The sequence below is a fragment of the Kitasatospora sp. NPDC051705 genome (genome assembly GCF_044453265.1).
GTDB lineage: Bacteria > Actinomycetota > Actinomycetes > Streptomycetales > Streptomycetaceae > Kitasatospora.
Map to the genome: position 1 here is coordinate 115,343 of NZ_JBITCO010000017.1, position 51,126 is coordinate 166,468.

Annotated in this window: 48 protein-coding genes (1 of these 48 running past the window's edge); 29 read left to right on the forward strand and 19 right to left on the reverse strand. The window is 73.9% G+C overall.

The window, feature by feature from the left end:
• The 4 genes from ACIA8Q_RS21935 to ACIA8Q_RS21950 form a co-directional block, all read left to right on the forward strand.
• Positions 1 to 564, forward strand: partial view of an aminotransferase class IV gene (locus ACIA8Q_RS21935; protein WP_360204892.1) — the 3' portion only. It extends 228 nt beyond the left edge of the window; the window shows 564 of its 792 coding nt (coding positions 229-792); its start codon lies off the left edge, out of view; the stop codon is at positions 562 to 564.
• A 208-nt stretch (positions 565 to 772) separates the two neighbouring features.
• Positions 773 to 1,243, forward strand: a complete 471-nt coding sequence (locus ACIA8Q_RS21940; protein ID WP_360204894.1) for a hypothetical protein — start codon at positions 773 to 775, stop codon at positions 1,241 to 1,243.
• Positions 1,240 to 2,817 (forward strand): multicopper oxidase family protein, encoded by a 1,578-nt coding sequence (locus ACIA8Q_RS21945; RefSeq protein WP_387896729.1) that lies wholly within the window; start codon positions 1,240 to 1,242, stop codon positions 2,815 to 2,817. Before ACIA8Q_RS21940 ends, ACIA8Q_RS21945 begins: the two co-directional genes overlap by 4 nt.
• Before the next feature lie 119 nt (positions 2,818 to 2,936).
• Positions 2,937 to 4,295, forward strand: coding sequence for a DUF2252 domain-containing protein (locus ACIA8Q_RS21950; RefSeq protein WP_360204899.1), 1,359 nt, complete (start codon positions 2,937 to 2,939; stop codon positions 4,293 to 4,295).
• Between the two features lie 108 nt (positions 4,296 to 4,403).
• Here the strand turns inward: ACIA8Q_RS21950 and ACIA8Q_RS21955 are convergent, their stop codons facing one another.
• Positions 4,404 to 5,345, reverse strand: a complete 942-nt coding sequence (locus ACIA8Q_RS21955) for an LLM class flavin-dependent oxidoreductase (protein WP_396317578.1) — start codon at positions 5,343 to 5,345, stop codon at positions 4,404 to 4,406.
• An 85-nt stretch (positions 5,346 to 5,430) separates the two neighbouring features.
• On the opposite strand from ACIA8Q_RS21955, the gene ACIA8Q_RS21960 reads away from it, so the two are divergent.
• A complete protein-coding gene (locus ACIA8Q_RS21960) occupies positions 5,431 to 6,183 on the forward strand; it encodes a helix-turn-helix transcriptional regulator (protein WP_360204904.1) in 753 nt (250 codons plus the stop codon).
• On the opposite strand, the gene ACIA8Q_RS21965 is transcribed toward ACIA8Q_RS21960, so the two are convergent.
• Positions 6,152 to 6,571, reverse strand: coding sequence for a hypothetical protein (locus ACIA8Q_RS21965; protein ID WP_360204907.1), 420 nt, complete (start codon positions 6,569 to 6,571; stop codon positions 6,152 to 6,154). The genes ACIA8Q_RS21960 and ACIA8Q_RS21965 overlap by 32 nt on opposite strands.
• A gap of 156 nt (positions 6,572 to 6,727) precedes the next feature.
• On the opposite strand from ACIA8Q_RS21965, the gene ACIA8Q_RS21970 reads away from it, so the two are divergent.
• Positions 6,728 to 7,282: a GNAT family N-acetyltransferase gene (locus tag ACIA8Q_RS21970; RefSeq protein ID WP_360204910.1), complete on the forward strand. Its 555-nt coding sequence runs from the start codon at positions 6,728 to 6,730 to the stop codon at positions 7,280 to 7,282.
• 112 nt (positions 7,283 to 7,394) lie between these two features.
• The gene (locus ACIA8Q_RS21975; RefSeq protein ID WP_360204913.1) at positions 7,395 to 8,315 is read left to right on the forward strand and encodes a DUF6891 domain-containing protein; all 921 of its coding nucleotides are present in this window, start codon (positions 7,395 to 7,397) and stop codon (positions 8,313 to 8,315) included.
• Positions 8,316 to 8,400: 85 nt separating this feature from the next.
• Here the strand turns inward: ACIA8Q_RS21975 and ACIA8Q_RS21980 are convergent, their stop codons facing one another.
• Together ACIA8Q_RS21980 and ACIA8Q_RS21985 are read right to left on the reverse strand one after the other, a co-directional pair.
• Positions 8,401 to 9,309, reverse strand: coding sequence for a diacylglycerol kinase (locus tag ACIA8Q_RS21980; protein ID WP_360204916.1), 909 nt, complete (start codon positions 9,307 to 9,309; stop codon positions 8,401 to 8,403).
• A complete protein-coding gene (locus ACIA8Q_RS21985; RefSeq protein ID WP_360204919.1) occupies positions 9,306 to 10,874 on the reverse strand; it encodes an FAD-binding oxidoreductase in 1,569 nt (522 codons plus the stop codon). Before ACIA8Q_RS21985 ends, ACIA8Q_RS21980 begins: the two co-directional genes overlap by 4 nt.
• Positions 10,875 to 10,948: 74 nt before the next feature.
• On the opposite strand from ACIA8Q_RS21985, the gene ACIA8Q_RS21990 reads away from it, so the two are divergent.
• Both ACIA8Q_RS21990 and ACIA8Q_RS21995 read left to right on the forward strand, forming a co-directional pair.
• Positions 10,949 to 11,635 (forward strand): TetR/AcrR family transcriptional regulator, encoded by a 687-nt coding sequence (locus ACIA8Q_RS21990; protein ID WP_360204921.1) that lies wholly within the window; start codon positions 10,949 to 10,951, stop codon positions 11,633 to 11,635.
• Positions 11,632 to 13,188 (forward strand): glycerol-3-phosphate dehydrogenase/oxidase, encoded by a 1,557-nt coding sequence (locus tag ACIA8Q_RS21995; RefSeq protein WP_360204923.1) that lies wholly within the window; start codon positions 11,632 to 11,634, stop codon positions 13,186 to 13,188. Before ACIA8Q_RS21990 ends, ACIA8Q_RS21995 begins: the two co-directional genes overlap by 4 nt.
• Positions 13,189 to 13,236: 48 nt before the next feature.
• Here ACIA8Q_RS21995 and ACIA8Q_RS22000 read toward each other — a convergent pair whose 3' ends face one another.
• Positions 13,237 to 13,530 (reverse strand): hypothetical protein, encoded by a 294-nt coding sequence (locus ACIA8Q_RS22000; protein WP_360204925.1) that lies wholly within the window; start codon positions 13,528 to 13,530, stop codon positions 13,237 to 13,239.
• Positions 13,531 to 13,767: 237 nt separating this feature from the next.
• Between ACIA8Q_RS22000 and ACIA8Q_RS22005 the strand changes: the two genes are divergently transcribed.
• Positions 13,768 to 14,343, forward strand: coding sequence for a TerD family protein (locus ACIA8Q_RS22005; protein WP_360204928.1), 576 nt, complete (start codon positions 13,768 to 13,770; stop codon positions 14,341 to 14,343).
• Between the two features lie 98 nt (positions 14,344 to 14,441).
• Here ACIA8Q_RS22005 and ACIA8Q_RS22010 read toward each other — a convergent pair whose 3' ends face one another.
• Positions 14,442 to 15,719, reverse strand: a complete 1,278-nt coding sequence (locus tag ACIA8Q_RS22010; RefSeq protein WP_396317579.1) for a monooxygenase — start codon at positions 15,717 to 15,719, stop codon at positions 14,442 to 14,444.
• A gap of 200 nt (positions 15,720 to 15,919) precedes the next feature.
• Here ACIA8Q_RS22010 and ACIA8Q_RS22015 point away from each other — a divergent pair, with 200 nt between their 5' ends.
• From ACIA8Q_RS22015 to ACIA8Q_RS22025, 3 genes are all read left to right on the forward strand, one after another.
• Positions 15,920 to 17,986 (forward strand): NADPH-dependent 2,4-dienoyl-CoA reductase, encoded by a 2,067-nt coding sequence (locus ACIA8Q_RS22015; protein WP_360204934.1) that lies wholly within the window; start codon positions 15,920 to 15,922, stop codon positions 17,984 to 17,986.
• A 198-nt stretch (positions 17,987 to 18,184) separates the two neighbouring features.
• The gene (locus tag ACIA8Q_RS22020; protein WP_360204936.1) at positions 18,185 to 18,793 is read left to right on the forward strand and encodes a PadR family transcriptional regulator; all 609 of its coding nucleotides are present in this window, start codon (positions 18,185 to 18,187) and stop codon (positions 18,791 to 18,793) included.
• 90 nt (positions 18,794 to 18,883) lie between these two features.
• On the forward strand, positions 18,884 to 19,663 hold the full coding sequence (locus tag ACIA8Q_RS22025; RefSeq protein WP_396317580.1) for a hypothetical protein: 780 nt from the start codon (positions 18,884 to 18,886) through the stop codon (positions 19,661 to 19,663).
• Positions 19,664 to 19,743: 80 nt separating this feature from the next.
• Here ACIA8Q_RS22025 and ACIA8Q_RS22030 read toward each other — a convergent pair whose 3' ends face one another.
• Together ACIA8Q_RS22030 and ACIA8Q_RS22035 are read right to left on the reverse strand one after the other, a co-directional pair.
• Entirely contained in the window at positions 19,744 to 19,884 is a 141-nt protein-coding gene (locus ACIA8Q_RS22030) for a hypothetical protein (RefSeq protein ID WP_387897478.1), read from the reverse strand.
• Positions 19,885 to 19,938: 54 nt separating this feature from the next.
• Complete coding sequence (locus tag ACIA8Q_RS22035) at positions 19,939 to 20,331, reverse strand: DUF4440 domain-containing protein (RefSeq protein WP_360204941.1); 393 nt, start codon at positions 20,329 to 20,331, stop codon at positions 19,939 to 19,941.
• A gap of 24 nt (positions 20,332 to 20,355) precedes the next feature.
• Here ACIA8Q_RS22035 and ACIA8Q_RS22040 point away from each other — a divergent pair, with 24 nt between their 5' ends.
• From ACIA8Q_RS22040 to ACIA8Q_RS22055, 4 genes are all read left to right on the forward strand, one after another.
• Positions 20,356 to 20,760 (forward strand): helix-turn-helix domain-containing protein, encoded by a 405-nt coding sequence (locus ACIA8Q_RS22040; RefSeq protein WP_360204943.1) that lies wholly within the window; start codon positions 20,356 to 20,358, stop codon positions 20,758 to 20,760.
• A gap of 34 nt (positions 20,761 to 20,794) precedes the next feature.
• A complete protein-coding gene (locus ACIA8Q_RS22045; RefSeq protein ID WP_360204946.1) occupies positions 20,795 to 21,193 on the forward strand; it encodes an SgcJ/EcaC family oxidoreductase in 399 nt (132 codons plus the stop codon).
• Between the two features lie 176 nt (positions 21,194 to 21,369).
• Positions 21,370 to 21,507, forward strand: coding sequence for a hypothetical protein (locus ACIA8Q_RS22050; protein WP_396317581.1), 138 nt, complete (start codon positions 21,370 to 21,372; stop codon positions 21,505 to 21,507).
• Between the two features lie 60 nt (positions 21,508 to 21,567).
• Positions 21,568 to 21,954 (forward strand): hypothetical protein, encoded by a 387-nt coding sequence (locus tag ACIA8Q_RS22055; RefSeq protein ID WP_360204951.1) that lies wholly within the window; start codon positions 21,568 to 21,570, stop codon positions 21,952 to 21,954.
• Positions 21,955 to 22,005: 51 nt separating this feature from the next.
• Here ACIA8Q_RS22055 and ACIA8Q_RS22060 read toward each other — a convergent pair whose 3' ends face one another.
• Positions 22,006 to 22,167, reverse strand: coding sequence for a hypothetical protein (locus tag ACIA8Q_RS22060; RefSeq protein WP_360204954.1), 162 nt, complete (start codon positions 22,165 to 22,167; stop codon positions 22,006 to 22,008).
• A complete protein-coding gene (locus tag ACIA8Q_RS22065; protein WP_360204956.1) occupies positions 22,157 to 22,669 on the reverse strand; it encodes an ATP-binding protein in 513 nt (170 codons plus the stop codon). Before ACIA8Q_RS22065 ends, ACIA8Q_RS22060 begins: the two co-directional genes overlap by 11 nt.
• Before the next feature lie 120 nt (positions 22,670 to 22,789).
• On the opposite strand from ACIA8Q_RS22065, the gene ACIA8Q_RS22070 reads away from it, so the two are divergent.
• The 7 genes from ACIA8Q_RS22070 to ACIA8Q_RS22100 all read left to right on the forward strand — a co-directional run bounded on the left by ACIA8Q_RS22070 (position 22,790) and on the right by ACIA8Q_RS22100 (position 26,775).
• A complete protein-coding gene (locus ACIA8Q_RS22070; protein ID WP_396317587.1) occupies positions 22,790 to 23,671 on the forward strand; it encodes a Scr1 family TA system antitoxin-like transcriptional regulator in 882 nt (293 codons plus the stop codon).
• Positions 23,668 to 23,856 carry a DUF397 domain-containing protein gene (locus ACIA8Q_RS22075; protein ID WP_360204962.1) on the forward strand — a complete coding sequence of 63 codons (189 nt, stop codon included), beginning with the start codon at positions 23,668 to 23,670 and terminating at the stop codon, positions 23,854 to 23,856. The genes ACIA8Q_RS22070 and ACIA8Q_RS22075 overlap by 4 nt, the downstream gene beginning before the upstream one ends.
• Positions 23,857 to 23,948: 92 nt before the next feature.
• Positions 23,949 to 24,185 carry a DUF397 domain-containing protein gene (locus tag ACIA8Q_RS22080; protein WP_360204965.1) on the forward strand — a complete coding sequence of 79 codons (237 nt, stop codon included), beginning with the start codon at positions 23,949 to 23,951 and terminating at the stop codon, positions 24,183 to 24,185.
• 92 nt (positions 24,186 to 24,277) lie between these two features.
• A complete protein-coding gene (locus ACIA8Q_RS22085) occupies positions 24,278 to 25,249 on the forward strand; it encodes a DUF4331 family protein (RefSeq protein WP_360204968.1) in 972 nt (323 codons plus the stop codon).
• A gap of 130 nt (positions 25,250 to 25,379) precedes the next feature.
• On the forward strand, positions 25,380 to 25,814 hold the full coding sequence (locus ACIA8Q_RS22090) for a VOC family protein (protein WP_360204971.1): 435 nt from the start codon (positions 25,380 to 25,382) through the stop codon (positions 25,812 to 25,814).
• A 116-nt stretch (positions 25,815 to 25,930) separates the two neighbouring features.
• A complete protein-coding gene (locus ACIA8Q_RS22095) occupies positions 25,931 to 26,311 on the forward strand; it encodes a VOC family protein (RefSeq protein WP_360204974.1) in 381 nt (126 codons plus the stop codon).
• A gap of 218 nt (positions 26,312 to 26,529) precedes the next feature.
• Positions 26,530 to 26,775: a helix-turn-helix transcriptional regulator gene (locus ACIA8Q_RS22100; RefSeq protein WP_360204977.1), complete on the forward strand. Its 246-nt coding sequence runs from the start codon at positions 26,530 to 26,532 to the stop codon at positions 26,773 to 26,775.
• A 78-nt stretch (positions 26,776 to 26,853) separates the two neighbouring features.
• Here ACIA8Q_RS22100 and ACIA8Q_RS22105 read toward each other — a convergent pair whose 3' ends face one another.
• The 3 genes from ACIA8Q_RS22105 to ACIA8Q_RS22115 form a co-directional block, all read right to left on the reverse strand.
• Positions 26,854 to 27,291, reverse strand: coding sequence for a hypothetical protein (locus ACIA8Q_RS22105; protein WP_360204979.1), 438 nt, complete (start codon positions 27,289 to 27,291; stop codon positions 26,854 to 26,856).
• 213 nt (positions 27,292 to 27,504) lie between these two features.
• Positions 27,505 to 27,879, reverse strand: a complete 375-nt coding sequence (locus tag ACIA8Q_RS22110) for a hypothetical protein (RefSeq protein ID WP_360204982.1) — start codon at positions 27,877 to 27,879, stop codon at positions 27,505 to 27,507.
• Positions 27,880 to 27,970: 91 nt separating this feature from the next.
• The gene (locus ACIA8Q_RS22115) at positions 27,971 to 28,822 is read right to left on the reverse strand and encodes a LysR substrate-binding domain-containing protein (protein WP_360204985.1); all 852 of its coding nucleotides are present in this window, start codon (positions 28,820 to 28,822) and stop codon (positions 27,971 to 27,973) included.
• A gap of 81 nt (positions 28,823 to 28,903) precedes the next feature.
• On the opposite strand from ACIA8Q_RS22115, the gene ACIA8Q_RS22120 reads away from it, so the two are divergent.
• A complete protein-coding gene (locus ACIA8Q_RS22120; protein WP_387896760.1) occupies positions 28,904 to 29,410 on the forward strand; it encodes a cupin domain-containing protein in 507 nt (168 codons plus the stop codon).
• A 44-nt stretch (positions 29,411 to 29,454) separates the two neighbouring features.
• Positions 29,455 to 29,814: a DoxX family protein gene (locus ACIA8Q_RS22125; RefSeq protein ID WP_396317582.1), complete on the forward strand. Its 360-nt coding sequence runs from the start codon at positions 29,455 to 29,457 to the stop codon at positions 29,812 to 29,814.
• A 105-nt stretch (positions 29,815 to 29,919) separates the two neighbouring features.
• Here the strand turns inward: ACIA8Q_RS22125 and ACIA8Q_RS22130 are convergent, their stop codons facing one another.
• The 5 genes from ACIA8Q_RS22130 to ACIA8Q_RS22150 all read right to left on the reverse strand — a co-directional run bounded on the left by ACIA8Q_RS22130 (position 29,920) and on the right by ACIA8Q_RS22150 (position 43,430).
• On the reverse strand, positions 29,920 to 30,291 hold the full coding sequence (locus ACIA8Q_RS22130) for a hypothetical protein (RefSeq protein ID WP_387896762.1): 372 nt from the start codon (positions 30,289 to 30,291) through the stop codon (positions 29,920 to 29,922).
• Positions 30,292 to 30,370: 79 nt separating this feature from the next.
• Positions 30,371 to 30,763 carry a hypothetical protein gene (locus ACIA8Q_RS22135; protein WP_360204997.1) on the reverse strand — a complete coding sequence of 131 codons (393 nt, stop codon included), beginning with the start codon at positions 30,761 to 30,763 and terminating at the stop codon, positions 30,371 to 30,373.
• A 232-nt stretch (positions 30,764 to 30,995) separates the two neighbouring features.
• Complete coding sequence (locus tag ACIA8Q_RS22140) at positions 30,996 to 31,325, reverse strand: hypothetical protein (protein ID WP_360204999.1); 330 nt, start codon at positions 31,323 to 31,325, stop codon at positions 30,996 to 30,998.
• 32 nt (positions 31,326 to 31,357) lie between these two features.
• Positions 31,358 to 39,952: a ricin-type beta-trefoil lectin domain protein gene (locus ACIA8Q_RS22145; protein WP_360205002.1), complete on the reverse strand. Its 8,595-nt coding sequence runs from the start codon at positions 39,950 to 39,952 to the stop codon at positions 31,358 to 31,360.
• A gap of 283 nt (positions 39,953 to 40,235) precedes the next feature.
• The gene (locus ACIA8Q_RS22150) at positions 40,236 to 43,430 is read right to left on the reverse strand and encodes a putative bifunctional diguanylate cyclase/phosphodiesterase (protein ID WP_396317583.1); all 3,195 of its coding nucleotides are present in this window, start codon (positions 43,428 to 43,430) and stop codon (positions 40,236 to 40,238) included.
• A 264-nt stretch (positions 43,431 to 43,694) separates the two neighbouring features.
• On the opposite strand from ACIA8Q_RS22150, the gene ACIA8Q_RS22155 reads away from it, so the two are divergent.
• The 3 genes from ACIA8Q_RS22155 to ACIA8Q_RS22165 all read left to right on the forward strand — a co-directional run bounded on the left by ACIA8Q_RS22155 (position 43,695) and on the right by ACIA8Q_RS22165 (position 49,609).
• Positions 43,695 to 47,150: a thioester reductase domain-containing protein gene (locus ACIA8Q_RS22155; RefSeq protein WP_396317584.1), complete on the forward strand. Its 3,456-nt coding sequence runs from the start codon at positions 43,695 to 43,697 to the stop codon at positions 47,148 to 47,150.
• Positions 47,147 to 47,926 (forward strand): leucyl/phenylalanyl-tRNA--protein transferase, encoded by a 780-nt coding sequence (locus ACIA8Q_RS22160; protein ID WP_360205010.1) that lies wholly within the window; start codon positions 47,147 to 47,149, stop codon positions 47,924 to 47,926. The genes ACIA8Q_RS22155 and ACIA8Q_RS22160 overlap by 4 nt, the downstream gene beginning before the upstream one ends.
• 141 nt (positions 47,927 to 48,067) lie before the next feature.
• The gene (locus ACIA8Q_RS22165; RefSeq protein ID WP_396317585.1) at positions 48,068 to 49,609 is read left to right on the forward strand and encodes a hypothetical protein; all 1,542 of its coding nucleotides are present in this window, start codon (positions 48,068 to 48,070) and stop codon (positions 49,607 to 49,609) included.
• A gap of 141 nt (positions 49,610 to 49,750) precedes the next feature.
• Here the strand turns inward: ACIA8Q_RS22165 and ACIA8Q_RS22170 are convergent, their stop codons facing one another.
• Positions 49,751 to 50,731 carry a LuxR C-terminal-related transcriptional regulator gene (locus ACIA8Q_RS22170; RefSeq protein WP_396317586.1) on the reverse strand — a complete coding sequence of 327 codons (981 nt, stop codon included), beginning with the start codon at positions 50,729 to 50,731 and terminating at the stop codon, positions 49,751 to 49,753.
• Positions 50,732 to 51,126: the final 395 nt, after the last annotated feature.

Sequence of the window (51,126 nt, forward strand, 5' to 3'; positions counted from 1 at the left end):
GCACCGGTGACGGTCCGGGTGACGGTGTACGACCCGGAGCTCGGCCTGGAGCGCCCGGCCGGCCCGGCCGTGCCCCGGCTGCTGGTCACCACCCGCCCGGCCGCGGCCGCCGTGCCCGCCCCGCTGCGGGTCCGGACGGTGGCCTACCGCCGGGAGCTGCCGCAGGTGAAGCACGTCGGCCTGTTCGGTCTGGTCCACCAGCGGCGCAGCGCCCAACTCGACGGCTTCGACGACGCGTTGCTGGTCGATCCGGACAGCGGCCTGGTGACGGAGGGCGCCACCTGGAACCTCGGTCTGCTGGACGGCCGCCGGCTGGTCTGGCCGCAGGGCCCCAGCCTGCCCGGCGTGACGGCGGCGCTGCTGGCGGGTGCGTACGACGGGCCGCAGTCCCACGAGCCGGTGGACGCCGCCGGGTTGGCCGGGTTCCGGGCCGCGTTCGCGGTGAACGCGGGCGTCGGCGTCCGGCCGGTCGCGGCGATCGACGGCACCGCGTTCGACCCCGGTGACGCCGTCCTGGCCGAGCTGCGCGCCGCCTACGAGGCCGTCCCCGCCGACGAGGTGTGAACGCCGGTGCCCCGGGGCGGGCGGCGGGCTCCCGGGCGGATCGACCGGTGCACGAAGGGCTCGCTCGTACGGGTGACAAACGGCGTCCCGGCAGGCGCAATGGGGTGGCGGTCGAGCCCAAGACCCTTTATCGGCAGTGATCGTGATGTCGGATCAGCTACGCTCTCGCCCGCCCCGACCGACCCGCCGAAGCAGAGAGTAGCCCGACATGAGCAGTCCTCCCGCGGCCCCGGCACCCCGCTGGCCGCTGATCCTGCTGCGCATCACCGCGACCACCCTGGCACTCCTGGCGCTGCTCCAGGCCATGCTGGCCGGCAGTTTCCTCAACGGCACCTACGAGTCGCTCAAGGACCACGAGGGCAACGCGATGACGCTCGCCACCGTGGCCGTCCTCCAACTGGCGGCGGCCGCGCTGGTGCGCCGGCCCGGCCGCGGACCGCTCTGGCCGCTGTGGACCACCGCCGTGCTCGTCGTCGCCGTCACCGGCCAGATCACCGCGGGCTACGCGCGGGCGATCGGCGTGCACGTCACGCTGGGCGTCCTGCTGGTCAGCGCCGTCCTGTTCGGCCTGGTCGGCGCCTGGCGGCTGCCGCTGCCCGCCCCGGCCGGCGCGCTGCCCGGGCCGGACGGCAGCGGGCGGCTGCCGCGTCCCGGCGGGCCGGTGGAGGTGTCCAAGTGAACCGCCGCCGGTTCCTCGGCATCGGCGCCTCCGTGCTCGGTGCGGGCGCGCTGGCCGCCGTGGCCGTCCCGTCCGCCGCCCGGCTGTTCGCCGAGGGCCGCCCGGGCCGGCTGCTCACCAGCGAACTCGACCTGCCGGAGGCCTTCCGCGTCCCGCTGCCGGTGCCCGCGGTGCTCCAGCCGGTGCGCAGCGACGCGACCTCCGACTACTACGAGGTCACCCAGCAGGTCGCCCGGCTGGAGATCCTGCCCGGGGTGCGGACCGAGGCCTGGACGTACAACGGCAGCTTCCCCGGGCCGACGGTGGTCACCCGCTCCGGCCGGGCCGCGGTGGTCCGGCACCGCAACGAGCTGCCGGTGCCGTCCGTGCTCCACCTGCACGGCGGGCACACCCCGGCCGACAGCGACGGCTACCCCACCGACCTGCTGCTGCCGGTCGGCTCCACCGGAGCCGCCGCCCAGGGCGCGGCGGGGATGCCGGGAATGGCGGGGATGGAGCACGGCGGCGGACGCAGCGTCACCGGCGAGCGCACCCACACCTATCCGGGCCTCCAGCGCGCCGCCACCCTCTGGTACCACGACCACCGGATGGGCTTCACCGGGCCCGGCGTCTGGCGCGGACTGGCCGGCTTCCACCTCGTCCACGACGACGAGGAGGCCGCCCTGCCGCTGCCACGCGGCGACCGCGACCTCCCGCTGATGCTCGCCGACCGCTCCTTCGCCGCCGACGGCTCCTTCCGGTACCCCTCGACCGACGCCGCGCTGGCGGTGCCCGGCGTCACCGACGACTACATGAACGGCGTCCTGGGGGACGTCATCCTGGTCAACGGCGCCCCCTGGCCCCGGCTCGACGTCGACCGCGCCCGCTACCGGCTGCGGGTGCTCAACGCCTCCAACACGCGCCAGTACCGGCTCGAACTGGACCCGCAGCCCTCCGGGGGCGACGCCCTGGTCCAGATCGGCTCCGACGGCGGCCTGCTGGCCGCCCCGGTCGCCCACGACGCTCTGGAGATCGCCCCCGCCGAGCGCTTCGACCTCGTCGTCGACTTCTCCCGCTACGCCCCCGGCACCCGGGTGCGGCTGCTCAACCGCTTCGGCAGCGGCCGCACCGCGGAGGTGATGTGCTTCGACGTCTCCTCCCGGCAGGTCGCCGACGACTCGACGGTGCCCGACCGGCTCTCCACCGTCGAGGAGCTGGACGCCTCCGCCGCCGTCACCACCCGGGACTTCGCCTTCCGCCGCAGCCGAGGCCTCGGCTGGACCATCAACGGCGACGCGTACCAGCCGGGCCGCGACCTCGCCCGGCCCGCGCTCGGCAGCGTCGAACGGTGGCGCTTCACCAGCGACCTGCACCACCCCGTCCACGTCCACCTGAACCACTTCCAGGTGATCGGCCGCAACGGCGGGGCGCCGGGCGCGTACGACGCGGGCTGGAAGGACACCGTCGACCTGCGTCCGGCCGAGGGGGTCGAGGTACTGGTGCGCTTCACCGACTACGCGGGGACGTACATGCTGCACTGCCACAACCTGGAGCACGAGGACATGGCGATGATGGCGGACTTCACAGTGGGGTGAGCCCGGCTTTCATCCGGACGGCGCAGTGCCGGGGGTGCGTGCGGTGCGGCCCCCGGCACTCCTGCCCTAGCGTCGCGAGAAGGCGCACCTTCGCCTTCCGGCCGACCGAGGAGCCGCGCATGACCACCCCCGCCGAACGCCGCCGCGCCGGCCGGACCGCCCGCCAGCGCGTCTCCCGCTCCGCCCACGGGCGGTGGATCCCCGCGGCGGACCGCCCCGATCCGGTCACCGTGCTCCAGGAGCAGGCGGCCGACCGGGTCGCCCGGCTGCTGCCCATCCGCTACGGGCGGATGGTCGAGACCCCGTTCACCTACCTGCGCGGTGCCGCCGCCGTCATGGCGGCCGACCTCGCCGCCGTCCCGAACACCGAGCTCACCGTGCAACTCTGCGGCGACGCCCACCTGTTGAACTTCGGCGTGTACGCCTCCCCGGAGCGTGCGCTGCTCTTCGACGTCAACGACTTCGACGAGACCTACCCCGGCCCCTTCGAGTGGGACGTCAAACGCCTCGCCGCCAGCGTTGCCGTCGCCGCCCGGGACAACGGGCAGGACGACGAACGGGCCCGCCGCGCCGCCCGCGCCGCCGCCCTCGGTTACGCCACCGCGATGCGCCGGCTCGCCGGGCTCGGCGAACTCGACGTCTGGTACGCCCGGATCGACACCGAGGACCTGCTGCCGCTGCTGCGCACGCCCAAGCAGCGCAAGCGCTTCGAGGCCGGGATCGCCCACGCCCGCCGGCGCACCAGCCTGCAGGCCTTCGAGAAGCTCACCGAGGTGCGGGACGGCCGCCGGCGCATCATCAGCGCGCCGCCCCTGATCGAACCCCTGAAGAAGGACGAACTGCGCGGCGTCGGGCGGGTGTTCAGCGACTACCGGGCCACCCTCGCCGAGGACCGCAGGGTCCTCCTGGACCGCTACCGCTTCGTCGACGCGGCGATGAAGGTCGTCGGCGTCGGCAGCGTCGGCACCCGGTGCTTCATCGTCCTGCTGGAGGGCCGGGACACCCGGGACCCGCTGTTCCTGCAGATCAAGGAGGCCGGCCGGTCGGTGCTGGAGTCCCAGCTGCCGACCACCCGGGTCGACGCCGAGGTCGCCGCCCACCACGGCGGCCGCCGCGTCGTCACCGGCCAGCACCTCATGCAGGCCGCCAGCGACATCTTCCTCGGCTGGACCACCGGCCCGGCCGGCCGCCACTTCTACGGCCGCCAGCTGCGCGACATGAAGGGCTCCGTCGAGGTCGCCGAGATGACCGTGCACGGTCTGCGCGACTACGCGGACCTCTGCGGCCGCACCCTCGCCCGCGCCCACGCCCGCACCGGGGACCGCCTCGCCATCGCCGGGTACCTCGGCGGCGCCGACACCTTCGCCGAGGCGATCGCCGACTTCTCCCTGCAGTACGCCGACCAGACGGCGCTGGACCACGCCCAACTGGTCGCCGCGATCGACGCCGGCCGGGTCAAGGCCACCCGGGGCGTGTGAGGGCGCCCGGGCGGGTGGTCCGCCACCCGCCCGGGCGGTTCCGTGCGGCCCCGGCGGCCCCGGCGGACCGGTACGGGCTCCCGGCGGGTCACCGCGGCCCCGGGCCGGTCACCGCGAACCCGGCAGGGTGAGCGCGGCCAGGCGCTCCAGCTGCTCGGCCTGCCCGGCGAGGTCCATGGCGCCCAGCCGGGCGACCACGTGCCGGGCGCCCGCGGCGGCGTACCGGCCGAGGACGGCGGCCACCTCCTCGGGCGTCCCCAGCGCGACGGCCTGGATCCGCTCCACCTCCGCCAGCGGCAGGCCGTAGTTGGCCAGCGCGTAGGCGTCCATCACCTCGCGCGCCGCCGCCGCGTCGCGGTCGATCCGGACGTTGACGAACAGCGCCGGCGTCACCGCCCCCGGGTCCCGCCCCGCCTCCCGGGCGGCCTCCCGCACCGCGCCCAGCCCGGTGGCGTAGGCCCGGGGGTCGGGCGGGTACGGCAGCCAGCCGTCGTAGTCGCGGCCGGTGCGGGCCAGTGCGGCCGGCGTCGCGCCGCCGAGCCACAGCGGCGGCCCGCCCGGGCGGAACGGGGCCGTCGCGGGCGGGAGTTCGGCGAAGTCGTGGAACTCGCCGCGGAACTCCGTCGCCCCGCTCCACAGCGCCCGCCAGAGCGCCACCGTCTCGTCCAGCCGGGCGAACCGCCGCTCCCACGGCACCTGCGACAGCTCGTGCAACGGCCGCCCGAACCGGCCCGGGAAGCCCGCCCCGACCGCGACCGTCAGCCGGCCGCCGGAGAGCAGGTCGACCGAGGCCAGGGTCTGGGCGGCCTGGACGGGGCGGCGCAGCACCGGCAGCAGCGCCCCGGTGCCCAGCCCGATCCGCTCCGTCACCGGGGCGAGGGCCGCCAGCATGGTGAGCGGCTCGATCCGAGGGGTGAGCAGCGAGTCGTTGACGAAGAGCGAGGCGAAGCCGAGCTCCTCGGCCCGGCGGGCGAATCCGATCAGCTCACGAGGGTCTCCGGCGGGCGCCCACTGGGCCTGGCCGGTCGGAAGAAACACACCGATGTCCATGGCCCCGATCCTGCCGACCGCGGAGAATCGGCTCAATTCCCGCCGGGGAATGGCGGTTTCGGCCGTTCCGGGGTTGGCTGGCAGCATGGACTTCCCCCAGGCCCTGCGCGAGCGCCGCACCGACCGCCGCCTCAGCCAGCTGGACCTCGCCACCCGCGCCGGCACCACCCAGCGCCACCTCAGCTTCATCGAGTCCGGCCGTTCCGTCCCCGGGCGGGGCATGGTCGTCCGGCTCGCCGAGTCGCTGGAGCTGCCGCTGCGCGACCGCAACGAGCTGCTGCTGGCCGCCGGCTTCGCCCCCGTCTACCCGGAGACGCCCCTGGACGGGCCGGAGCTGGCCCCGGTCCGGGCGGCGATCGACCACATCCTGACCGGCCACCTCCCGTACCCGGCCCTGGTGGTGGACCGGCGCGGCGACGTCGTCGCCGCCAACGCCGCGCTCGACCTGCTCACCGAGGACGCCGACCCCCGGCTCGTCGGCCCGGGCACCAACGCCTACCGGCTCGCCCTCCACCCCGACGGCCTCGCCCCGCGGATCCGCAACTTCCCCACCTGGGCCCGGCACATCCTGGAGCGCACCCGGCACCTGGGCGAGCTGCACGCCGAACTGTCCGGCTACGTCCCGGACCCGGACCCGGGGGAGCAGCACCTGGGCTTCGCCGTCCCCCTGGAGCTGGACACCTCCGCCGGCGAGCTCCACCTGATGACCACCGTCACCACCTTCGCCACCGCCGTGGACGTCACGCTCGCCGAACTCAAGCTGGAGGCCTTCCTGCCCACCGACCCGGCCACCACCGAGGCCCTGCTCAGCGCCCGGGGAACTGGTAGTCCGCGGTGATCCGGCCGTCCGCCCCCACCACCACGAACTCCAGGCCGCCGCCGACCGCCTCCCCGCCCGCGCTCGGCGCCATCTCCCAGCCGAAGGTGACCACGTCCCGCAGCCGCAACGCGTCCTTCCGCGCCCGGAAGGTGAACTCCCCGGGTGCCACGAACTCCTGGTACGCCCGTGTCACCCGCACCTCCAGCTCCGCGTGGCCGCGGGCCTCCAGCACCGGGTCGTCGAATCCCACCCGGGCCGCCGCCTCCCGCACCTCGACCGGCGGGTGCAGCAGGTGCACGGCCTCCGGTGCCCACAGGGCGGCGATCGCCTCGCGGCGCCGCTGCGGGTCCGCCTCCGTCCACACCGCGGCGTAACGGTCGGCGATGTCCTGCGCGTCGATGCTCATGTCCCTGCCTCCTGGCGTCCGTTCGGTACGACCCCCATGCTCCGGGCCGCCCTGCCGCGGAACAATTCCCGCCGCGGAATGCCCCGGGCCGGCGCGTCGGTGCGCCCGCGGAAATTGCGCTTGCCCTGGTCGGGCGGGTGGCGTTGGCTGGGGCGCATGACCGAACCGCACACCGAACTGCACACCGAACGCCTGCTGATCCGCCGCTGGCGCGAGAGCGACCTCGCGCCGTGGGCGGCGATGAACGCCGACCCCGAGGTCCGCGAGCACCTGGGCGACGTCCTCACCCGCGAGCAGGCCGACGCCTCGGTGGCCCGGTTCGAGGCCGCGACCGAGCGGCGCGGGTACGGCTGGCTCGCCGTCGAGGTGCGGGAGAGCGGCGAGTTCGTGGGCTTCGCCGGCCTGGACGACGTCGACGAGGGCCTGCCGTTCACCGGCGTCGAGATCGGCTGGCGGCTGGCCCGCACCGCGTGGGGCCGCGGCTACGCGACGGAGGCGGCCCGCGCCGTCCTGGCGCACGGCTTCGACACCCTGGGGCTGCCGGAGGTCCTCGCCGTCACCACCGCCACCAACCTCCGCTCCCAGGCCGTCATGCGCCGCCTCGGCATGGTGCACGACCCGGCCGTCGACTTCGACGACCCGGACGCCCCCGAGGGCCCGCTGCGCCCCAACGTGGTCTTCCGCCTCGACCGCGCCGGGTACCGGGCCTGAGCCGGACACCGGTGCCGGGCGGGAGCGTGACCGGTGCCGGGCCCGAGAACGTGACCGTCACCATGCCTGAGCAGGGCTCCGATCGTCGGCGGCGTGTGCCAGCATGACCTGCATGTTGGCGATCGGGGTGCAGGAGAACGACGGGACGCGGCACCGGAGGGTGGGCGCGGAGGTCCTGGCGCGGCTGGTGCGGCGGATCGGCGCGGACGGGGACCGCTTCCTCGTCGTGCAGCGGATACCGGACCTGCCCGACGTGTACATCCAGGTGTGGCACGCCGAGGGCGGGGACTACGAGCTCGAGCACCGCGACGGCTCCGCCGAGCGGCACTTCGGGGTCCGGCTGGACGAGCCGGAGGCGGTCGTCGCCGCGATGACGGGCTGGTCCCGCGGCGAGCCCGGCTGGGGCGCGGGCCTGGACTGGCGGCCGCTGGCCACCGGGCCGGCGCCCGAGCCCGTCCCGCCGCTGGACCTGCCGCCGGGGGAGCTGGGGCTGCTGCTGGACCGGCTGCGGCTCACCCTGGCCGGCGGCTACGCCACCCGGGCCGACCTCGCCGAACTCGCCGAGGACTACCTGGTCTCCGGTGACCGCCGGCCGGTCTCCCGGGCCCAGGCCGAGCAGCTGGCCGACCGGCTCTGGCTGGAGCGCGTCGGCGAGCAGACGGGGTGGATCGGCGAGACCGACCCGGAGCGCCTCACCCGGGCCTTCGCGGCCCTGGAGGAGGCCGGCATCACGGCCCGCGAGGACTTCACCTGCTGCCGCACCTGCGCCGACGAGGAGATCGCCGCGGACGGCGCGCCGGACGCCCGCGGCTACGTCTACTTCGACGCCCAGGGCACCGACGCCGCGGCCGCCGGCGAGGGGCTGTCCCTGCACTACGGCGGCTTCGACGCCTCCCCGCTCACCACGACGGCCATCGGTCACGAGGTGGTCGCCGCCCTCACCGACGCCGGCCTGCAGACGGTCTGGAACGGCGACGCGTCGCGCGTGGTGGAGCTGCGCCCCCTGTTGTGGCGCCGCCGTCTGGTCGGCTGAGCGTCCACCCGGGCCGGCCCGGGGCCGACGCGGGGCCGCTCCGGGGGCACGCCGCCGTCCGGGGCCGCCGGCGTGCCCGGGGGCGTCAGGGCACCAGGATCCGCAGGGCGCCCGGGGCGACGCTCACGTCGACGGGCAGCGGGGCGATGAACTCGCCGTCGGCGTAGGCGGTGATGCCGGGGGAGTCGATCCGCAGGCCGGTGGTGCGGTGGGTGGTGACCTCGGGGCGGGTGGTGTGGGTGCCCTTGAACAGGGTGGGGAAGAAGCGGGCGATCCGCAGCCGGGGCATGGCGTCGACCAGGGTGACGTCGAGGAGCCCGTCGTCGGGCACGGCGGCGGGGCACATGAGCATGCCGCCGCCGTAGCTGCCGGTGTTGCCGACGGCGGCGAGGGTGAGGTCGCGTTCGATGACGGTGCCGTCGGCGAGGGTGAGGCGGAAGGGCAGCGGCCGGAGGTTGGCGAACTCGGCGAGGATGGCCAGGTTGTAGCGCATCCGCCCGCGCGGCCACCGGAGCCGGTTGGCGCGGTCGCTGACCAGCGAGTCGAAGCCGGTGGCGAGGACGGAGCCGAACCAGCGGGCGGTGCCGTCGCCGGTGGTGATCCGGCCGAGGTCGACGGTCCTGGTCCGGCCCGCGGCGACGACGGCCGCGGCGGCCTCGGGGTCGTCGCGGGGGATGCCGTAGGCGCGGGCGTGGTCGTTGCCGGTGCCGGCGGGTATCACGCCGAGCGGCACCGGGGTGCCGGCGACGGCCTGCAGGGCGAGGTTGATCATCCCGTCGCCGCCGACGGCGACCAGTGCGTCGACGCCGTCGGCGACGGCCTCGCGGGCCAGGCGGCGGGCGTCGTCGGGGTCGCGGCCCTCGTGCCGGTCGACCCGGAGGCCGAGGGCGCTCAGGTGGGCGACGGCCCGCCGGGCGGCGGGTGCGGCGTGGCCGGCGCCCGCCGCCGGGTTGGTGAGAACGGCGACGCGGTGCACGGTTCTCGGGCCGGTCACGGGATCAGCTTGCCGGGGTTGAGGATGCCCGCCGGGTCGAGTTCGGCCTTGACGGCGCGCAGGATGCGCACGCCGAGGTCGCCGATCTCGTCGGTCATCCAGGGCCGGTGGTCGGCGCCGACGGCGTGGTGGTGGGTGATGGTGCCCCCGGCGGCGACGATGGCGTCGCCGGCGGCCCGCTTGGCGGCGGCCCACTGCGTGAGCGGGTCCTCGCCGAGGGCGGCGACGACGGTGAAGTAGAGCGAGGCGCCGGTCGGGTAGACGTGCGAGATGTGGCAGAGCACGAGGGCGCCCGGCAGGGCGCCGGTGAGCGCCTCGGTGACGGCGGCCCGCAGCTGCGGCAGCCGGCTCCAGTCGGTGGCGGTCTCCAGGGTCTCGCACAGGGCGCCGGCGCCGAGCAGGGAGTCCCGCAGGTAGGGGGCGTTGAACCGGCCGTGCTCCCAGGCGCGGGCGGGCTGCTCACCGAGGGAGGTGGCGCCGGCGGCGAGCAGGGCGTCGCGGGTGAGCCGGTGGCGGGTGGCGACCTGGTCCTCGGTGCCCTCGAAGACGGTGACGGCGAGGCAGCCGGTGACGGCGGGGGCGCCGCCGATCTGCTCGGTCATGGCGAGGTTGACCATGGTCTCGGCCTCGTCGGAGAGCCGGATGACGGTCGGGCCGGTGCCCTGCTGCTCGACGGCGCGCAGCGCGGCGGTGCCGGTGGCGAAGTCGGGCAGGCTCCAGGCCTCGTAGGCCTTGGCGGCGGGCAGCGGGTGGACGCGCAGGCGGACGGCGGTGATGACGCCGAGGGTGCCCTCGGAGCCGAGGAAGAGCTCGCGCAGGTCGGGGCCGGCGGCGGAGGCGGGGGCGCGGCCGAGGTCGAGGACGCCGACGGGGGTGACGACGCGCAGGCCGCGGACCATCTCGTCGAAGCGCCCGTACCCGGCGGAGTCCTGGCCGGAGGAGCGGGTGGCGGCGAAGCCGCCGATGGTGGCGTAGCGGAAGCTCTGCGGGTAGTGGCCGAGCTCGTAGCCGCGTTCGGCGAGCAGGGCCTCGGCGGCGGGGCCGGTGAGGCCGGCGCCGAGGACGGCCTCGCCGGAGGTCTCGTCGAGGTCGAGGAGCCGGTCGAGGCGGCGCAGGTCGAGGGAGACGACGGCGCCGTGGCCGCCGCGCTCGGGGTCGAGGCCGCCGACGACGCTGGTGCCGCCGCCGAAGGGGACGACGGCGAGGCGGCGTTCGGCGCAGAGCGCGAGGACGGCGGCGATCTCGTCCTCGCCGCCGGGCAGCACGACGGCGTCGGGCGCGTCCTGCGGCTCGCGGCTGCGGCGGCGCAGCAGGTCGGGGGTGGACTTGCCGCCGGCGCGCGGGAGCCGGTCGGCGTCGGCGGCGCTGACGTGGTCCTCACCGACGGCGTCGGCGAGGGCCTTGAGGTCGTCCGGGGTGATCCGGGAGGGGCGCAGGAGGACCTCGTCGGCGGCCGGTCCGGGGGTGGCGTCGCCGGTGACGCCGAGGGCGGCGGCGAGCAGCCCCTTGATGTCCGCGGACAGCTCCTTGGCGAGGGCCGGGTCGCCCCAGGCGTCCCACTTCATCGGGGGGAGCGGAAGTGCGGCGCCGGCCGGTCCCGCTTGCGTCTCAGGTGCCATGCGTTACAGTTTCACACATCATGTCAAGTAGTAACGCCGACTCCCCGAGCACCGGGCGGCCCCCCGGGGCGGCCCGGGCACCCCGCGCCGCCGCCGAGCCCGTCGCCGCTCCGCCCGCCGCCGCGGCACCCCGCAGCACCGACGACGTGATCCTGGACGCCGCCGCCGACCTGGTCGTCCATTTCGGCGTGCGCCGCACGCAGCTCGCGGAGATCGCGCGCCGCGCCGGGGTCAGCCGGCCGACGGTCTACCGCCGCTGGCCCGACGTCCGGGCGGTGATCGGCGCCCTGCTCACCCGGGAGATCGCGGCCACCCGGGAGGGCGTCGCCCTGGCGGCCGGGGGCGACGGCGCCCCGATCGACCGGGAGGCCTTCGTCGACGGGGTGGTCGAGGTCGCCGTCCGGCTGCGGGACCACCCGCTGCTCGGTGCGCTGCTGCACTCGGCCGACTCCGACCTGCTCCTCGAGTACGTCGTCGAACGGCTCGGCACCAGCCAGCGCGGCCTGCTGGAGGCGCTGCGCTCCGGCATCGAGCAGGGCCAGCGGCACGGTTCGGTCCGGGCCGGGGAGCCGGTCGAACTGGCCGCGATGGTCCTGCTGATCGCCCAGTCCACCGTCCAGTCGCACCGCATGGTCGCCTCCCTGCTGCCCGAGGCGGCCTGGCGGCGCGAACTGGCCAGAGCGCTGAACGGATACCTCGCGCCATGACCTCGACGTCCGCCGGGCCCTTCGCCGGTTCCGGTCAACTCAACGCGGCCCGCCGGCGGGTGGAGCTGGAGGCCCTCGCCGAGGGCCCGTCCGTCGACCTGCTGGTCATCGGCGGCGGCGTGACCGGCGCCGGCGTCGCCCTGGACGCGGCCTCGCGCGGGCTGCGCACGGTGCTGGTGGAGTCCCGCGACCTGGCCTTCGGGACGAGTCGCTGGAGCTCCAAGCTGGTGCACGGCGGCCTGCGCTACCTGGCCTCCGGCCGGATCGGGGTGGCCCGGGAGAGCGCGGTGGAGCGGGGCGTGCTGATGACCCGCACCGCCCCGCACCTGATCCGCGCGCTGCCCCAGCTGGTGCCGCTGCTGCCGGGGCTGCTGCGCCCCGGGCAGGCCTCGCTGATCCGGCTGGGCTTCCACGCCGGGGACGCGCTGCGGCTGAGCGCGGGCACCCCGGGCGCGCTGCTGCCGAGGGTGCGGCGGATCGACGCGGCCCGGACGCGGCGGCTGGTGCCGGGCGTGCGTTCCGCGGGCCTGGCCGGCGCACTGGTCGCGCACGACGGCCAGCTGGTCGACGACGCGCGGCTGGTGGTGGCACTGGCGCGCACCGCCGCGCAGTACGGCGCGAGCGTGCTGACCAGGGTGCGGGCCGAGTCGGTGACGGGCACCTCGGCCCGGCTCGTCGACACGCTGAGCGGGCAGTCGCTGACGGTGCGGGCGGGCGCGGTGGTCAACGCCACCGGCGTCTGGGCGGGCGAGGTGGACACCTCGATCCGGCTGCGGCCCAGCCGGGGCACCCACGTCCTGGTGGACGCCGCGGCGCTCGGGCACCCGACCGCCGCGCTGACCGTGCCGGTGCCCGGCTCCACCAGCCGGTTCGTCTTCGCCCTGCCGCAGCAGCTCGGCCGGGTGGCGATCGGGCTGACGGACGAGGACGCGCCGGGCCCGATCCCGGACGAGCCGGTGCCCACCGAGGGGGAGATCGCCTTCCTGCTCGACACCGTCAACACGGCCCTCAGCACCGCGCTGACCGCCACGGACGTCCGCGGCGCCTACGCGGGGCTGCGGCCGCTGATCGACACCGGCGGCGGCAGCACGGCCGACATCTCCCGCGAGCACGCGGTGCTGGAGTCGCCGTCCGGGGTGGTCACCGTGGTCGGCGGCAAGCTCACCACCTACCGGCGGATGGCCGAGGACGCGGTGGACGCCGCCGTGCGCCTGCGCGGCCTGCCGGCCCGGGCGTGCTGGACGGCCCGCCTGCCGCTGGTCGGCGCCCCGGCGCACCGGGACAGCCGGCCGGCCCCGCAGGGCGCGCCCGCCTCCCTGCTGGCCCGGCACGGCGGCGCGGCCGGGGAGGTGCTGGCCGCCGGGGAGGTCCGGCCGATCGCCGAGGGCGTGGACGTGACCCGCGCCGAGGTCGCGTACGCGGTCACCCACGAGGGTGCGCTGGACGCCGCGGACGTACTGGACCGCCGCACCCGGATCGGCCTGGTCGCGGCGGACGCCGAACGGGCCCGCCCGGCCGTCGAGGAGATCCTCGGGGACCGCCGGCCGTCCTGAGCCCGGGCGTCCCGAGGCGCGGCCCCCCGGGGGGCCGGGGGCGGGGTGTCAGCGCGCCGTGCGGTCCGCCATCGGGTGTTCGGCCCCGGCCAGCTCCAGCACGCAGGCCAGCGGGTGTTCGGTGGTGCCCGTGCGGTCCAGGCGGACGGCGAGCTGCAGCGGCGGCTCCTCGGCGGTGCGGACGGCCAGCGTCAGCGGGTAGACGCCGTGCCCGTGCACCCGGTGGAAGGCGTACTCCCGGCCGTCCACCAGCAGTTCGGTCTCGGTGATCCAGCCGGAGCGGACGTTGACGGTGACGGAGTGTCCGGCCCGGTCGAGGTGGAAGCTGTACCGCTGGCGCATGGGAACCTCCCGCGAGGGGGTTGCGGTGGGGGCCGCCGGGGGAGCAGCCTTGGTCCCGGTGTGCCGCCACGGTCAGTGTAGGTCGGCGGTCGGTGCCGGGCGCCCCGGCGCCGGGCGGCCGGCGGACGGCCCGGCGACCCTGAGGAATGCCGGGGGCGGAGCCCGACCGCAGGTGGATCCCCGTGATCTCTACAGTGTTGTAGATTCGTCCGCAGGGAGAGATCCGAGGAGGGCATTGTGGGAGTTTCGCTGGCCAAGGGCGGCAACGTCTCGCTGAGCAAGGAGGCGCCCGGTCTGAGCGCCGTGATCGTGGGGCTCGGCTGGGACGTGCGCACCACCACCGGGGCCGACTACGACCTGGACGCCAGCGCGCTGCTCTGCGGCGCCCTCGGCAAGGTCATCTCGGACCAGCACTTCGTCTTCTTCAACAACCTGCGCAGCCCGGACGGTTCGGTCGAGCACAGCGGCGACAACCTGACCGGTGGCGGCGACGGCGACGACGAGCAGATCAAGGTCGACCTGGACAAGGTGCCGGCCGACGTGGCCAAGGTGGTCTTCCCGGTGTCCATCTACGACGCCGACACCCGGCTGCAGAGCTTCGGGCAGGTCCGCAACGCGTTCATCCGGGTCGTCAACCAGGCCAACGGCCAGGAGATCGCCCGCTACGACCTGAGCGAGGACGCCTCCACCGAGACCGCGATGGTCTTCGGCGAGCTGTACCGCAACGGCGCCGAGTGGAAGTTCCGCGCCATCGGCCAGGGCTACGCCTCGGGCCTGCGCGGGATCGCGACCGACTACGGCGTCAACGTCTGACCGGTGCCGTCGCTCTGACGGCGTCACGACGGCCGCGTCCCTCCGGGGCGCGGCCGTCGTGCTGTGTGCGGGCGCGGGCTCGGCGCGGGGCCCCGCCGTCACCCCCGCGGCGCCGCCCGGCCGAGGGCCTGGCCGCCGAACCCGGAGCCGCCGGTGAGCTGCCCCCGCCACCAGGCGTCCATCGCCGGCCCGTCCATGGCCGCCCAGTCCGGCGCCGCGCCGACCTGGGCCCGCCCGAGTCGCCGCCCGAGGTCGACCAGCTCCCGGCCGGCCGGGGCCCGTTCGCGGTCGTACGCCGCCAGCAGGCCGGACCAGGAGCCCGCCGGCCGGTCGCCGGCCGGGTGTCCGACGGCCCGCCCGGCCTGCTCGAAGGCGTGCGCGTCCTGCAGGGCCTTCACGGCGCCGCTGGTGTTGTGCGGGCGCACCACGGTGGCGGCGTCGCCGCCGAGGAGCAGCCGGTCGGCGGCCAGGCGCGGGGCCGCCATGTCGTAGACGGGCTGCAGGAAGGTCCGGTCGCGCGGGGTGAGGGTGACCACGTCGGACCAGTAGGGCGGCAGCCGTTCCTCGGCGAGTGCCCGGAGCCCGTCGAGCTGTCCGTCGGTGAGGCTGCCGGCCGGGATGCTGGTGGGGCCGTCGAGCCGCAGCCAGGCCGGGGTGGGCGCGTAGAAGACCCAGTTGACCTGGGTGGTGCCGGGGGTGAGTCCGGGGATGCGGTAGAGCACGACCTGGCCGCCGGGGTAGCAGACGGTGGCGCACTCGTCCTCCGGCCAGGCCCCGGCGCCGCCGGGCAGTTCGGCGAGGCGTGCGGCGTCGTAGCTGCCGCGCCAGCAGACGTACCCGGCGTACTCGGGAAGGGCCTCGGGGCAGAGCGCGGCGCGCACGGCGGAGCGGTAGCCGTCGGCGCCGATCACCAGGTCGTAGTGCTCGCGGGTGCCGTCGGGGTGGCTGGTCCAGGCGCCGTCCGGGCCGCCGCCGACGGCGGTGACGGTGGTGCCGAGCCGGTACTCGACGGTCGCGGGGGTGCGCTCGCGCAGCGCCTGCCAGAGCACCGCCCAGTGGTGGGAGTGGAAGGGCATGGGCTGGGCCCAGAGCGCGCGTCCGCGGCCGTCCGGGCCGCCGCCGCCCGGGGAGGGGGCGCGGGTGACCCAGCGGCGGACGGTGAGGCGGTGGCGCCGGACGTCCTGGCCGAGGTGTCCGGCGCGGACGAGTTCGTCGAGGCGGTCGTCGTGGATGCAGATGCCCACGCCGCGGTCCTCGAGCCGGCCGGGGCTGCGCTCCAGGACCACGATCCGTTCGGCGCCGAGCCGGGCGGCGGCCCCGGCGAAGGCGCTTCCGGCGATGCTGCCGCCGACCACGGCTATCGAGCCACCTCGCATGGCCGCCCCTCCCGCGTGCCGCACTGCCTGCAAGCCGATAAGACCATACGCCCGCCCGGGGAGGGTGTCGGGGCGAACCGGCGGATTGCGGCCGGGGACGCGCGCCCCCGCCGGGACCCTTATGCAACTAGTTGCATAAGGGTCCCGGCGTCCCCTACCCTGCGGTAACAACCGAGCCCCGCCGCCCCCAGGAGACGTCGATGAGCGCGTCCACGAGCACGCCGACGAGCAGCACCCCCGGCAGCAGCCGCTACCCGCACCTGCTCAGCCCGCTCGACCTCGGCTTCACCACCCTGCCCAACCGCGTGATCATGGGCTCCATGCACGTCGGCCTGGAGGAGGCCCCCGGCGGCTACGAGCGGATGGCCGCGTTCTACGCCGAGCGCGCCCGCGGCGGCGTCGGCCTGATCGTCACCGGCGGCATCGCCCCCAACGAGGCCGGGCGCCCCTGGGGCGGCGGCGCGATGCTCACCACCGAGGAGGAGGCCGACCGCCACCGCGTCGTCACCGACGCCGTGCACGCCGCCGGTGGCCGGATCGCCCTGCAGATCCTGCACTTCGGCCGCTACGCCTACCACCCCGACCTGGTCGCCCCCAGCGCGCTCCAGGCCCCGATCAGCCCCTTCGTCCCCAACGAGCTCACCACCGAGCAGGTCGAGCAGACCGTCGAGGACTTCGTCCGCTGCGCCGAACTCGCCCGCCGCGCCGGGTACGACGGCGTCGAGATCATGGGCTCCGAGGGCTACCTGGTCAACGAGTTCGTCGTCGCCGCCACCAACCGGCGCGAGGACGAGTGGGGCGGCCCCTACGAGCGCCGGATGCGCTTCCCGGTCGAGATCGTCCGCCGGGTCCGCGAGCGGGTCGGCGAGGACTTCATCATCGTCTACCGCCTCTCCATGCTCGACCTGGTGCCCGGCGGCTCCACCTTCGACGAGGTCGTCCAGCTCGCCCAGGCCGTCGAGGCCGCCGGGGCGACGATCATCAACACCGGCATCGGCTGGCACGAGGCCCGCATCCCCACCATCGCCACCTCGGTGCCGCGCGGCGCGTTCGCCTGGGTGACGAAGAAGGTGATGGGCAAGGTCGGCATCCCGCTGGTCACCACCAACCGCATCAACACCCCGGAGATCGCCGAGCGTCTGCTCGCCGAGGGCAGCGCCGACCTGGTCTCGCTCGCCCGCCCGCTGCTCGCCGACGCCGACTTCGTCGCCAAGGCGCAGGACGACCGCGCCGAGGCCATCAACACCTGCATCGGCTGCAACCAGGCCTGCCTGGACCACACCTTCAGCGGCCTGATCACCTCCTGTCTGGTCAACCCGCGGGCCTGCCACGAGACCGAGCTCGTGCTCGGCCCGACGAAGGTGCGCAAGCGGATCGGCGTGGTCGGGGCCGGCCCGGCCGGGCTCTCCTGCGCCGTCGCCGCCGCCGAACGCGGCCACGACGTCACGCTGTTCGACGCCGCCGGGGCCGTCGGCGGGCAGCTGGACGTCGCCCGGCGGATCCCCGGCAAGGAGGAGTTCGACGAGACGCTGCGCTACTACCGCACCCGGCTCGCCGAGCTGGCCGTCACGCTGCGCCTGGGCGCGACCGTCACCGCCGAACAGCTCGCCGCCGAGGGCTTCGACGAGCTCGTCCTCGCCACCGGCGTCACGCCGCGCACGCCCGCCGACATCCCCGGCATCGACCACCCCAGTGTGGTCGGCTACCTCGACGTGCTGCGCGACGGCGCGCCCGTCGGCGAGCGGGTCGCGATCCTCGGCGCGGGCGGCATCGGCTTCGACGTGGCCGAGTTCCTCACCGACCAGGGGGACCAGGCCAGCCTCAACCCGCCGGTGTTCCAGGCGAAGTGGGGCATCGACCCGGAGTACCGGGAGCGCGGCGGACTGCGCCGCCCCGAGCGGCCGGTGCCGCCGCGCAGCGTCCACCTGCTGCAGCGCAAGACCGGCAAGGTCGGTGCCGGGCTCGGCAAGACCACCGGCTGGATCCACCGCACCGAGCTCAAGCACCGCGGCGTCACCATGGTCGCCGGCGCGACGTACGACCTGATCGACGACGCCGGTCTGCACGTCACCGTGGACGGCGAGCGGCAGCTGCTGCCCGTGGACACCGTGGTGCTCTGCACCGGCCAGGAGCCGCGCCGCGACCTCTACGACGCGCTGCGGGAGCGGGGCCTGGAGGTGCACCTGATCGGTGGCGCCGACGTCGCCGCCGAACTGGACGCCAAGCGGGCCATCAAGCAGGGCACCGAGCTGGCCGCCGCGCTCTGAGCCGGGCGGGCGGCGGGGCGGGCGGCGGGTCGGCCGGTCGGGCCGGTCGGGCCGGGTCGGGCCGACCAGCCGCACCCGCCGTGCCGTCCACCGGGCCCGATCCACCCGCTCCGCCTGCGCCGCCCGTGCCGTCCGCGCAGGTGGCCGGGGCCCCGGGGGCGGGCGGACGGCCCCCGGGATCCGCCTAGGATCGGCGGCATGTCGCTGCCGCACGCCATCCTCACCGCCCTGCTGGAGAAGCCGTCCTCGGGGCTGGAGCTGACCAGGCGCTTCGACAAGTCGATCGGCTTCTTCTGGCCCGCCACCCACCAGCAGATCTACCGGGAGCTGGCCCGGCTGGAGGCCTCCGGGTGGATCCGGGTGCTGCGGCCGGAGGGCCCGGCGCGCGGCCAGCGCAAGGAGTACGAGGTGCTGCCCGGCGGCCGGGCCGAACTGGCCCGCTGGACGGCCGAGGGCGCCGGGCCACGGGCCGTCCGGGAGCCGCTGCTGCTGCGGCTGCGCGCGGCCGCGGTGGTCGGCACGGACGGCCTGGCGGCCGAGCTGGAGCGCCATCTGGCGTTGCACCGCACGCAGTTGGACGACTACCTGGCGATCGAGCGGCGCGACTTCCCGGCCGGGGCGGGCGGCCGGGACGCGGTGGTGGCGGGCGCCGGCGACGCCGAGGGGGCGACGGACGGGATCGGGGACGTCGGTCACCGGCTCCAGCACGCCGTGCTGCGGGCCGGGATCGGGCTGGAGACCTTCTGGGTGGAGTGGCTCACGGAGACCCTGCGGACCCTTCAGGCCCCGCCCGCCGACCTGGTCTGACCTGCGCGGACGTCCTCCCGCCGCGCCCGCCCCCGCCCCCGGTGGGACACTGGACGCCTGTCCCTGCCCGACCCTCGATCGGGGGCCAGCATGTCGCATCCGAGGACTCTCCACGCCCTGACCGCCGCCGTCGTCGTCGCGGCGGTCACGCTCGGCCCGGCGCACCTCGCCGCGGCCGCCGCACCGGCCGCGTCCGCCGCCGCACCGGCGGTGCCCGCTGTCGCGCGGGCCGTGCCCGCGCAGGACCTGCCCTCCGTCGACCAGCTCAGGTCGGCCCTGCTCACGGCCGCCGACCTCGGCCCCGACTACACCGAGGCGCCCTCCTCCGAGAGCCCCGGGCCGGAGGAGAACCCGACCCCGGTCAGCGGCTGCGACGCGCTCAGTGCGCTGATCAACATGCGCACCGGCCAGAACGGCCCCGCGACCCCGCACGCCGAGGTCGAGCTGGACGGGCCGGACGGCAACCCGATGGTGACGCAGTCCCTCACCGCGGAGGACCCGGCCAAGCTCACCAGCGACTTCAACACCGTCTCCGACGCCCTGAAGTCCTGTCACAGCATCACCTTCAACGCGGGCACCGAGGACACGGTGACCTTCACCGTCAGCCCCGTCGCCCTCGGCGACCGCCAGGACGCCCCGGCCGTCCGCCTCGACGGCACGCTGGCCGGCGTCCAGCTGAACGCCTTCGTCGGCATCGAGCGCTTCGGGGACGTCGGGATGGCCTTCGGGTTCTTCCAGCGCCAGGGCGCCGACTCCCAGCTCGCCTCCCTGCAGTACCGCACGGCGGTCGCCAAGGTCGAGCGCACCCTCGGGGTCGCCGCCGGCAGCACCGCCCCGGCCACCGCCTCCCCGACGGGCAGCGTGGTCTGATCCCGGACGGGTGGTCCGACCCCGACGGACGGCCCCCGCCGAGCCCGGGCTCGGCGGGGGCCGCCCGTCGGCCGGGTCGGTCAGCCGAGCGGGAGCTCCAGCAACGCGGCCTCGTCCCCGTTCGGGGAGGAGACGGTGGTGGTGGTGTCCGGCGTGCCGGTGAAGGCGTACAGCTTGTCGCGGCTGTCGACGACCAGGGCGAGGCGGTGGCCGTCCGGCAGGTCGTAGGCGGCGGGCTGGAGCCGCCAGTGGACGGCCCGCTGGTGGGCCCGGGGTCACGCGGTGCCGAAGGGGTTGTCGATCAGGTAGCGCCAGAGGCCGTCGGGGCCGCGGCGGGCGACGTCGGTGGCGGTGCCGGCGAGGTGGACGGCGGTGCCGTCGGCGGCGGTGCCCTCGATGGTCCAGTCGACCACGAGCAGGGCGGTGTCACCGGCGACGTAGGTGTGCCGGGTCCGGACGCTGATCGGCAGCCCCAGGGCGAGGAACCCGGCACTGGCGCGGTGGAGTTCGGGGCCGGTGACGGCGGCACCGGGGGCGGGGGCGAAGACCGCCCCGGGCGCGTAGACCCGGGCGAGGACGGCCGGGTCCCCGGTGTTGAAGGCGGCGGCGAAGACGGCCGGGTGTTGTGCCGGGTCGGTGGTGAGGGTGAGGCTGGTGGGGTGAGTCATGCGAGCAGTGAAGTCGGCCCCGCCGTGGGTCACCAAACGGGAAGCGACGGGCGGCCGCGGCGCTGGGACGCCGAACTCGTGCCGGACGAGCGCGGCCGGACGGCGCGGCCCCAGGAGGACTGCCCGGTGGAGGTGGCGCTGGCGGCACTGTCGGGCCGCTGGACGACCCTGGTGCTGCGGGAGCTGATGCACGGGCCGGCGTCCTACGGGGAGTTGCGCGGCCGGCTGCCGGAGATCAGCCCGAAGGTGCTCGCCGAGCGCCTGCGGTCGCTGGGGGAGCGGGAGTTGGTGACCAGGGAGCGGATCGCCGGCTTCCCCGTGCGGACCTCGTACCGGTTGACGGCGGCCGGAGAGGCGCTGCGGCCGCTGCTGGTGGAGCTGTACCGGGCGGGGGCGGTGCTGGCGGGTGGTGCCGGCGGCCGGACTTGACTTCAAGTGCGCTTGAGAGGGGAGAGTGATCGACATGACGAACACATCAACCGACACCGACCTCAAGGCACTTGCCGAGGTCGTCGCCACCGTCGAGCGCACCCAGCGGGCCAAGGACGCCGAGGGTTTCCTCGCGCTCTTCCACCCGGACGCCCTGTGGACCACCGCCCACGGGAAGGTGCTGATCGGTTTCGAGGAGATCGCCGCCTTCACCCGCGAGGTCCTGCCCCGGGCGAGTTGGGACGGCGACGTCTCGTACGAGGTGGCGCACGTGCAGTTCCTGCGGCCGGACGTGGCGGCGGTGAAGGTCCGGCAGGTCTACCGCTCGCCCGAGGGGGACTCGGAGGGCGCCCCGCTGTACGTGATGACGCGGGCCGAGGACGGCCGGTGGCTGCTGCACGCCTGCCAGAACACCGGCGTGCACGCCGGTTAGGCGTCGACCCGCGGCCGGTCCCGCACAGGGGTCGGGACCGCTGCGGGTACGGCGGTCGGAGCGTGTGCCGGGGTCAACGTGGGGGTCGGGGCGGGAGCCGGGTTGCGGCCGGCGACGGTGTGCCCCGTGTCGTGGTCGCCGTGTGTGCTCATGTCTCCTCCGTTGGTGTGAGACGGGTGGGTGGTGACGAGCGGATCGGCGCCCTGTTCGCCGACTACACCCTGGACGAGATCGCCGTCATCGCCGACTGGTTCACCCGGGCCGAGTCCGTCCTGGGGGAGTCGCTGGACGAGATCCGCGCCGCGACGCCGTAGCGGCGGTGGGCGGTAGCGGGCGGTGGGGTGGCGGCGGAGTCCGGGTGGGAGACTGCCCGAATGCTGCTGCCCACCACCGCGGACCTGATCGAGCGCCTCGAGGTCGTACGGATCGACGACCCCTTCGGCTGGTACGCGTGGAAGGACACCGTCCCCGGCGAGACCATCGGCTGGTGGGAGGACGCCCGGGAGGTGCTCGCGGACGTCGCCGCCCTTCCGATGGGCACCCGGATGCGCTGCTTCACCCCCGGTTTCGCGCTGCGGGCGCACACGGGCCGGCACCCGGTCTTCCCCGAGCAGGTGCTGTTCGAGATCGCGTTCTGCTTCGAGTGCCAGGGCGTCCGGCTCTACGGGCCTGCGGTCACGGGGGACCTGGCCTACCAGACCTTCGACCCCGGCAGCGCCCGGGCGCGTGAACTCCTCCGCCGCTTCGGTGAGGCTGGGTGAACCACAAGGGAGTGGGAAGTCGGTGAGGCCGACTTCCCACTCCCTTCTGGTTCAGCGGGTGGTGGGGGTGGCTGTCGCCGTCGGGGTGGGGGCGGGCCGGTGCGGCGCGGTGAGGGGGTGGATCCAGGCGAGCAGCGCGAGGAGGAGCGCGAACGGCAGGATCGTGCAGAGCGTGGCGCCGCCGGGCGGCGTATCGCGGGGCTCAGGCGGCATCGGTGGCATCGGTGACGGTGAGGTCGGATTCGGTGAAGTCGGCCTCGGGAAGGTCGAGTTCGGCGAGGTCGAGTTCGGCCCAGACGGTCTTGGCGTTGGGGTGGCGGGGGATGGTGCCCCAGCGGTCGGCCAGGGCGTCGACGAGGACGAGACCGCGCCCGGACTGGGAGTTCGGGGCGTGGGAGGTCGGCAGGGCCGGGAGCCGGTCGCCCCGCGGGTCGCTGATCTCGATGCGGAGGGTGGTGCCCCGGCGCGCGGTGGTGGTGAGGCAGAGGTGCAGCTCGAAACCGCGCCCCGGAACGCGGCCATGGGTAGTCGCGTTAGCGGCGAGTTCCGCGACGATCAGCAGCGCGGAGTAGTAGGGCTCGGTGTGCGTCGAATTCAGCTCCCAGAAGGTGAGTTGGCGCCGCGCGACGCGTCGGCAGACGGCCGCGCCCTTGGGGGTGGCGGCGAGCGTGGTGGTGTGGCGACGGGGGCTGTCGAGGGGGATTTCGGTCGTCATGGGAGAAAAGCGTGACGGCACGGACGTACGCTGACCATGGTTCTGGCGAGCACAGAGAGTGCTTGTGCAGGTGCGGACAGCTTTTTGTCATGTGACAAAGACGCAGGTGGGGCGGTCGCCATGGGTGCAGCGCGAAACAACGAGTCGGCCGACGAGGTGCGGACGGAACTGCCGGAGGACCTGGGGGAGGTCTCGGACTTCTTCCGAGCGATCGGCAAGCAGATCAAGCTCCTGCGGGAGCGTGCCGGGATGACGCAGAAGGAACTCGCCGAGCAGGTTGGCTACGGGGAGCACCTGATCGGCGCGGTCGAGCGCGGAACGCGCACGCCGCAGCCTGAGCTCCTGGTCGCGACCGACAAACTGCTCGACGCCGGGGGCCTGTTGGCCGTCACGAAGGACGACGTGATGAGGGCTCGGGCCAAGGCGCGGATTCGACACCCTGCCTGGTTCCGGGGCTATGCGGCGCTAGAGATTGATTCGATCGAGATGCACGACTTCGCCACGCTCGATATTCCTGGGCTTCTTCAGACAGAGGAGCACGCGCGTGCGGTCTATGCGATGAGGCAGCCACCTCTTGCTGAGGAAGTGATCGAGATGCGGGTGGCGGCGCGAATGGCGCGTCAAGAGGTGCTGGCCCGATGGCCTCGGGGGATGTTCAGCTGGGTGATCGATGAGAGCGTGCTGCGGAGGCCCTTGGGTGGGTGGGAGGTGCATGCGGCGCAGCTTCGCCGACTGTTGGAGGTCGGGCGGACTCGAGGGATGGTCGTCCAAGTGCTGCCGTTGAACAGGTCCGAACACGCGGGAATGGGTGGTCCGTTCATTCTCATCACGCCCAAAGGGCGACCGCAGCATGCCTACATCGAGGTGCAGACGAGCAGTAGGCTGATCGTCGACCCGGAGGAAGTCCGGATCATGAACGCACGGTATGGCACCCTCAGGGCGCAGGCCCACGGCCCAGAGGAGTCCCTGGCCTTGATCGAGAAGATCTTGGGAGAACGATGAGCACCGAGCTGGCATGGTTCAAGAGCAGCTATAGCGGCAACGAGGGTGGAGCTTGCATCGAGGTCGCCGAGATGCCCGGCGTTGTCCACGTGCGTGACTCCAAGGACAAGAGCGGCCCGCAGCTGGCGTTCGAGCCGGCCGCGTGGCAGGCGTTCGTGCAGTTCGCGGCGACCGTCGAGGTCTGAAACGACCCTTTCAACGACCCACCGCTTCCGGGCGGCGGGTCGTTGGCGTACCGTCAGGTTGACCGTGCCGTCCCACCATCCTTGGGGGAGCCATGCGTAGCGACGTCACCTGGTTCAAGAGCAGCTACAGCACCAACGAGGATGCGAACTGCGTCGAGATCGCCTGGTTCAAGAGCAGCCACAGCGGTAACGAAGGCGGCGAGTGCGTCGAGATCGCCGAGACGACCGAGGCCGTCCTCGTCCGCGACTCCAAGGACGCCTCCGGCCCCCACCTCGCCTTCAGCCCCGACGCCTGGGCGTCGTTCCTCGCCTTCACCGTCGCGCTCTGACCCCGTCCCGCCCCTGATCCAATCGGCGGACAAGCTCCTTCTGTACGGGTGTCGTCGGTCCCGTGTCGGGTGCGTCCTGCTACGACATCCCCATGTCCCACCACCTCAGCGGCCCCCACCTGCGCTCCCCCCGGGGCGACGCGCGGCTCGACCTGACCGACGTGTTCGCGTTCCCGGGCAGCGACGCGTCGGGTCGGACCGTCCTCATCATGAACGTGAACCCGTACGCCCCGACCCGGGCGGCCGAGTTCCACCCCGACGCCGTCTACCGCATCAACATCGACAACGACGGCGACAACCTCGCCGACGTCGCCTACTCCTTCACCTTCTCCGACCCGGCCTCCGGCGCGGGCGGCCAGACCGTGACCGTCCACCGCTCCACGGGCTCCGCCGCGCAGCAGCACGAGCCCGCCGGGGACGTCCTGTTCAACTCCGTCCCGGTGGCCTTCGGGGACGCGCCCGACGTCATCGAGGCGAACGGTTGCAAGCTCTCCGTCGGCCTGCGCAGCGACCCCTTCTTCGCCGACCTCGAAGGGATCGTCAACGAGTTCACCTGGACCGGCAAGGACGCGATGGCCGAGGCCAACGTCTTCGGCATCGCCATCGAGGTCCCCGACGAGGAGCTCGGCCCGGACCCGACCATCGGCGTGTGGGCACGGGTGAGCCTGCGTCAGGACGGTCAGCTGGTCTCGGTCGACCGGGGCGCCCACCCCTCCCTCACGGCCTACTTCAACAAGGAGGAGGTCAAGGACGCCTACAACGCCGGCGAGCCCGCCGACGACTGGGAGCTCTACCGGGAGCCGTGGACGGCGGTCCTCCAGCAGATGGGGGACTACACCACCGAGGCCGCCACCGAGACGCTCAAGCTCGTCCTCCCCGACGTCCTGCGCTACGACCGTTCCCGCCCGGCCGGCTACCCCAACGGGCGGACCCTCGTCGACGACGTGACCTCGGCCCGCCTCACCATGGTGTCGGGCGGCAAGGTCACCAGCGACCACATCCCCCCGCACACCGACCTCCTCCCCACCTTCCCCCACCTCGGCCACCCGCACCCGGTCGGGTAGCCGACCCGGCCACGGAGAGGCGGCGGCCGGGGGACGCCCGCGGCCGCCGTTCCTCCGGACGGTCCGGCGGCCCCGCGAGTACCGGAAAAACCGGTTCCCGTTGACCGGCGCACGCCACTACGGTGGAGCGATGTCGTCGATCAAGAAGTTCCAAGTCACCTTCGACTGCGCGAATCCCGAGCGCGTCGCCCGCTTCTGGTGTGAGGTGCTGGGGTACGTCGTACCGCCGCCGCCGGCCGGGTTCGACAGCTGGGACGACTTCGACCGCTCGCTGCCGCCCGAGCGCCAGGGGGCGGCGTTCGCCTGCACGGACCCCACGGGCGAGGGGCCGCGGCTGTACTTCCAGCGCGTGCCCGAGGGCAAGGTCGTCAAGAACCGGGTCCACCTCGACGTGCGGGCCGGCACCGGGCTCGTGGGGGAGGAGCGCCTCTCCGTCCTCGAGGCCGAGCGGGACAGGCTCGTCGCCCTCGGTGCGGTCTGCGTGCAGGTGCTGGTCGCCGACGGCGTGAACGAGTCCTGCATCGTGATGCAGGACGTCGAGGGCAACGAGTTCTGCCTCGACTGACCGGCCGCGCACGCCTCCCCGTCCGGGCCCGACGTTCGGCGGCCGTCGGGGCCGGACGGGGAGGAACGTGCGCGAAGCGGTGGCGGCCGGAGCGGAAATCGGGAAGGCTCGGGCGCATGGTCTCGGTACTGCAGAACCTGGTGATCGACTGTGCGGACGCCTACGGGCTGGCCCGGTTCTGGAGCGCGGTGACCGGCCGCCCGCTCCACCCGGACGACAGGCCCGGCGACCCGGAGGTCCAGGTGATGCTGGCCGACGAGCCGGTCCTGTACTTCAACCAGGTGCCCGAGCCGAAGACGGTCAAGAACCGCCTCCACCTGTGCCTGCGCCCGGAGACCTCGCGCGACCAGGAGGTCGAACGCCTGCTGGGCCTCGGCGCCACCTTCGTCGGCGACCACCGCAACCCCGACGGCACCGGCTGGGCCGTCCTCGCCGACCCGGAGGGCAACGAGTTCTGCGTCCTGCGCAGCACCTCCGACCGCGCCGCCACGCCCTGACGGTCGGCCGGGTGGCATGCCAGGGCGTTGTCGACCCGGATCGTCGAAAGAAGTCTCCGTACGGTCTGATCGTCCGCCGTTCCGGCCGCGGCGGCCGGCCTTGCCGTCAAGTGGCCGGACGACAAAGCGGTGGTCAAGAATCCTTGACCACCGCTTCGCCCTCCTCGACCTGACCATGTGTCAGGCTGTGCGCCCCCGTGGGTCATCGAGGAGAGATCGTGAACAGACCGAGCCGCCCCCTGATCGAGGACTTCCCCGCCCACCCCGGCGGTGACCCGGCCGCGGCCCTCGCGGACGCCGTCCGCGACCGCCGCACGGCGCTGGGCCTCACCACCGCAGACCTCGCCGCCCGCTCGGGCCTCTCCGAGCCGCAGATCCGCGCCATCGAGGCCGGCCACGCCATCCCCACCCTGCCGCTCCTCACCACCCTCTCCCGGGCCCTGGAGTCCACCCCCGGCGCCTGAGCACAGGAAGTCGGCCCGCCCGACGTTCCACTCCGGGCGGCGGTCGGTCCCGTGGTCGTCGACGAGGGGGAGCGGGCGTCAGGCCTGCCCGGCCAGTTCGAGGGCGAACACCTTCAGCGGGGTGCGTATGTCGCGGAACCCGTCGGCCAGGAAGTCGGCCACGACGTCCGATGCGCGGTCGACGAGCAGCAGTCGGGCCCCGAACGGCAGGTCCGCGCGCGTGCCGGACACGAACGACATCCGCAGCTGCCGCGCCTGGTCGTCGTGCCACGCGTAGACCACACCGGGCCTGCCCGTGCCGTCCGACCCGGCGTCCCGCAGCCAGGCCTCCATCGTGCCGGTCAGCACCGCGGACAGCTCGGCCGCGCCCCCGGCACCCACCGCACCGGACCCGCCGCGCGGGGCGCAGAAGTACTCGATGTTCTCGATCGCCTCCTCGACGACGCCGCCGTCGCCGCGCCAGACCCCGGCTTCCGCCGCCCGCCGCACGGCCTCCACCAGCTCCGAACCGCTCAACCCTGCTGCCCACCTTCCGGATTCCGCGACCACCGTGACCGTCCGGGCCGCAACGGCGCCCAGTGCGCCACCACCTCGTGCAGGCGCCGCCGGTGGTCGGCGGCCCATGGCCTTCCCCTCACCCGTGTACGTACGGGAAGGATCCTCCTCCGATCGGGACCGTGCCCACCAGCGGTTTTCCGCCGGCCCGAGGCGGGCGCCGGGCGGGCGGTCCTAGACCCAGCCCTCGTCGAGGTGGATCGTCCAGGCGTCCCCCACCGCCCGCTTCAGGCGGACCAGGGACGCGACGTCCGCGATCACCGCGGGAGCGTCGGCCAGTCGCAACGGGGAGTCCGGGACACCGTGCCGGGTGTAGGTCGGCAACACGCCGTCGGCGTCGAAGGCGTGCAGCGGCGGCAGCGGGGCCCGGCCGAACCACGTGGGGCGGTGCTCCTCCGCCCAGGTGGCCGCGGCGTCGACGCGGTCCACGTGCGCCAGCAGCGCCTCGGGGGCCGGGCCGTCGCCGAACCGCACGAGGAAGCCGTCGGCGTCGACCGCCCACCAGTCCCACGTGATACCGGGCCGGGGGTGCCGCAGGGAATCCGTCATGCCGCCACGCTATCCGGCTGCCACGGCGTCCGGCCGCGGAGGCGTCCGGCTGCCCCGAGGGGTCGGCCGGTGCCGGTGCCGGCGCCGGCGCTCAGCGGCGGAAGGCGGCCGTCGCGATCTCGACGAAGGACCGGACCAGCGGGTCGGCGTCCCCCTCGTTCCACACCGCCACCATGCGGCTCGGCCCCATGTCGGCCAGCGGCACCACCGTCAACTCCGTGGGCAGGTCGTGCCCGAGCGGGGCCAGCCCGACCGTGCCGTTCCACAGCACGGCCTGCAGGCACTCCTGGACGCCGCGCACCACCGGGCCCTCGCGCGGTGCGCCGCCGTGCCAGTACGCCTGCCAGACCGGGTCGGTGCCCGGCGGGAACCGGAACCAGCGGCGGTCGTCCAGCTCGGCCAGCCGCAGCCGGTCGCGGCGGGCCAGCGGATCGTCGGCGCGCAGCACCACGCCCACCGGATCGCTGCGCAGCGCACGCACCGTCAGGGCGGTCTCGTCGAACGGCGCCCGGGTCAGGGCGACGTCGACCAGCCCGGCGCGCAGCCCGCACGTAGGGTCGGTCAGGTCGGTGTCGCGGACGCGGACGTCGACGCCCGGATGGACCCGGCGGAAAGCGGCGGCCAGCCTGGACACCCCCGGGTCGCTGCCGTCACCCAGGATGCCGACGGTGACGGTCGCGGTGCCGGCGGCCGCACCCACACGCACCCGGACGCGGTCGGCGTGGTCGAGCAGGGCCCGCGCCTCGTCGAGCAGCACCGCGCCCACGGCGGTGAGGGTGACGCCGTTCGGCGAGCGGTCGAACAGCAGCGCCCCGACCTCCGCCTCCAACCGCCTGACCGCCCGGCTCAGCGGCGGCTGACTCATGTGCAGTCGGGTGGCCGCCCGGCCGAAGTGGAGTTCCTCGGCGACGGCCACGAAATAGCGCAGGGTTCGCAGCTCCACGCTGCCACGATACCCACCCGGTATCGGCTCCGCGGGACGGGTCTTGGACACCGGCGGACTCCCGGCGGTGCACTGGTGGACATGACCGAAGAAGCAGCGACCGACACCCCGCAGCCCGCCCCCGCCCTCTCGGTGGTGCGCCCCGGCGAGGGCGAGACGATCGTCCTGGGCACCACGCAGATGCGCGTCCTGGAGGACGGCAGCCACACCGGGCACCGCCTCGCGATCGCCGAGTCCGTCCTCGCCCCGCACACCCAGGGGCCGCCGCAGCACCGCCACGCCCGGCACGACGAGGGCTTCTACGTCCTCTCCGGCACCGTGCGGTTCACCGTCGGGGACGAGGAGCACGAGGCCGGCGCGGGCACGCTCGTGGTGGTCCCGCCCGGCACCCCGCACACCTTCGCCAACCCGACCGACCGACCCGCCGTCATGCTCAGCACGTTCACCCCCGACCTGTACGTGCAGTACTTCCGCGACCTCCGGGAGTCGCTCGACGGCGGCCGGCCGCTGACGCCCCAGGCCAACCTCGACGCCATGAGCCGCTACGCGACCGAGCCCGCGACCGAGCCCGCGACCGAACGCGCCTGAACCAGCCGACGGGCCCGCTGACAGGCGGCCCGAGAACGGAAGCCATGACCACCGCCTACTGGGTCCTCGCCGGACCACTCGCCCTCTTCTACCTCTACGCGGGCGCGCTCAAGGCGTTCCGCAGCCCCGACCGGCTCCGCCCGATGATGGCCTGGGTCGACCGCGTCCCCCTGCCCGCCCTCAGGGCCCTGGGGACGGTCGAGGTGCTCGCCGCGGCCGGGCTCGTCCTGCCGCCGCTCACCGGTGTGGCACCCCCGCTGGCCGTGGCCGCGGCCGCGGGCCTGGTGCTCCTCCAGGCCGGTGCGATCGCCGTCCACCTGACCGGCGGGGACCGGCGGATCGCCCTCAACCTGGTGCTCGTCACCACCGCGGCCGTGGCCGTCTGGCCGGCCACCGGCCTCTGACGGCCCTCTGACAGCCTCTGACGGCCTTCGACGGCCTCTGATGGCCGGACCGGGAGCCGGGCTGCCGGGCACCCGGGGCACCCGAGCGCCCGGCCGCCCAGACGCTCAGTCGCCGATGAACCGGACGACGTACGCGGGCTCCGCGAGGGCCCGCCGGATCAGGGCGCGGAGTTCGCGGACGAATGCCATCTCCGCCGCGGCGAGCGGGAGCCCGGCCACGCGGTCGAGTTCGGCGAGCGCCAGTTCGCAGAAGTAGTGGTCGAATTCCGTGTCGTCGTACGGATCGACCCGAGCCAATGTCGGCACCGTGTCCCGGCCCGCCGCCGCCAGCACCGCCGCGAGTTCCCCGTCCTCCGGAAGGTGGTCGACGATGTCGGAAACGACGTGCCGCCTCGCCCTCCGCCCGCCCTTCGCCTTCGCCCGGCGCGCCGTACCGCCGGTCAGCCGGGTGTCCACCAACTGGATCGACAGCCCCATGGTCCTGCGCCTCCTTCGCGAAGCGGCCCGTCGCGGAGTCACGACGGGCCACTCGACCACCGCCCGGGCGGTGCCTTCTCTATTCTCCGACGAGCTGCTCCCACCGCGGTGTCCGGTCGGGCGGCGGGCGGAAGGCCTGCCAGGTCTCCCCGGCGAGGTCGAGCTCCAGCACCCGGTCCCGGAAGATCCACCTCCCGGTGGTCCGGACACGGGCTTCACCCCGGGCGATCGCCAGCACAGCGGCGATCGCCGCTTCGGCGGGCATCTCCTCGAAGACGAATCCTCCGCAGAAGAACCAGTAGTCGGACCAGTCCCCGGCCGGCCGCAGGTCGATGTCCAGCAGGCCGCCGAGGTGAACGGTCACCACCGGACCGTCCTGATCGATCTCGACCGCGATCGGCAGGAAGCCGGGAATCACGCCCCCGGACGATCCGGCGGCCGAAATCCGCTCGGCCAGCTCCTCGAGTTCCATTCCGCCCCCTCGTCGATGTTCCTGATTCCGTCGTCCGCGCGGGGCCGCCATTCGCCCTCCGCGTGACAGCGGGCGCATCGGGGACGCCCCGGCGGACGGCGTCGGGCCGGCGTGAGGGGGACGCCGACCGGCGGCGTCCCCGCACCTCCGCCGGTCAGGCCGCGTACCTGTCGGGCGTGCGAAAGGCGGCACCACCGAAACGGTGGTGCCGCCTTCACCTGTTCAGGAACCGCTACTCGGCGAGCTGGTCGACGAGTTGCCAGGTGAGCCGGGTGCCGGCCGCCTCGAAGCCCTGGCGGAGCTTGTCCAGCGCGGCATGGATCTCCGGCCACGACTGCTCGCCCACGGGGGAGCAGTCCAGGTAGTACGTCGACTTCTCGATGCCGGGCTGCCAGGTGGCATCACCCTCGAGGTCGGACGTCGTGCCGATCTCGATCTCCCAGCCGTCGGCGAACACGATGAACGGGTTGTGGTTGAAGGTGTCCAGGGCGTCAGCCGTGATCTGGGGCACCTGCTCCTCGTCGATCTCGCCGACGATGAGAGCCCGAATGAAGAGCTTCATTTACATCCCTTCGCTTGATCCGTGCGATCTCATCAGCGACCGGCTCGCCGCTTCTTGATTGCGTTCGAGACTCTCGACATGAACCTCGCTTGTTTTGCCGAGCATACCGTGCAGTGCGGGAGCAGGATCGTGGGGAGATTTCCCCCTGCGCGCCGGTTGACGGAAACCGCGGGAATGTGGTCGGGAATGTGGTGACCCTTCGAGGTGAGGTCGGTCTTGCTGCCACACGCATGGCAGCCGTACTTCCGGCCGATCATGTCGATCTTGGCCTTGATCGGGCCGAACGAGCGGGACATTCCCTTGGGCCAGACGACTCCGAAGCGTGCGTACGGCCCCGGCCCTGCCATGCCGGACCGGGACGTCGGGTGGACCCGGACGATCGGGCAGGTGTCGCTGCTGTTGTGGACCAGGACGTCGTCGGACCCGGTGGCCACGAAGTACGTGTGGGCGTTGCCGACGTTCAGGTTGTAGACGAGCTGCTCGTCGAGGTCGCCCTCGTCGTGCACCCAGGTGACCGTGCTGAGCGTGCCGTTCGGCCCCTGCAGCTGGTCGCCGATCCGGACGTCCGCCGCGTTGACCCATCCACGGCCCTCGACGAAGACCGGGTGGTAGGAGGTCGCCCGGATGCCCGGCGAGGCCGGGTCGGTGTCCGTACCGATCTCGACGATGTGCTTCGGGGCGAAGCTCGTGTAGACCGCGAGGACGGGCTGGGCCTTGGTTTCGCCGGTTTCCGGGTCAGCTGCCGCGACGTAGTCGCCGACCTGGATCTCGCTGATCGGCAGATACGTTCCGTCGGCCATCAGGACCGGCGTCTCCGGTTCGAACGAGTTGCAGCCCGTTCGGCGGAAGATCTTCCGTGCGGTGTTGGCGGCCCTCTCCACCCGGGACGCCGCCCGGGTGGACTTCACGGCTGTCGCCGCGGCCTTGACCACGGGGCCGGCGCCGACGGTCGCCGCCACGGCGGTCACCGCCATCTCGGCGGCCTTCGCCCAGTTCCCGGTGGCGGCGTACGACACCGAGGAGACGGCGGCCGCGACGGCACCGATGGGGCCGGGGATGTACGACGCCACCTCCGCCACCTTGGCGACGACCTCCACCGTCTTCTTCAGCCACTTGGGCATGCCCCAGTTGCCGTCGAGGTCGGTGCAGTTGATCGGGTCGCCGGTGCAGTAGTCGTAGGCGCTGGCATTGCCGCCCGGAACCGGGTCGACCTGCAGGAAGCGGCCGAGCGCCGGGCTGTAGAGACGGGCACCCATGAGGATGTCGCCGTCCTGGGCCTCGGCCGAGCGCTGCTTCCCGCCGAGCCAGCCGTAGCGGACGCCCGCCTGGCCGTCCTGCGGGATGCCGAACTCGTCGAAGTCCAGCACCACCGGCTTGGCCAGTGCCGTGTCCGTGGTGATGACCACCGAGCCGAACAGGTTGGTCAGCTGCAGCTGGACGTCACCGGTCCTGCTGGTGGTGGCGACCAGGTCGCCGTCCGGCCCCGAGACGTTGCGGGTCAGGTTGCCCTGAGTGGTGTCCTCGACCGTCCAGCGGACCTCGTCGGAGTCGTCGCCGTAGTGGTTCAGCTTCGACGTGGCGTTGGCCCAGGAGCCGTCCGCCTGCTTCTTGCTGGTGGTGAACGCGGTCAGACGGTGGGCGGCGTCGACGGCCCACTCCTGCTTGGTGTCCCCCTTCTCCTGGGCGGCGACGCGGTCGTTCGCCCAGTAGGTGTTGGTCGCGCCGGTGGCCGTCTTCACCGTCCGCCCGAAGGCGTCGTAGACGAACCCGGCGTCGGTGAGCCGGTCGGCGCTGTCGTAGGTGTGGTTCTCCGCCGTGGCCCCGGCCGTGCTGCACTCGCCGGCCGCCCCGCGCGGGGAGGTCTGCTTGGACAGACGGTTGGAGTGGGCGTCGAAGGCGTACTGGCGGGTGACGCAGCCCGTGGCGACCGTGGTCTGCTCGGCCTTCACCAGCCGGCCGAGCCGGTCGTACTGATAGGAGCGGGTGGCGGTGGAGCTGGTGTCCTTGGCCACCTGGCCCTGGGTGGAGACGTCGCTGGTCTGGGTCCAGACCACGGCGTTGTCGGAGGTGCGGACGTAGCTCCGGCCGGTGGCTTCGCCGACGGCGTTGAAGGTGTCCTTGCGGACGATCCCGCCCGGGTAGGTCTGCTCGACGAGCTGGCCGTCCGGTCCGTACTTGGCGGTGAACTCACCCGCGACGCTGTCGGTCACCGAGGTGACCAGCCCGCGGGGCTCCTTCGCCCGGTCGTAGGCGTAGGCGGTCGACCCGGTCGGGTCGCTCACCTTCACCGGCTTGCCGAACCTGTCGAACTCCGTGGTGGTGGTGCCACCGTCGGCGTCCGTGTAGGAGATCAGTCGGCCGAGCTGGTCCAGGACCCTGGTCAGGGACTTGCCGCCCGCGGTGGTCTTGACGATGTCGCCCGTCGCCGGGTCGTACTCCGTGGTGACCTTCGGGAGCGCGAGTCCCTCGTCGGAGGTGATCTCGGCCGAGGTGATCCGGTCGGCGTTGTCGTAGCCGGTGACGGTCTTCCGCGACTTGCCCGCGTTGTTCTCGGTGATCTCCTCGGGCTCGTTGAAGGCCGAGTAGCGGGTGACCCGCTTCACCGGCAGGGTGGTCGTCATCCGCGAGGCGTCGGCCCCGGTGACGGCGCCGCCCGGCATGGTGACGCAGGGCAGGCCGGCCCACTCGGGTCGGTTGGCGCACGCGGCGTCGTCCGGATTGGCCCCGGCGGTGTAGAACACCGACTTGACCGTCCCGGCGTCGCTGCCGGTCGAGCCGGGCTTGCGCGACTCCAGCGCGTGCCCGAGGGCGTCGTACCGCACCGTCGAGGTGAGCTTGGCCCCCAGGGCGTCGGTGGTCACCGAGGTGGCCGCCCGCAGCGTCCACCCGGAGGTGCCGCCGATGACCGGGTCGAAGCCGTGCTTGGTGACGCGCAGTTCGACATCGTCGGCGTAGCCGTCGATCCGGGCGCCGTCGGTGGAGGTGGTGGCCAGGTGGTAGGCCCGGCCGTCGGGCTTCCCCTCGTCGTAGGTGACGGTGTTGTGGTCGCGCGCCACGACCGAGGTGCCGGCCGCCAGGGTCGGGTTGACCGTCGCCTTGGTGAGGGTGACGGTGTCGAGCCCGGCGTGGAACCGCTCGCCGCCGCTGGCCGCGTTGGTGTCGACGACGGTGACCTTGACCTCGTGGTCGCCGCGCGTCAGCTTCACCGCCGCGCCGGTGGTGTACGGGGCCACCACGGCGTTGGCGCTGTACGTGTCGATCCGCTGGCCGACGTCCTTGCCGTCGATCGCGAACTGGACGACGCCGTGGTCGCTGTTCTTGGTCAGCTGGCCGGAGAGGACGTAGTCGCCCTCCTCGGGAACGGTGACGCGCATCGCGTCGAACGCACCCATGGCCGTACCGCGGACGCCCAGCTGGGCTCCGCCGGACCAGGTGACGCCGCAGCAGTCGTTGTCGGTCTGCACCTTGGTGTTGGTGCCGAGCTGGGGGAGCTTCTCCGCCTCGCCCGTCACCACGGCCGGGTTGGTCTGGCCGTTGACCTGCTCGGCCAGTGAGGCGCGGTAGACCGGGCCGAGCGTGTCGACCACGTCCTGGCCGTCCGCCGAGTAGGCGGTGCGGGAGTCGAGCAGGCGCGCCCGGGACTTGGTGATCTCGGCCTTGCGGGCCTTCTGTTCGTCGTTCAGGTCGGCGGCCGTGAGGTCGGCCGGGATCTGGGGCAGGTTCAGCTCGGCGGCGAGCTTGTCCGTGTCCGGGTGGGTGCCGAGCGCGAGCGAGCGGTTGGTGGCCTCCAGGGCACGGAGGACGTTGCCGTACCGGTCGTACTCCTTGGTGTCGATGTCACCGCCGGGGGTGACGGACGGGGTCGCGGTGTTGACCTCGTTGCCGGAGGCGTTGAGGTAGTGCACGGTGGCCGGCTTGTAGCCGTCCGCACCCGGCTTGGCGGCCGAGGCGGTGTTCGTGCCCGGGTCGTCCTCGGGGCCGAAGACGGCGGTGGCATCGGTGGGCGCGTCGGTCTGTGCCCACGTGGCCACGTCCCCACCGGACAGGTCGTACGGGCCGCCGGCGCCGCGGGTCAGCGGCACGTCGTAGACGACGCTGGTCGCGTTCTCGCCGTTGACCTGGTCCTTGCTGCCCGGCGCGAGGGTGCCGCGGCGGACCTTGAGCAGACGGCCCGGGTCCTGGTCGGCGGCGGCCTTGCCGTAGTCGAAGCTCCACGGCAGCTCGCCGGCGGCGCCGATCCGGGTGACCCGGCCGGCGTCGTCGTAGGCGTACGTGGTCTTCAGCGGGGTGGCCAGTCGCGGGTCCCAGACCTGTGCCAGGCGGCCCTTGTCGTCGTACGCGTAGTGCGCGACCTCGACCGGCTCCTGCCTGGAGGTGGCCGGGTTCCACGACCAGACCTTCACGCCGCGGACCCGGTCCAGGTAGTCACCCGGGTTCGTGGACGTGGCGGTGGTCGCCTTGGCGTAGTCGTACTCCATCACCTCGCAGCCGCGAGGCAGCGGGTCGACCGTGCAGCCGTTGACGTCGTCGACGCCCGGTTCGACGGACGGGATCACGCGCTTGACGAGTGAGCGACCCGCGGAGGTGTCGTACTGGTAGCGGGTGGTCGACGAGGGGTCCGACCCGATCTCGCTGACCAGCTGGTAGATGGTGGAGCCTGCCTGGCGGGCGAAGACGGACTTCGCACCGTCCAGAGCGGTCAGCTCGTACGTGGTGCCGGCGGTCTGGATGTCCCAGACCTGGTTGGGGCCGGCCCAGCAGACCCAGATCGAGGCGCCCTTGTCGGCGTCCAGGCACTGGCCCGAGTGACGGTTCATGACCGTGCCGTCGGTGCGGACCTCCCACTGCTGGTTGTCGCCGCCGTTGCAGCCCCACAGGGTGAGCGGGGTGGCGTTGGCGGTCTGGCCCCAGGGGTTGTCCAGGCAGTAGCCGAGCAGGCGCAGGGTCAGGTCGTCCCCGCGGGTCCACTGCTGGTTCGACGCACCGGTGCAGGCGGCCGGCTGGAGCCGGGCACCGTTCCCGGCGGCGCCGTTCGGGACCTCGAGGCACTGCCCCGTGGTCGACAGGACCACGGCACCGGACTTCGCCGGCACGGCCTTGAGGGACATCGCCTCGGCGCCGGGTTCGGGGAAGAAGCTGCCGTCACTTCCCTTGGCGAAGGTCAGCGAGGACTCGTCGTTCCCCTTGATCTCGACCAGGTCGGACTGCGGGAAGGACAGTGCGCGGAAGTCCGCGTCGGTGCCCGCGTCGGGGCCGCCGGCCCACTGCGGGCCGAACGGGGCGACGATCTCCTTCAGCGACAGGTCGTCGAAGAAGACCTCCTTGCCGCTGCCCGCGGCGTTGCCGTTGTAGAGGCGGAACCAGGCCTCGGTGGCGTCCTTCGGGACCGTCATGTCCAGCGTCAGCTGCTGCCAGCCGTCGGTGAACGAGGCCTTCGGGGACGCGGTCTCGCCGTAGCCGGCCGGGGTGCGGTAGACGCCGACCATGCGCAGGCCGCGGTTGGCCAGCGGGTTGTCCAGGCCGGTCGCGCCGGGGACGTAGATCCAGCCGGTGAGGCGGTAGGTCTTGCCGGGCTGCATGCCCTGGCCGAGCGTGTACTCGGGGCCGAGCGCGGCGAAGGAGTCCCAGCCGGAGCTGGCCGGGACGACCAGCAGGGAGTCGGTCGAGTTGTCGTGACCGCGGGCCGTGGAACGGGCGAGGGTCGCCTGACCGGCGGTGAAGCCGGTCAGGTCGGTGCCGACCTGGCGCTGGTTGAGCGTCAGGCGCTCACCCTGGGGCTGCCAGCCGCGGCCGGCGTCACGCGACGAGGCCGCGCGCTTGACCGACATGCCGAACTCGTTGACGTCCGTCACGTCGGTCGAGAAGTCACCGGTCAGCAGGTTGACCGAGCCGGGGCCGATGCCCGCGCCCGCCGCGCCGTCGGCGTTGCGGTCGACGGTGATGGTGTTCCACACGGTGGCGTAGCCGCTGCCGGAGCCGTCCTCGGGGAAGAGGAGGGCGCGGACCTGGACGACGCCGCCGACCTGGCCGAGCGTGTCGAGGACGCTCCAGTTGGCGTGCGGGCCGAGGTCCGCGAGCCGCGGCTTGTCCTCGGAGACCGCGGTGTTGTCCGCCTTGGTCAGGTTGGTGCGGGGGACGGCGTACTCGGTGGCGCCGGGGCCGCGGCGGTACTGGTAGACGACGCGCTTGAACTGGGCCTGCGCGTCCACCGCGAGCTTGACGCGCTTCGCGGACTGGGTGCCGTTGACCGGCGAGCTCATGCCCGCCTGGCCGACCTGGAAGGTGTACGTCGCGGGCGGGGAGAGGTTGCCCGCACGGTCCTTGGACTGCACGCTGAGCACGCGCCGGCCCTCGGTGGTCGGCGTGATCGACGTGGTCAGCGCGCCGGTGGCGGTGACCGTTACCGGCGTGCCGCCGTCCAGGGTGTAGACGTAGGCCGCGGTGTCGTCGGTGCCCGGGGCGGGCGAGAAGGTGAACGAACCGGCCTGGTTGGCGGTGCCGTGCCACAGCCCGTCGGCCGGGTAGTCCGCCGAGCTGACGAACGGGGTGCCGGGCTTGACGGTGTCCGCCACGACGTTGGTGCCGACCCAGCCGGAGCGGGACTTGCCGTCGTCGAGCATGGCCCAGATCGAGTACTGCACGCCCTCGTCCAGCTTGGCGATGCCGTAGTCGGAGGGGCGGACGGTCGCGATGGCGCCGTTCGGGGTGTCCTTGGCGATGCTGCCGATGAACGTGCCGCCGCGCCACAGGTCGAGGTAGATCTTCAGCGGGTCGCCGTCGGGGTCGGCCGCCTGCACCTGGAAGCGCGGGTTGGCGTCCGAGGTGTAGCGCGGGTTGCCCTGCTGGGACGGCTGCACCTCGACGGTCGCGGGCGTGGCCGGGACGGTGTTGTAGGTGACCGAGACGAACGGCGGGGCGCCGCCCTCCGCGGAGCTGAACCGCTTCCAGGACAGGCTGCTGGACTCGTCGGCGGCCTTCAGCATGAAGCCGTAGCTGGAGTCGTGCTGCGCGAAGTACCGCACCATCTCGGTGACGTCGGCCTTCGCCCACGCGGAGCCGTCGGGGGCGGTGCACTGGTGGGTGTCACCGCCGTCGACGTCCCAGGTGTCGTTGGACGTCGCCCACTTGCGGTCGATGCCGGGCTGGTTGCCCCAGCGGGTGCCGGAGTTGGCGCCGTACGCGTTCCACACCTCCCACTGCTTCGCGGTGCAGGAGGACGAGTGGTAGTTGTAGACGTTGAGCGTGGCGCCCAGGATCTGCTTGCCGTTGAACGAGGCGCCCGGGATGGTCAGGAACGACCGGGCCACGACCTTGCCGTCGTAGCTGCCCAGCTTGAGGTCGGTCGACGACGAGGCGTCGATGTTCTCGTTGGTCTGGACGTAGGTGTCGAAGATCGTGCCGACGTCGACCACCGGGTCGACGGTGACCGGGAACTGCGTCCTCGGGCTCGCCAGGAACGCGGCGTCGGGGGTGAACACCAGCTCGGTGTCGGCGCCCTGACCGCGGACCTGCATGGTGACGGGGCCGCGGTTCAGGTGCTCCTGCGAGGCCGGGTCGACCGCGGCGTCCCACATCACGGGGGCCGGGATCCTGACCGCGGCCTTGCCGGTCGCCTTGTCGAGCAGCTGGATCGAACCGTCCTGCTGCGGTGCGACGTCCAGGCCGGTGGTGTCCAGGGGGAGCGTCAGCGTGCCCGCCTGGGACACGGCGGAGCGGTCCTTGACGATCAGGAACTGCTCGAAGCCGGTCCGGGTGGCCTCCAGCACCAGGTCGACGCCGGGGCGGGCGTCGACGTAGGTCGCCTTGTTGCCGTCCAGCTTCGGCTTGGGCAGCTTGCCCAGCCAGCCGAAGCGGACCTGCTGGTCACCCGTGCCGAACTTCACCAGCTCGCGCTCGGCGGGAGCGGGCGCGGGCGCCGGCTGCGGGTCGGCCGCCGGTGCGGCCGCGCGGGCGGCGCCGCGCGAGGCGCGGGTCGCCTCAGCCGATGCCGATGCCGACGCGGAGGCGGACGGTGACGGCGACGCGGACGGCGTGGCCGAGGGCGTCCCGCTCGGGGCGGCGGTCGCGCCGGGCGTGCCGGTGGTGGCGGTGGCCGTGGGCGCAGCGGTGGTCGGCGCGGCCGAGGTCGGGGCTGCGCCGGGCGTCGCGCTCGGGGCCGCCGAGGGCGCTCCCGTCGGTGCGTTCGGTGCGCCCGGGGTCGCCGCGGCGCCCGGCAGGCTGTCGCCCACCGTCACGCCGGCGTCGCCGCCCTCGAAGACGACTCCGCCGGGGTGCGCCTTCGGTGCGACCTTGCCGTCGGGCGTCTGCACCAGGGTGGTGTCGACAGGCACCCAGGCGTCGCCGACCTTCATCCGGATCGGCCCGGTGGAGCGGTCGGAGGTCAGCGTGCCGTCCGGGTTCGCCCACACCGTGGAGAACTCGGTCCGGGCGCCGGTGACCTCGATGCGGCGCTTCTGCAGCCGGGCCGCGAGCAGGGCCGACGCCTCGTCGGGTGCCTCGGTGCCCGGGACGGCGGGCGGGGCGGGGGGAGTGGGGGCGGCGGAGGCGGGGGCGGCTGTCACCGCGTCCACCACCACGCCGGCCTGCACCAGCAGGCCGAGCGTCAGGAGCGCCGATATCGGGCGCATTCGACGCGTGGAGAAGGCCCCGGCCGCGAATGCGGACGAGGCCTGAGAACGTCGTGCCATCAAGTCTCTCTCAAGAGAATTTCGGTCTTTGGAATGGCCTGGTTAAAGCCGAGGTCAATCTTTCACGCTCAGCGGACACTCAGTTACCAATCAGGATGACGATTCCGTAACGGATCACTCACGCTCTGGAATCGATTCCGGGCGGCAGGAATCGACTGTCCGTCAGAAATGCCCGGCCGCATGAAGAAAGGCGAAAGAAGAACGGCGAATGGGAAAGTCCCGCTCAGCCCCGGCCGTGCCGCCGGCTCAGCCCGCGGGTCGGGACGGTGTCCAGGACGAGGGTGCGGGCCTGGTCGGCCGTCATGGGGCGGGCGAAGAGGTAGCCCTGGCCGAAGGGGCAGCCCATGGCGGCGAGGAGGTCGCGCTGGTCGGGGTGCTCGATGCCCTCGGCGATGACCTTGACGCCGAGGGTGTCGGCGATGCGGGCGATGCCCTCGACGAGGGCGTACTGCTGCTGGGAGAGTCCGAGTCCGTCGATGAAGGACTTGTCGATCTTGAGAATGGAGATCGGGAACTCGCGCAGGTAGGAGAGTGACGAGTATCCGGTGCCGAAGTCGTCGATGGCGATGCCGACGCCGAGTTGTCCGAGGGTGGCCATGTCGGCGTGGACGCGGTCGTCGCGGCGCATCAGGACGGATTCGGTGAGTTCGAGGACGAGGGTGTGCGGGTCGATTCCGGAGGTCCGCAGGACGTCGCGGACGACGTCGACGAAACCGGCGTCGCGGAACTGGCGGGCCGACACGTTGACGTTGACCCGCAGCGGGGGCCGGCCGCTGCTGGCCCGGGCGGCGGAGCTGGCGGCGTGCCAGGCGGCGGCCTCCAGGGCGGCGCGTTCCAGGACCCAGGCGCCGAGCGGGACGATCTGGCCGCTCTCCTCGGCGAGGGAGATGAACTCGTCGGGCAGCACCATGCCGCGCCGGTCGTGCGGCCAGCGGACCAGGGCCTCGAAGGCGACCAGGTCGCCCGTGGCGAGGTCGACGATCGGCTGGTAGTACAGCTGGAAGGCCGCCTCGGCGATCGCCGTGTCCAGGTTCTCGTTCAGCTCGTGCCGCTCGACCAGCCCGGCCTGCAGGGCCGCCTGGTAGTGGCACCACTGGCGGCGACCGGCCGCCTTCGCCGAGTAGAGCGCCAGGTCGGCGTGGGTGAGCAGCTCGGCGGCGTCCACGCTGTCCTCGGTGGTCGCCACCCCGATGCTCGCCGTCACCCGGACGGCGCCCGCGCTGAGCTTGAACGGTTCGCCGAACACCGCCAGCACGCCGTCCGCGATCGCGTCGACGTCGCCCGGGCGCAGCGCGTCCTCCACCAGTACGGCGAACTCGTCGCCGCCGAGCCGCGCCGCGGTGTCCGAGGTGCGCAGCGCGGTGGAGATCCGCAGCGAGACGGCGACCAGCAGCTCGTCGCCGACCGCGTGCCCCTGGGTGTCGTTGACCACCTTGAAGTCGTCCAGGTCGATGAAGAGGACGCCGGTGACGGCGCCGCTGCGCTCACCGCGGGAGAGCGCGTGGCCGACCCGGTCCTGGAACAGCACCCGGTTGGCGAGGCCGGTCAGCGAGTCGTGGAAGGCCCGGTGGGTGAGCTCGCGCTCCATCTGGCGCTGCTGGGTCACGTCGCGCAGGGTGAGCACCAGTCCGAGGACGGTCGGGTCGGCGCGCAGGTCGTTGAAGCGGACCTCGACCTCGATCGGGGTGCCGTCCTGCCGCAGCAGCCGCCAGTGTTCACGCGGCTGCTCGCGCGACTCGCGGCCCGCGACGCCGCCGGACGGCGGGTCGGCTGGCCCCCGCATCCGGGCCAGCGCCTTGCCGACGGACCGGCTGTCCTCGGGCGGGACGAGGTCGGTGAACAGCTTGCCGTGCAGTCCGGGGTAGCCGAGCACCCGCTCGGCGGAGGAGGAGGCGTAGCGCACGCCGTCGTCCGCGTCGAGGATCAGGATGACGTCGCTGGCGCTCTGCACCAGGGTGCGGAAGTAGAGCTCGCTGTTGCGGCGGTTGACCTCCTGGCTGAGCATGACGCGCTCCACGGCCAGGGCGGCCTGGGCGGCCAGGATCTCCAGCGAGCTCCAGAGGCTGGTCAGCTCCTGGTCGGTGCCGGTGACGATCAGGGCGCCGATCAGAGGGTCGCCGGAGGGGCGCTCGGCGAGGGTGAGCGGGCAGAGCAGGGCCGAGGGCATCCCGTCGAGACGGGTGGCCAGGTCGGTGCCGATGTCCTCGACGGGCAGTAAGCGGGTCTCCCGGTAGGCGGCGAGCGCCAGCACCTCGTCGGAGTCGGAGGTGGGGCCGAGGTGGTGCTGCGCCGGGCCGCGTTCGGCGTGCCGGACGTGCAGCACCCCGGCCTCGGTCACGGCGAGCAGCGCGACGTGCCCGGCCTCGGCGGGCATCAGGGTGGACGCGGAGGCCTGGACGGCGTCCGCGACCTCCTCCACGGTGACGGCCGCGGTGAGCCGGGCACCCGCCTCGCGCAGCGCCCGTTCGCGTGAGATGGCCTCCCTGCGGGCGACCACGACGACCGCCAGCCTGGCCAGCACGAGCAGGTAGATCAGCGCGGAGAAGGCGCCGATCACGCCCGCGTTGCTGGTGTTGCCGGCCAGCGACTCGATGATCAGGATCGCGGGGGCGACCAGCGAGGCCAGGGTGAGCAGCAGCAGCCGCCCCGGGCTGAGGTCGGGTTGCTGGGTGGGCACCGGTTTGGTGAGCTCGACCATCGAGGGGTGCAGGGCCGCCGCGCCCCAGGCGGTGTAGAAGGCGGCCCAGCCGAGCTCGACGGGGGTGCCGATGTGCCAGGTGCCGTGCAGCTGGATCAGCCCGTAGAGCACGTCGGAGGCCAGGATGCCTAGGGTGCCCACGGTGAGCAGCTGCAGCGAGCGGCTCTTGCCGCCGCGGGGGGTGAGCAGGCGCAGCAGCAGGGCCAGGACGACCACGTCGCCGAGCGGGTAGGCGATCGAGACGGCCTTCTGGATCCAGGTGAGGTCCTGGTTCCGGGCGTACGGGAGGATCAGGTAGATCCAGGAGAGCAGCGCCAGGCCCATGGTGAGGATCAGTGCGTCGAGCAGCCCGGCGCGGTCCTGATGGGCCGTCCGCCACCGGATGAAGCCGAGCACGCCGAACGCGTACAGCACGAACTCGGCCAGGTAGAAGACGTCCGCCACGGACGGGAAGGGGTTGTCCAGGTGCAGGATGTTCAGCTGGATCGCCTGCACCACCTCGCCCGCCGTGAAGCTCAGGTTGGCGAGTGCGAGCAGGTACCAGGGCATCGCGTGCGCGGGGCGGTTGAGGCGGACGCCGACGACCATGGCGGCGACGCCGCCGAGGCCGATGCCCGTCCACCAGATGATCCGCTGCGAGGGGTTGGCGTAGTAGATGCCGGTGAACAGCACCATCCACACCAGGTAGACGGCCATCAGGCGTTGGCGCCGACGAGTCAACGGGGCTACCTCCTCCGCGACATCACCCGGCCGTTCCGGCGGGCTAGTTCGGGCGAGGGCGGGGTGTTCGGCGGTCGGGTCGGCTCGCCCCGGTCCGGTTCGGCGCAGGGGCCGATCCGCCCGGCCGGACCCCGACCGGACGTTCCTCCTGTGCCGTGAGTGCGTATAGTCGGAAATGTCGCACCTCCCAGCATTCTGCCGCCACACCACGAGGTCAAGCCGGTGGACGAAGCAGTCGACAGCGCACAGGGCGCAGTAACCGATGTGAACGCCGGACGTCACGCCGTGGTTCGCAACGACAACGGTCAGTACGCGATCTGGCCCGGCGACTTAACCGTCCCGGGCGGCTGGTACCTGATCCACGGGCCGTCCACCCGCGAGGACTGCCGGGCCTACGTGGAGCGCGAGTGGCGCCCGCCCTCCCTGGGCTTCCCGGGCGACCCCCGGTACGGCCGGTCACCCGCGGGCTTCGCCGACACCGTGCACGGCCTGTTCCGCACCCGCGCCGCCCACGACCCCGAAGCCGCCGCCGTGATCGACGACGGCGTCACGCTGAGCTACCGGGAGCTCGACCGGCGCAGCGACCGCCTGGCCGACGCCCTGCGGGCCGCCGGCGCCGGCCCGGACCACGTCGTGCCGGTCTGCCTCGAACGCGGCGCGGCCCTCGTCGTCGCCTGGCTCGGGGTGCTCAAGGCCGGCGGGGCCTTCCTGCCGCTCGACCCGGCCTACCCGGTGCGGCGCATCGACCAGCTCGTCGAGGACTGCGGAGCCCAGGTCGCCGTCACGGACGGCAGGGCGCTCCCGGGCGTACGGAACCTGCGCCCCGACGCCGGCCCGCCGGATCCCGTGGCACCTGCCGGGACACCGGACTCCAGGCCCGACGACCTCGCCTACCTGATCTACACCTCCGGCACCACCGGCGTCCCCAAGGGCGTCGCGGTCACCCACCGCTCCCTGGTCTTCACCCTCGACCGGGTCGTGCGCGCCTACGGCCTGGCCCCCGGCGACCGCGTCCTGCAGCTCGCCGCGCTCGGCTTCGACACCTCCCTCGAGCAGGTCTTCGCCACGCTGCTGGCCGGGGCCACCCTGGTCCTCGGCGGCGGCCGGACCTGGGCGCCCACCGAGCTCGTCCACCGGATGGACGGCGTCGGCCTGACCGTCGCCGACCTCACCCCCGCGTACTGGCACCACGTGCTCGCACTGCTCCCGCCCGCCGTGCCACCCGCACCGGCCCCGGACCCGCCGGACGGGGCCGGCGGAACGCCGCCCGGCGCGACGCGCCCCGCCCCCACGGGCGCCACCCCCGACACCGCCGGTTCCGACACCGCCGGTTCCGACACCGCCCGCCCGGCCGGCGGCACCATCGGCGGCACCACGCCGCCGGGGCCCGGTCGTGACGGACTGCGGCTGGTCGTCGTCGGCGGCGACGTCGTGCACGCCGACGACTGCCGGGCCTGCCTGGAGCGGCTGCCCGGCGTGCGCCTGGTGAACGCCTACGGGGTCACCGAGGCCGCCATCACCTCCGCCCTGTGCGAGATCACCCCGGACCTCGTGGCGACCGCCGGTGCGGCTGGGGCGGCCGCGCCCATGCCGATCGGCCGCCCGCTGCCCGGCGTGCGGGTGCACGTCCTGGACGCCCGGCTGCGGCCCGTCCGGCCCGGCGAGAAGGGCGAGATCCACCTCGGCGGCCCCGGTCTGGCCCGCGGCTACTGGCGCGCGCCCGTGCTCACCGCCGAGTCCTTCCTGCCCGACCCGTACGCGCCCGTCCCCGGCGAGCGGATGTACCGCACCGGCGACGCCGGCCGCTGGCGGTCCGACGGGCAGCTGGAGATCCTCGGCCGCCTCGACGACCAGGTCAAGGTGCGCGGCAACCGGGTCGACCCGGCCGAGATCGAGGCCGCCCTCGCCGCCCACCCCGACGTCCGGCAGGCCCGGGTCGCCGCCGACAGCGGCGCCCCCGACGGCAGCCGCGCGCTCACCGCGTACTACACGCTCGCCGACCGCGCCTCCACCGGCGCCCGCGCCCGGCGCGACCGGATCCGGGCCTACCTGGCCGAGCGGCTGCCCGAGTACATGGTCCCGGCCGAGTTCGTCCTGCTGGACAGCATGCCGCTCACCGCCGCCGGCAAGATCGACCGCCGCCTGCTGCCGCGCTCCGAACCCAAGGTGCACCGGCGTGACGGCGAACGGCGCACCCCCGCGCGCACCCAGGACCGCGTCGGGTCGGCCCCCGGCGCCGGAGCGGTCGAGGCCGCCATCGGGCACTTGTGGACCGAGCTGCTGGGCGTCGAGGACGTCGGCCCCGCCGACGACTTCTTCGCCCTCGGCGGCAACTCGCTGCTCGCCATGGAGATGCTCGCCCGCGCCCGGATCATGCTCGGCATCGACGTCACCCGGATCCGTGCACTCACCCGCGCCCTGCTGCGCGACGCCACCCTGCGCGCCTTCGCCACCGCCGTGCAGGCCGCCCGCGCCGACGGCTCCGGCACCCGGGAGGCCGCCCTGGACTGGGCCGCCGAGGCCCAACTCCCTTACCCGGTAAAGCAGTCCTGGAGCCCCGCGCCCTGCCGGGCCGATCCGGCCGAGATCCTGCTCACCGGTGCCACCGGGTTCTGCGGCGCCCACCTGCTGCACGCCCTGCTCGCCACCACCCGGGCCCGGATCCACTGCCTGGTCCGCGCCCCCGACGAGGAGCACGGGCTGGAACGCCTGCGCGCCTCCCAGCAGCGCTTCCTGCGGCACGACCTCGCCGACACCCGCGTGCTGCCGCTGGTCGGCGACCTCGCCGAACCCCGGCTCGGCCTCACGGAGCGCCAGTTCGCCTGGCTGGCCGGCAACGTGGACGCCATCCACCACCTCGGCGGACAGGTCAACTTCATCTACCCGTACCACCAGCTGCACGCACCCAACGTGGGCGGCACCCGCGAGATCGTCCGCCTCGCCGGGCACAGCCGGGGCATCCCCGTGCACTACCTGTCCACCCTCGCCGTCCTGGCCGGCTTCGGCGCGGCCGGCGTCGACGAGGTCACCGAGCGGACCCCGCTCGCCCACGCCGACAAACTCGGCGTCGGCTACGTCGAGAGCAAGTGGGTCTCCGAGCAGCTGCTGCACAACGCGGCCGCCGCCGGGCTGCCCGTCACCGTGCTGCGCACCAACGACGTCACCGGGGACCTCGCCAGCGGCGTCATGAACACCGGCACCGAGATCTGCGCGCTCATCAAGTACCTCGCCGACAGCGGCACCTGCCCCGACGTGCGGCTGCTGCTCGACTTCGTCCCGGCCGACCGGTTCGGCCAGGCCGTCGCCCACATCGCCGCCCACGCCCCCGCCAACGGCGAGGTCTACCACCTCACCTCGCCGCGCCCGGCCGTCCTCGCCGACCTCGCCGACCGGCTCCGGGCCCGCGGCCACCCGATCGCCGAACTCCCGTACGGCGAGTGGGTACAGGGTCTGGTGCGGTTCGCCGCCGGCCACCCGACCCACCCCATCACCCCGTTCGTCCCGCTCTTCGTCGACCGCAGCCCGGGGACGGACCTGTCGATCAGCGAGATGTACTTCCGCCCGACCTTCCCGCTGTTCGACCGGGCCAACACCGACGAGGCGCTCACCGGCAGCGGCATCGAGCTGCCCGCGGTGGACGCCGACCTGCTCGACCTCTACCTGCGGCAACTGGCGGCGGAGGGCTTCCTCGCCGCACCGGCCGGAGCGCTGCGCGGATGAACGCCTTCGCCGGACTGGACGTGCGCACCGCGCCCGCGGACGGGCCGGTGGCCTTCGGTGCGGGCCTCGGCGCGGCGGAGCTGCTGGCGGCCTACCGGTGCGGGCTGTTCCCGATGCCCGCGGCCGACGAGTTCGCCGCCGCGTACAACGAGGCGCGCTTCCAGGATGCCGTGGAGAAGGGCGAGTTGGCGCTGCTGACCGCCCCCGGCGGTCCCTCCGGAGGCCCGGACGCGGACCCGTACGCGCTCGCCTGGTGGTCACCCGACCCCCGCCCCGTGCTGCCCCCCGACGGCGTGCGGATCGGCCGCCGGCTCGCCCGGCGGCTCCGGAACGGGCTGCCGTGGTGGACCAGCGCCGACCGGTCCTTCGGCGAGGTGCTGGAGCGCTGCGCCGAGCGGCGTCAACCCGTCTGGCTCACCGACGAGTTGAAGAAGGGGCTGGAGGAGCTGCACGCGCTCGGGGCGGCGCACAGCGGAGAGGTGTGGGAGGGCGACGAGCTGATCGGCGGGGTCTTCGGCGTCGCCACCGGGCCCGTCCTCAGCCTCGACTCGATGTTCCACCTCCGCCCCGACGCCGCCCGGGTGGCCGTCGCCGACCTGGGCGTGCGGTTCGGCGCGGCCGGCGGGCGGCTGCTCGACGCCCAGTGGGACGGCCCGCACATCCGCAGCCTCGGGGCCGTCCTGATGCCGCGCGAGCGGTACCTGGCCGAGCTGGCCGCCGGTGTCGAGCCGGGGCCGCTGGCCTGCGGGCCGAAGCCGGCGGCCCGGCTGGCCTGACCCGCCCCGCCCGCCCGGCCTGCCTGCGCGGGCCCTGCTCCGGCGACCTCGGCGCGTTCACCCCGGTGCGTTCACCTCGGCGACGCCCGCCGTTTGGCCTGTCTTCGACAAACTTATTCCTCGTCAGTAACATAGCGCCGCGTGTTCAAGCGCTCCATAGGCAGGGCCACCGGCCCCGCCGTCCTCACCCTCATCCTCGCCGGGGTCGCCGCCTGCGGACCCACCACCCCGGGCACCCAACCAGCCGCCGCCGGCGCCGCCGCACCGGCCGCCACCGGCCCCGCAGTCGCCGCACCGGCCGCCGCCGCGGGCACCCCGGCCGCCGCCCAGGCCGCCGGCGCCCCCCGGGCCAAGGCCGGCACCCCGACCGCCACACCCACCAGCGCCAAGCCCACCGCGGCCGCCGCCGCCGCACCCGTCGCCGCCGCGCCGGCCGGCGACAAGCAGGCCGCCATCGCGGCCCCGGCCAAGGACGGCGGCGCGGCCACCCCGGCCGACCGCAACCTCCAGCTCACCGCGTACGACCCGGCGAGCGGCACCGCCGTCCTCTCCGCGCCGGCCGCGCCGACCGCGCCGACGACCGCGCCCTCCACCCCGGCCACCCCGTCGGGCACCCCCACCGCGGCCCCCGCCGTCCAGCCCGGGCAGCTGATCGCCAGCCCGCCCACCGCCGCCGCCCCCCAGGGCGCGCTGGTCGCCGTCACCGCCGTCCACCCCGGCGCCGGCACCACCCTCAACCTCGCCACCCGCCCCGCCACCCTCGCCGAACTCCTCGGCGGCACCGAGGCCGACGGCAAGGTGCCGGTCGACCCGCACGGCATCACCGTCACCCCGCTGGTCAAGGACCTCAAGGCCACCGTCGGCGCAGACCCGTCCGGCGTCAAGGCCGACGCCTCCGGCACCCTGGAGGTCGACGTCAAGGCGCCCATGCCGCTGCCCGGCGGCGCCAGCGTCGACGCCAGCGGCTCCCTCCAGCTCCACCCCGCCGTCCACTTCGCCTACCACGGCGCGGCCGCCGGGAGCCCCCGCACCGCCTCCATCGGCTTCGACCTCGGCGCCCAGGCCCACTGGAAGGTCACCGGCGACCTCGCCCGCGACACCGGCGCGGCGCCCGTCCGGCTGCCCTTCGCCAAGCTCCAGGCCAGCCCCGTGCTGACCGTCGCCGGGCTGCCCGTCGTGGTCAACCTCGGCCTCACCTGCTACCTGGAGATCAGCGCCGACGGCCAGGTCCACCTGGAGGCCGAGCAGGAGGCCACCGGCACCTGGGCCGTGCGCGCCGACTACACTGGCGGCAAGGGCTGGGCCCCGACCACCAGCGCCGACACCAAGGTGTCCCCGGTCCGGGTGCGCCTCACCGGCAAGGCCGGCGTCCGCGCCGCCCTCGGCACCGAGGTCAGCATCGGCCTCTACGACACCGTCGGCGTCGAGACGACCGTCGCCCCCTACCTGCGGGCCCAGGCCGAAGGCTCCCTGAGCGCCGACTCCTCCGGCAACCCGCCGCAGGCCCAGGGCAGTTGGTCCCTGGTCGGCGGCGTCGACCTGAACGGCTCGCTGACCGCCCACCTCAAGGTCTTCGGCACCCCGGTCATCGAGGGCAAGCTCCCGCTGCCCCCGTTCCACCGCGAATGGCCCCTGCTCGCCGGCTCCGCGGTCCTGCCGTCCACGAAGCCCACCAGCAGCTGAGCCTCCCCCGAGAGCGATCCCAGGAGTGGGAAGTCGGCGGGTCCGACTTCCCACTCCTGCGTTTCTCGCCCGAGCGAGCGGGTTCCTCCGGACCGAGGGCGCCGGCACCCCGTCCGGCCGACGGCTCCCCGCCGGCGCCGGTCAGATCCAGTTCCGGTTCCGGGCCGCCAGCGCGGCCTGGAACCGGTTGGGGGCGCCGAGGCGTCGCATCAGTGCCGCGACGTGGCTGCGGTACGTCCGCACCGACATGTCCAGGGTGCGGGCGCCGGCCTCGTCCTTGTCGGCGCGGGCCATGGTCCGCAGCACCTCCCGCTCGATCGCGCTCGGGAGCTCCTCCCCGACGCCGCAGGCCTGTGACCAGCGGCGCTCGAAAAGAGCCAGCAGGTGGGCGACCACTCCCGGTTGGCGGATGACCAGGGCGCCCCGGGTGATGTCCTGCGGGTCGGTGGCGACGAGGGCGGTTCGGCGGTCGAAGACCACCATCCGTTCGAGCGGGTCGGGCGTACCGCGTACCTGGGCGCCCTGTTCGGCCAGTTCGGTGGCGAAGCGGCTGACCCTGCGGCACTCGAGGGCGTTGCTGTGCAGGATGGTCCGCATCCGCAGGCCGCGCCGTAGGTACTTGAGGTCGGAGGCCCGGACGGCGTCGAGAGCGGCGGAGATGATCGGCCCCGGGTGGGTGGTCAGACGCTCCTCGCGGACGAAGAACGACAACTCGTCGACGCACTCGACCACCTGGTCGATGCCCTCGACGTACTGGAGATCGCCCGCCGGATCCTGCCGCCCCGCCCGCAGGTCCTCCAGCAGGCCGTCCACCAGGTGGCGGGCAGAGAGGACCCGTCGGATCTCGTCCTGGAGTCCGTCGAGCCGGCGCCGGGCCAGCCGTTCGACGGCGGTTCTCGGGTCGACGGCGTCGAACGCGGGATCGTGCGGGGGCCGACCGTGCGCGGTGGTCGCCAGACCGATTTCACGGAGCCCGGTGACGGCCGCCCGGGCGTCGTCGAAACCGAGTCCGCAGCCGAGGGCGATCGCGGTGATGCCGATGCGGGGGGAGCGCAGGAGCAGCCGGTAGACCGACTCCTCCCGGGTGCTCACGCCCAGTACTGCCAGTGTGTTGCCTTCCACGCGGGTGCCCTCGGGGTGTCGAAGCGGAGGTGGCGGTCCGGATCGGGCCGCCGCAGGACAGTGATCGTCCAACAGCGGCCGGGGGCTCCCCAGGGACCTGCGCCCCGACCGGTCGGGACCAACGTCCCGGGGCTCGCAGGAAGTTGCAGCCCGGTGGTGCAGGCAGTGCCACCGGAAGCGGGCGCTCGGCGGATCCGGACGCCGGTAGGTTTGTTCGTGTCCGGATGGACAAGCCCGCGGCTGCTCGGCGCAGTTGCGGGTCGAGGGGGGGCGGGGGGGCCGGGGGGGGGGGGGGGGGCCCCGGGCCCCCCCGGGGGGTCGCCCCCCCCCCGGGGGGGGCCGGGGGGGGGGGGGGGTTGTGGGTATTTTTGGGGGGCACGGGCGGCCCCCCCCAC

Coding starts and splice junctions, on each gene's coding strand:
- ACIA8Q_RS22025 (WP_396317580.1), top strand. CDS start 18,884: ATGTCGCATCCGAGGACTCTCCACGCCCTGACCGCCGCCGTCGTCGTC.
- ACIA8Q_RS22140 (WP_360204999.1), bottom strand. CDS start 31,325: ATGAAGCTCTTCATTCGGGCTCTCATCGTCGGCGAGATCGACGAGGAG.
- ACIA8Q_RS22130 (WP_387896762.1), bottom strand. CDS start 30,291: ATGGGGCTGTCGATCCAGTTGGTGGACACCCGGCTGACCGGCGGTACG.
- ACIA8Q_RS21970 (WP_360204910.1), top strand. CDS start 6,728: ATGACCGAACCGCACACCGAACTGCACACCGAACGCCTGCTGATCCGC.
- ACIA8Q_RS22160 (WP_360205010.1), top strand. CDS start 47,147: ATGAACGCCTTCGCCGGACTGGACGTGCGCACCGCGCCCGCGGACGGG.
- ACIA8Q_RS22145 (WP_360205002.1), bottom strand. CDS start 39,952: ATGCGCCCGATATCGGCGCTCCTGACGCTCGGCCTGCTGGTGCAGGCC.
- ACIA8Q_RS22090 (WP_360204971.1), top strand. CDS start 25,380: ATGTCGTCGATCAAGAAGTTCCAAGTCACCTTCGACTGCGCGAATCCC.
- ACIA8Q_RS21940 (WP_360204894.1), top strand. CDS start 773: ATGAGCAGTCCTCCCGCGGCCCCGGCACCCCGCTGGCCGCTGATCCTG.
- ACIA8Q_RS21990 (WP_360204921.1), top strand. CDS start 10,949: ATGTCAAGTAGTAACGCCGACTCCCCGAGCACCGGGCGGCCCCCCGGG.
- ACIA8Q_RS22080 (WP_360204965.1), top strand. CDS start 23,949: ATGCGTAGCGACGTCACCTGGTTCAAGAGCAGCTACAGCACCAACGAG.
- ACIA8Q_RS22035 (WP_360204941.1), bottom strand. CDS start 20,331: ATGACTCACCCCACCAGCCTCACCCTCACCACCGACCCGGCACAACAC.
- ACIA8Q_RS21950 (WP_360204899.1), top strand. CDS start 2,937: ATGACCACCCCCGCCGAACGCCGCCGCGCCGGCCGGACCGCCCGCCAG.
- ACIA8Q_RS21985 (WP_360204919.1), bottom strand. CDS start 10,874: ATGAAGTGGGACGCCTGGGGCGACCCGGCCCTCGCCAAGGAGCTGTCC.
- ACIA8Q_RS22120 (WP_387896760.1), top strand. CDS start 28,904: ATGACCGAAGAAGCAGCGACCGACACCCCGCAGCCCGCCCCCGCCCTC.
- ACIA8Q_RS22125 (WP_396317582.1), top strand. CDS start 29,455: ATGACCACCGCCTACTGGGTCCTCGCCGGACCACTCGCCCTCTTCTAC.
- ACIA8Q_RS22110 (WP_360204982.1), bottom strand. CDS start 27,879: ATGACGGATTCCCTGCGGCACCCCCGGCCCGGTATCACGTGGGACTGG.
- ACIA8Q_RS22070 (WP_396317587.1), top strand. CDS start 22,790: ATGGGTGCAGCGCGAAACAACGAGTCGGCCGACGAGGTGCGGACGGAA.
- ACIA8Q_RS22065 (WP_360204956.1), bottom strand. CDS start 22,669: ATGACGACCGAAATCCCCCTCGACAGCCCCCGTCGCCACACCACCACG.
- ACIA8Q_RS22045 (WP_360204946.1), top strand. CDS start 20,795: ATGACGAACACATCAACCGACACCGACCTCAAGGCACTTGCCGAGGTC.
- ACIA8Q_RS21960 (WP_360204904.1), top strand. CDS start 5,431: ATGGACTTCCCCCAGGCCCTGCGCGAGCGCCGCACCGACCGCCGCCTC.
- ACIA8Q_RS21995 (WP_360204923.1), top strand. CDS start 11,632: ATGACCTCGACGTCCGCCGGGCCCTTCGCCGGTTCCGGTCAACTCAAC.
- ACIA8Q_RS22020 (WP_360204936.1), top strand. CDS start 18,185: ATGTCGCTGCCGCACGCCATCCTCACCGCCCTGCTGGAGAAGCCGTCC.
- ACIA8Q_RS22085 (WP_360204968.1), top strand. CDS start 24,278: ATGTCCCACCACCTCAGCGGCCCCCACCTGCGCTCCCCCCGGGGCGAC.
- ACIA8Q_RS22075 (WP_360204962.1), top strand. CDS start 23,668: ATGAGCACCGAGCTGGCATGGTTCAAGAGCAGCTATAGCGGCAACGAG.
- ACIA8Q_RS21955 (WP_396317578.1), bottom strand. CDS start 5,345: ATGGACATCGGTGTGTTTCTTCCGACCGGCCAGGCCCAGTGGGCGCCC.
- ACIA8Q_RS22015 (WP_360204934.1), top strand. CDS start 15,920: ATGAGCGCGTCCACGAGCACGCCGACGAGCAGCACCCCCGGCAGCAGC.
- ACIA8Q_RS21975 (WP_360204913.1), top strand. CDS start 7,395: ATGTTGGCGATCGGGGTGCAGGAGAACGACGGGACGCGGCACCGGAGG.
- ACIA8Q_RS21965 (WP_360204907.1), bottom strand. CDS start 6,571: ATGAGCATCGACGCGCAGGACATCGCCGACCGTTACGCCGCGGTGTGG.
- ACIA8Q_RS22010 (WP_396317579.1), bottom strand. CDS start 15,719: ATGCGAGGTGGCTCGATAGCCGTGGTCGGCGGCAGCATCGCCGGAAGC.
- ACIA8Q_RS22060 (WP_360204954.1), bottom strand. CDS start 22,167: ATGCCGCCTGAGCCCCGCGATACGCCGCCCGGCGGCGCCACGCTCTGC.
- ACIA8Q_RS22055 (WP_360204951.1), top strand. CDS start 21,568: ATGCTGCTGCCCACCACCGCGGACCTGATCGAGCGCCTCGAGGTCGTA.
- ACIA8Q_RS22000 (WP_360204925.1), bottom strand. CDS start 13,530: ATGCGCCAGCGGTACAGCTTCCACCTCGACCGGGCCGGACACTCCGTC.
- ACIA8Q_RS22095 (WP_360204974.1), top strand. CDS start 25,931: ATGGTCTCGGTACTGCAGAACCTGGTGATCGACTGTGCGGACGCCTAC.
- ACIA8Q_RS22135 (WP_360204997.1), bottom strand. CDS start 30,763: ATGGAACTCGAGGAGCTGGCCGAGCGGATTTCGGCCGCCGGATCGTCC.